This is a genomic window from Kosakonia sp., assembly GCF_032104925.1.
In the GTDB taxonomy this organism is placed as follows: domain Bacteria; phylum Pseudomonadota; class Gammaproteobacteria; order Enterobacterales; family Enterobacteriaceae; genus Kosakonia.
This window is the reverse complement of sequence record NZ_DAMCGF010000003.1, coordinates 499,262-556,677: the sequence shown is the minus strand read 5'-3', so window position 1 is coordinate 556,677 and position 57,416 is coordinate 499,262. Positions and strand designations below refer to the sequence as shown.

At 54.7% G+C, this 57,416-nt stretch carries 57 protein-coding genes (2 of these 57 running past the window's edge); 45 read left to right on the top strand and 12 right to left on the bottom strand.

The window, feature by feature from the left end; all coding sequences use genetic code 11:
* Positions 1-113, top strand: the final stretch of a protein-coding gene (gene sixA, locus RT644_RS08810) for a phosphohistidine phosphatase SixA (protein WP_020454575.1). The gene continues 373 nt to the left of window position 1, outside the view; only the last 113 of its 486 coding nucleotides appear in the window; the start codon falls outside the window, past its left edge; the stop codon is at positions 111-113.
* Positions 114-171: 58 nt separating this feature from the next.
* Here the strand turns inward: sixA and smrB are convergent, their stop codons facing one another.
* Positions 172-723, bottom strand: coding sequence for an endonuclease SmrB (gene smrB / locus RT644_RS08805; RefSeq protein ID WP_045513070.1), 552 nt, complete (start codon positions 721-723; stop codon positions 172-174).
* A gap of 166 nt (positions 724-889) precedes the next feature.
* On the opposite strand from smrB, the gene prmB reads away from it, so the two are divergent.
* From prmB to RT644_RS08775, 6 genes are read left to right on the top strand one after another with little or no spacing between them, the layout of a single operon-like run.
* The gene (prmB, locus tag RT644_RS08800; protein ID WP_044489696.1) at positions 890-1,822 is read left to right on the top strand and encodes a 50S ribosomal protein L3 N(5)-glutamine methyltransferase; all 933 of its coding nucleotides are present in this window, start codon (positions 890-892) and stop codon (positions 1,820-1,822) included.
* Positions 1,823-1,859: 37 nt separating this feature from the next.
* A complete protein-coding gene (gene aroC / locus RT644_RS08795) occupies positions 1,860-2,945 on the top strand; it encodes a chorismate synthase (RefSeq protein WP_160269323.1) in 1,086 nt (361 codons plus the stop codon).
* 2 nt (positions 2,946-2,947) lie between these two features.
* Positions 2,948-3,772: a penicillin-insensitive murein endopeptidase gene (gene mepA, locus RT644_RS08790; protein WP_313626386.1), complete on the top strand. Its 825-nt coding sequence runs from the start codon at positions 2,948-2,950 to the stop codon at positions 3,770-3,772.
* Positions 3,772-4,584 carry a sulfite exporter TauE/SafE family protein gene (locus tag RT644_RS08785; protein WP_020454570.1) on the top strand — a complete coding sequence of 271 codons (813 nt, stop codon included), beginning with the start codon at positions 3,772-3,774 and terminating at the stop codon, positions 4,582-4,584. The genes mepA and RT644_RS08785 overlap by 1 nt, the downstream gene beginning before the upstream one ends.
* Positions 4,581-5,120, top strand: coding sequence for an elongation factor P hydroxylase (locus RT644_RS08780; RefSeq protein ID WP_020454569.1), 540 nt, complete (start codon positions 4,581-4,583; stop codon positions 5,118-5,120). The genes RT644_RS08785 and RT644_RS08780 overlap by 4 nt, the downstream gene beginning before the upstream one ends.
* A gap of 27 nt (positions 5,121-5,147) precedes the next feature.
* Positions 5,148-5,426, top strand: coding sequence for a YfcL family protein (locus tag RT644_RS08775; RefSeq protein ID WP_020454568.1), 279 nt, complete (start codon positions 5,148-5,150; stop codon positions 5,424-5,426).
* Positions 5,427-5,469: 43 nt separating this feature from the next.
* Here RT644_RS08775 and mnmC read toward each other — a convergent pair whose 3' ends face one another.
* Positions 5,470-7,470, bottom strand: a complete 2,001-nt coding sequence (gene mnmC, locus RT644_RS08770) for a bifunctional tRNA (5-methylaminomethyl-2-thiouridine)(34)-methyltransferase MnmD/FAD-dependent 5-carboxymethylaminomethyl-2-thiouridine(34) oxidoreductase MnmC (RefSeq protein WP_313626385.1) — start codon at positions 7,468-7,470, stop codon at positions 5,470-5,472.
* Positions 7,471-7,626: 156 nt separating this feature from the next.
* On the opposite strand from mnmC, the gene fabB reads away from it, so the two are divergent.
* The 3 genes from fabB (at position 7,627) to RT644_RS08755 (ending at position 11,945) form a co-directional block, all read left to right on the top strand.
* Entirely contained in the window at positions 7,627-8,841 is a 1,215-nt protein-coding gene (fabB, locus tag RT644_RS08765; protein WP_020454566.1) for a beta-ketoacyl-ACP synthase I, read from the top strand.
* Between the two features lie 371 nt (positions 8,842-9,212).
* Positions 9,213-10,394 (top strand): MFS transporter, encoded by a 1,182-nt coding sequence (locus RT644_RS08760; RefSeq protein WP_313626384.1) that lies wholly within the window; start codon positions 9,213-9,215, stop codon positions 10,392-10,394.
* 120 nt (positions 10,395-10,514) lie between these two features.
* Positions 10,515-11,945 carry a 6-phospho-beta-glucosidase gene (locus RT644_RS08755; RefSeq protein WP_249881243.1) on the top strand — a complete coding sequence of 477 codons (1,431 nt, stop codon included), beginning with the start codon at positions 10,515-10,517 and terminating at the stop codon, positions 11,943-11,945.
* 31 nt (positions 11,946-11,976) lie between these two features.
* On the opposite strand, the gene flk is transcribed toward RT644_RS08755, so the two are convergent.
* Positions 11,977-12,984: a flagella biosynthesis regulator Flk gene (gene flk, locus RT644_RS08750; protein WP_072051661.1), complete on the bottom strand. Its 1,008-nt coding sequence runs from the start codon at positions 12,982-12,984 to the stop codon at positions 11,977-11,979.
* A gap of 111 nt (positions 12,985-13,095) precedes the next feature.
* On the opposite strand from flk, the gene pdxB reads away from it, so the two are divergent.
* The 15 genes from pdxB (at position 13,096) to hisP (ending at position 27,299) form a co-directional block, all read left to right on the top strand.
* Positions 13,096-14,232, top strand: a complete 1,137-nt coding sequence (gene pdxB, locus RT644_RS08745) for a 4-phosphoerythronate dehydrogenase PdxB (protein ID WP_313626383.1) — start codon at positions 13,096-13,098, stop codon at positions 14,230-14,232.
* A gap of 64 nt (positions 14,233-14,296) precedes the next feature.
* On the top strand, positions 14,297-15,310 hold the full coding sequence (locus tag RT644_RS08740; protein WP_020454561.1) for an aspartate-semialdehyde dehydrogenase: 1,014 nt from the start codon (positions 14,297-14,299) through the stop codon (positions 15,308-15,310).
* Positions 15,310-16,122: a tRNA pseudouridine(38-40) synthase TruA gene (truA, locus tag RT644_RS08735; protein ID WP_017458628.1), complete on the top strand. Its 813-nt coding sequence runs from the start codon at positions 15,310-15,312 to the stop codon at positions 16,120-16,122. Before RT644_RS08740 ends, truA begins: the two co-directional genes overlap by 1 nt.
* Before the next feature lie 27 nt (positions 16,123-16,149).
* The gene (locus RT644_RS08730) at positions 16,150-16,809 is read left to right on the top strand and encodes a DedA family protein (protein ID WP_020454559.1); all 660 of its coding nucleotides are present in this window, start codon (positions 16,150-16,152) and stop codon (positions 16,807-16,809) included.
* A 103-nt stretch (positions 16,810-16,912) separates the two neighbouring features.
* Complete coding sequence (accD, locus tag RT644_RS08725; RefSeq protein ID WP_020454558.1) at positions 16,913-17,827, top strand: acetyl-CoA carboxylase, carboxyltransferase subunit beta; 915 nt, start codon at positions 16,913-16,915, stop codon at positions 17,825-17,827.
* Between the two features lie 70 nt (positions 17,828-17,897).
* A complete protein-coding gene (folC, locus tag RT644_RS08720) occupies positions 17,898-19,169 on the top strand; it encodes a bifunctional tetrahydrofolate synthase/dihydrofolate synthase (protein WP_313626382.1) in 1,272 nt (423 codons plus the stop codon).
* On the top strand, positions 19,159-19,860 hold the full coding sequence (dedD, locus tag RT644_RS08715; protein ID WP_020454556.1) for a cell division protein DedD: 702 nt from the start codon (positions 19,159-19,161) through the stop codon (positions 19,858-19,860). Before folC ends, dedD begins: the two co-directional genes overlap by 11 nt.
* A 210-nt stretch (positions 19,861-20,070) precedes the next feature.
* On the top strand, positions 20,071-20,559 hold the full coding sequence (gene cvpA, locus RT644_RS08710) for a colicin V production protein (RefSeq protein WP_020454555.1): 489 nt from the start codon (positions 20,071-20,073) through the stop codon (positions 20,557-20,559).
* A 180-nt stretch (positions 20,560-20,739) separates the two neighbouring features.
* A complete protein-coding gene (gene purF / locus RT644_RS08705) occupies positions 20,740-22,257 on the top strand; it encodes an amidophosphoribosyltransferase (protein WP_017458622.1) in 1,518 nt (505 codons plus the stop codon).
* 92 nt (positions 22,258-22,349) lie between these two features.
* A complete protein-coding gene (locus tag RT644_RS08700) occupies positions 22,350-22,931 on the top strand; it encodes a UbiX family flavin prenyltransferase (protein ID WP_017458621.1) in 582 nt (193 codons plus the stop codon).
* A gap of 272 nt (positions 22,932-23,203) precedes the next feature.
* The gene (argT, locus tag RT644_RS08695) at positions 23,204-23,986 is read left to right on the top strand and encodes a lysine/arginine/ornithine ABC transporter substrate-binding protein ArgT (protein ID WP_017458620.1); all 783 of its coding nucleotides are present in this window, start codon (positions 23,204-23,206) and stop codon (positions 23,984-23,986) included.
* A 266-nt stretch (positions 23,987-24,252) separates the two neighbouring features.
* A complete protein-coding gene (hisJ, locus tag RT644_RS08690; protein WP_313626432.1) occupies positions 24,253-25,035 on the top strand; it encodes a histidine ABC transporter substrate-binding protein HisJ in 783 nt (260 codons plus the stop codon).
* 83 nt (positions 25,036-25,118) lie between these two features.
* Positions 25,119-25,805 carry a histidine ABC transporter permease HisQ gene (locus RT644_RS08685; RefSeq protein ID WP_097400372.1) on the top strand — a complete coding sequence of 229 codons (687 nt, stop codon included), beginning with the start codon at positions 25,119-25,121 and terminating at the stop codon, positions 25,803-25,805.
* Positions 25,802-26,518: an ABC transporter permease gene (locus RT644_RS08680; protein WP_020454550.1), complete on the top strand. Its 717-nt coding sequence runs from the start codon at positions 25,802-25,804 to the stop codon at positions 26,516-26,518. Before RT644_RS08685 ends, RT644_RS08680 begins: the two co-directional genes overlap by 4 nt.
* Positions 26,519-26,525: 7 nt before the next feature.
* The gene (gene hisP / locus RT644_RS08675; protein WP_017458616.1) at positions 26,526-27,299 is read left to right on the top strand and encodes a histidine ABC transporter ATP-binding protein HisP; all 774 of its coding nucleotides are present in this window, start codon (positions 26,526-26,528) and stop codon (positions 27,297-27,299) included.
* Between the two features lie 6 nt (positions 27,300-27,305).
* Here hisP and RT644_RS08670 read toward each other — a convergent pair whose 3' ends face one another.
* The 4 genes from RT644_RS08670 to yfcG form a co-directional block, all read right to left on the bottom strand.
* Positions 27,306-27,872, bottom strand: a complete 567-nt coding sequence (locus RT644_RS08670) for a hypothetical protein (RefSeq protein ID WP_020454549.1) — start codon at positions 27,870-27,872, stop codon at positions 27,306-27,308.
* A gap of 51 nt (positions 27,873-27,923) precedes the next feature.
* Positions 27,924-28,415, bottom strand: a complete 492-nt coding sequence (locus RT644_RS08665) for a GNAT family N-acetyltransferase (RefSeq protein WP_313626381.1) — start codon at positions 28,413-28,415, stop codon at positions 27,924-27,926.
* Positions 28,416-28,483: 68 nt separating this feature from the next.
* Positions 28,484-29,380, bottom strand: coding sequence for a TIGR01777 family oxidoreductase (locus RT644_RS08660; protein WP_313626380.1), 897 nt, complete (start codon positions 29,378-29,380; stop codon positions 28,484-28,486).
* 120 nt (positions 29,381-29,500) lie between these two features.
* Entirely contained in the window at positions 29,501-30,130 is a 630-nt protein-coding gene (gene yfcG / locus RT644_RS08655; protein ID WP_097407092.1) for a GSH-dependent disulfide bond oxidoreductase, read from the bottom strand.
* Positions 30,131-30,268: 138 nt separating this feature from the next.
* Here yfcG and yfcF point away from each other — a divergent pair, with 138 nt between their 5' ends.
* From yfcF to yfcD, 3 genes are read left to right on the top strand one after another with little or no spacing between them, the layout of a single operon-like run.
* Positions 30,269-30,913, top strand: a complete 645-nt coding sequence (gene yfcF / locus RT644_RS08650; protein ID WP_097407093.1) for a glutathione transferase — start codon at positions 30,269-30,271, stop codon at positions 30,911-30,913.
* Between the two features lie 55 nt (positions 30,914-30,968).
* Positions 30,969-31,520 (top strand): phosphodiesterase, encoded by a 552-nt coding sequence (gene yfcE, locus RT644_RS08645; RefSeq protein WP_045513021.1) that lies wholly within the window; start codon positions 30,969-30,971, stop codon positions 31,518-31,520.
* Positions 31,521-31,574: 54 nt separating this feature from the next.
* Positions 31,575-32,120 carry an NUDIX hydrolase YfcD gene (yfcD, locus tag RT644_RS08640; RefSeq protein ID WP_020454543.1) on the top strand — a complete coding sequence of 182 codons (546 nt, stop codon included), beginning with the start codon at positions 31,575-31,577 and terminating at the stop codon, positions 32,118-32,120.
* On the opposite strand, the gene RT644_RS08635 is transcribed toward yfcD, so the two are convergent.
* Positions 32,121-33,140, bottom strand: a complete 1,020-nt coding sequence (locus tag RT644_RS08635; protein ID WP_020454542.1) for a LacI family DNA-binding transcriptional regulator — start codon at positions 33,138-33,140, stop codon at positions 32,121-32,123.
* Between the two features lie 233 nt (positions 33,141-33,373).
* Here RT644_RS08635 and RT644_RS08630 point away from each other — a divergent pair, with 233 nt between their 5' ends.
* The 5 genes from RT644_RS08630 (at position 33,374) to RT644_RS08610 (ending at position 37,391) form a co-directional block, all read left to right on the top strand.
* Positions 33,374-33,817: a PTS sugar transporter subunit IIA gene (locus RT644_RS08630; protein ID WP_160269349.1), complete on the top strand. Its 444-nt coding sequence runs from the start codon at positions 33,374-33,376 to the stop codon at positions 33,815-33,817.
* A gap of 81 nt (positions 33,818-33,898) precedes the next feature.
* A complete protein-coding gene (locus tag RT644_RS08625; protein ID WP_020454540.1) occupies positions 33,899-34,171 on the top strand; it encodes a PTS sugar transporter subunit IIB in 273 nt (90 codons plus the stop codon).
* A 52-nt stretch (positions 34,172-34,223) separates the two neighbouring features.
* Positions 34,224-35,615 (top strand): PTS ascorbate transporter subunit IIC, encoded by a 1,392-nt coding sequence (locus RT644_RS08620; RefSeq protein WP_313626379.1) that lies wholly within the window; start codon positions 34,224-34,226, stop codon positions 35,613-35,615.
* Entirely contained in the window at positions 35,612-36,445 is an 834-nt protein-coding gene (locus tag RT644_RS08615; protein WP_313626378.1) for a transketolase, read from the top strand. Before RT644_RS08620 ends, RT644_RS08615 begins: the two co-directional genes overlap by 4 nt.
* Positions 36,438-37,391 (top strand): transketolase family protein, encoded by a 954-nt coding sequence (locus RT644_RS08610; protein ID WP_313626377.1) that lies wholly within the window; start codon positions 36,438-36,440, stop codon positions 37,389-37,391. Before RT644_RS08615 ends, RT644_RS08610 begins: the two co-directional genes overlap by 8 nt.
* Before the next feature lie 63 nt (positions 37,392-37,454).
* Here the strand turns inward: RT644_RS08610 and pta are convergent, their stop codons facing one another.
* On the bottom strand, positions 37,455-39,593 hold the full coding sequence (gene pta / locus RT644_RS08605; protein WP_017458608.1) for a phosphate acetyltransferase: 2,139 nt from the start codon (positions 39,591-39,593) through the stop codon (positions 37,455-37,457).
* 78 nt (positions 39,594-39,671) lie between these two features.
* Positions 39,672-40,874 (bottom strand): acetate kinase, encoded by a 1,203-nt coding sequence (gene ackA, locus RT644_RS08600; protein WP_020454536.1) that lies wholly within the window; start codon positions 40,872-40,874, stop codon positions 39,672-39,674.
* 336 nt (positions 40,875-41,210) lie between these two features.
* Between ackA and yfbV the strand changes: the two genes are divergently transcribed.
* The 4 genes from yfbV to RT644_RS08580 all read left to right on the top strand — a co-directional run bounded on the left by yfbV (position 41,211) and on the right by RT644_RS08580 (position 44,911).
* On the top strand, positions 41,211-41,666 hold the full coding sequence (gene yfbV, locus RT644_RS08595; protein WP_044489434.1) for a terminus macrodomain insulation protein YfbV: 456 nt from the start codon (positions 41,211-41,213) through the stop codon (positions 41,664-41,666).
* 172 nt (positions 41,667-41,838) lie between these two features.
* Positions 41,839-42,333 carry a YfbU family protein gene (locus RT644_RS08590; RefSeq protein WP_020454534.1) on the top strand — a complete coding sequence of 165 codons (495 nt, stop codon included), beginning with the start codon at positions 41,839-41,841 and terminating at the stop codon, positions 42,331-42,333.
* Between the two features lie 10 nt (positions 42,334-42,343).
* Complete coding sequence (locus tag RT644_RS08585; protein ID WP_313626376.1) at positions 42,344-43,003, top strand: sugar phosphatase; 660 nt, start codon at positions 42,344-42,346, stop codon at positions 43,001-43,003.
* A 75-nt stretch (positions 43,004-43,078) separates the two neighbouring features.
* The gene (locus tag RT644_RS08580; RefSeq protein WP_313626375.1) at positions 43,079-44,911 is read left to right on the top strand and encodes an SLC13 family permease; all 1,833 of its coding nucleotides are present in this window, start codon (positions 43,079-43,081) and stop codon (positions 44,909-44,911) included.
* A 31-nt stretch (positions 44,912-44,942) separates the two neighbouring features.
* Here the strand turns inward: RT644_RS08580 and yfbR are convergent, their stop codons facing one another.
* Positions 44,943-45,542: a 5'-deoxynucleotidase gene (yfbR, locus tag RT644_RS08575; RefSeq protein ID WP_020454531.1), complete on the bottom strand. Its 600-nt coding sequence runs from the start codon at positions 45,540-45,542 to the stop codon at positions 44,943-44,945.
* Positions 45,543-45,621: 79 nt separating this feature from the next.
* A complete protein-coding gene (locus tag RT644_RS08570; protein ID WP_020454530.1) occupies positions 45,622-46,836 on the bottom strand; it encodes a pyridoxal phosphate-dependent aminotransferase in 1,215 nt (404 codons plus the stop codon).
* A 947-nt stretch (positions 46,837-47,783) separates the two neighbouring features.
* Here RT644_RS08570 and lrhA point away from each other — a divergent pair.
* From lrhA to nuoH, 8 genes are all read left to right on the top strand, one after another.
* Positions 47,784-48,722 (top strand): transcriptional regulator LrhA, encoded by a 939-nt coding sequence (gene lrhA / locus RT644_RS08565; protein WP_045512998.1) that lies wholly within the window; start codon positions 47,784-47,786, stop codon positions 48,720-48,722.
* Positions 48,723-49,347: 625 nt separating this feature from the next.
* Positions 49,348-49,791 carry an NADH-quinone oxidoreductase subunit NuoA gene (gene nuoA / locus RT644_RS08560; RefSeq protein ID WP_017458599.1) on the top strand — a complete coding sequence of 148 codons (444 nt, stop codon included), beginning with the start codon at positions 49,348-49,350 and terminating at the stop codon, positions 49,789-49,791.
* Positions 49,792-49,806: 15 nt separating this feature from the next.
* The gene (gene nuoB, locus RT644_RS08555) at positions 49,807-50,481 is read left to right on the top strand and encodes an NADH-quinone oxidoreductase subunit NuoB (RefSeq protein WP_007371088.1); all 675 of its coding nucleotides are present in this window, start codon (positions 49,807-49,809) and stop codon (positions 50,479-50,481) included.
* 89 nt (positions 50,482-50,570) lie between these two features.
* A complete protein-coding gene (gene nuoC / locus RT644_RS08550; RefSeq protein WP_020454526.1) occupies positions 50,571-52,373 on the top strand; it encodes an NADH-quinone oxidoreductase subunit C/D in 1,803 nt (600 codons plus the stop codon).
* A gap of 2 nt (positions 52,374-52,375) precedes the next feature.
* A complete protein-coding gene (nuoE, locus tag RT644_RS08545; RefSeq protein ID WP_017458597.1) occupies positions 52,376-52,876 on the top strand; it encodes an NADH-quinone oxidoreductase subunit NuoE in 501 nt (166 codons plus the stop codon).
* Entirely contained in the window at positions 52,873-54,210 is a 1,338-nt protein-coding gene (nuoF, locus tag RT644_RS08540) for an NADH-quinone oxidoreductase subunit NuoF (RefSeq protein ID WP_020454525.1), read from the top strand. The genes nuoE and nuoF overlap by 4 nt, the downstream gene beginning before the upstream one ends.
* Before the next feature lie 90 nt (positions 54,211-54,300).
* A complete protein-coding gene (gene nuoG, locus RT644_RS08535) occupies positions 54,301-57,027 on the top strand; it encodes an NADH-quinone oxidoreductase subunit NuoG (RefSeq protein WP_020454524.1) in 2,727 nt (908 codons plus the stop codon).
* On the top strand, positions 57,024-57,416 hold the beginning of the coding sequence (nuoH, locus tag RT644_RS08530) for an NADH-quinone oxidoreductase subunit NuoH (protein WP_017458594.1). 585 nt of this gene lie beyond the right edge of the window; the window shows 393 of its 978 coding nt (coding positions 1-393); its start codon is at positions 57,024-57,026; the stop codon falls past the right edge of the window. Before nuoG ends, nuoH begins: the two co-directional genes overlap by 4 nt.

Genomic DNA, 57,416 nt, shown 5'->3' with positions numbered 1-57,416 from the left:
CGCCGATGTTTACCACCTCCGCCATCGCCAGCGTTACGCTGGATGAAGACGGTAAAGGTGTCTTTAACTGGCAAATGAGTCCCTGCAACCTGAAGATGCCAAAAGCTATCTGATTCGCCGGACCATGAAAGATAAAGAGCCGCATTGCGCGGCTCTTGTCGTTTCTGCACTTCAGGGCAACTCCGGCGGCTGCCACTCTTCCACTTCTATAAGCACCAGTATTGCCGCATCGCCGCCATACTCTTTCGGGGCCTGGTGAAACGCCATTACATGCGGGTGCTGCGCCAGCCACAGCGGTGTCTGCTGCTTGAGAATATGTTTGCCGTGGCCGTGCATCACGCAGGCGCAAAACACATGTTCGCGACGGCAGGCGGCAATCAACGCCCCCAGCTCCTGTTTCGCCTGAAGCTGGGTTAAACCGTGCAGATCAAGAAACAGCTCCGGGGCATAATCGCCACGGCGGATCTTTTTCAGCTCAAAATGGCTGACATCGTCGCGCACATATTTTACCGGGCCTTCGGTGTTTAACAGCGGCTGGAACTCATCAGAAAAATAGTGGCTGTTATCGGCCTGCTCCTGCAACAACCGTTTCTCCGGCACTTCAGTGATTTTTTTTCGTGCCGGGCGATGAACCACGGTGTCCTGCTTTATCTGGCGTGTACCGGTCATCAGTTGCCGGAACAGCGCCTGTTCCTCCTCGCTAAGCGATGGTTTCTTTTTCATCTGCGCATCTCATCTTTTCTTTTTTTCAGTGTACCCGACTCATTGCGCCAGCGGTGCAGCAAAATGCATTTTTACCCCGCGCAGGTGCGTGAGAATGCTGATTTATCGCCGTCTTCGTGGCAAACTAGCCGCCGAATTTAATGCGAGCATGCGCCTGGGGGATACCATGGATAAAATTTTCGTCGACGAAGCAGTGAACGAGCTGCACACCATTCAGGACATGTTGCGCTGGTCGGTAAGCCGATTTAGCGCCGCCAATATCTGGTACGGACACGGCACCGACAACCCGTGGGACGAAGCGGTGCAACTGGTGTTGCCAACACTCTACCTGCCGCTGGATATCCCGGAAGATATGCGCACCGCGCGCCTGACCTCCAGCGAACGTCACCGCATTGTTGAACGCGTGATCCGCCGTGTTAATGAGCGTATTCCGGTGGCTTATCTCACCAATAAAGCCTGGTTTTGCGGCCACGAATTTTATGTTGATGAGCGCGTACTGGTGCCGCGTTCGCCGATTGGCGAGCTGATTAACAACCATTTTGCGGGTCTTATCGATGAACCGCCGAAGCATATTCTTGATATGTGTACCGGTAGCGGCTGTATCGCGATTGCCTGTGCTTATGCCTTCCCGGAAGCGGAAGTGGACGCCGTCGATATCTCCACGGACGCGCTGGCGGTAACCGAACACAATATCGAAGAGCACGGGCTTATTCATCACGTGACGCCAATCCGCTCCGACGTTTTCCGCGACTTGCCGAAAGTGCAGTACGACCTGATTGTGACCAACCCGCCGTACGTTGACGAAGAAGATATGGCGGATCTGCCTTCCGAGTATCGCCACGAGCCAGAACTTGGCCTGGCCTCCGGCAGCGATGGCCTGAAACTGACGCGCCGCATCCTCGCCTGCGCGCCGGATTACCTCTCTGACAACGGCATCCTGATTTGTGAAGTGGGTAACAGCATGGTACATCTGATGGAACAATATCCGGACGTACCGTTTACCTGGCTGGAGTTTGATAACGGCGGGGACGGCGTCTTCATGCTGACCAAAGCGCAGCTTATCGCCGCTCGCGAACATTTCAGCATCTATAAAGATTAAAACGACGCTCAACACAGACAACGACAACGGAGCCGTGATGGCAGGAAACACAATTGGACAACTCTTTCGCGTAACCACCTTCGGCGAATCGCACGGCCTGGCGCTCGGCTGTATTGTCGACGGTGTGCCGCCGGGCATTCCGCTGACCGAGGCGGATCTGCAACACGATCTGGACAGACGCCGCCCGGGGACATCGCGCTACACCACTCAGCGCCGCGAGCCGGATCAGGTGAAAATCCTCTCCGGCGTGTTTGAAGGCGTGACCACTGGCACCAGCATTGGTCTGCTGATTGAAAATACCGATCAGCGTTCGCAGGATTACGGCGCGATTAAAGATCTGTTCCGTCCGGGACATGCGGATTACACCTACGAGCAAAAATATGGCGTGCGCGACTATCGCGGCGGTGGCCGTTCTTCCGCCCGTGAAACGGCGATGCGCGTGGCGGCTGGCGCTATTGCTAAAAAATACCTGGCGCAGAAATTTGGCATTGTTATTCGTGGTTGCCTGACGCAGATGGGCGACATCCCGCTGGCGATTAAAGCGTGGGAGCAGGTGGAGCAGAACCCATTTTTCTGCCCGGACCCCGATAAAATTGACGCACTGGATGAGCTGATGCGCGGCCTGAAAAAAGAGGGCGATTCCATTGGCGCGAAAGTGACCGTTGTCGCTGATGGCGTACCGGCAGGTCTTGGCGAGCCGGTGTTTGACCGCCTTGATGCGGATATTGCCCATGCGCTGATGAGCATTAACGCGGTGAAAGGCGTTGAAATTGGCGATGGCTTTGAGGTGGTAAAACTGCGCGGCAGCGAAAACCGCGACGAAATCACCAAACAGGGTTTTCAGAGCAACCACGCGGGCGGCATTTTGGGCGGTATCAGCAGCGGCCAGCAAATTGTCGCCACTATTGCGCTGAAACCCACCTCAAGCATTACCGTGCCCGGTAAGACGATCAACCGCTTTGGCGATGAGGTCGAAATGATCACCAAAGGTCGTCACGATCCGTGTGTTGGCATTCGCGCCGTACCGATCGCTGAAGCGATGCTGGCGATTGTCTTGATGGATCACTTCCTGCGTCAGCGCGCGCAAAACGCTGACGTGATAACCGATATTCCACGCTGGTAACCATGAAAAAAACGGCAATCGCCCTGTTTGCCCTGCTGGTGAGCGCAACTGCCATGGCGGCGACGCCATGGCAAAAACTGACCCATCCCATCGCCGGTAGCCCCCAATCTATCGGCGCGTTTACCAATGGTTGCATCGTTGGCGCACATGAGCTGCCGCTGCAATCGGATCACTATCAGGTGATGCGCACCGATCAACGGCGCTATTTCGGCCATCCGGATCTGGTGTTATTCATTCAGCGCTTCAGCACTCAGGTATACAACCTCGGGCTCGGTACGGTGCTGGTAGGCGATATGGGAATGCCAGCCGGTGGGCGCTTTAACGGCGGTCACGCCAGCCACCAGTCGGGGCTGGATGTTGATATCTTCCTGCAGCTTCCGAAAACGCGCTGGAGCGCGGCGCAATTGCTCAAACCGCAGGCGCTGGATCTGGTTTCCAGCGATGGTAAACAGGTGGTGCCCGCGCTGTGGAAGCCGGAAATCAGCAGCATGATCAAGCTGGCGGCAGAGGATAACGAGGTGACGCGTATCTTCGTTAACCCGGCAATCAAGCAGCAGCTTTGCCTGGATGCGGGTAGCGATCGTGACTGGCTGCGCAAAGTGCGCCCGTGGTTCCAGCATCGCGCGCATATGCATGTGCGCCTGCGCTGCCCGGCGGACAGCCTGGAGTGCCAGGATCAACCGCTGCCGCCGCCAGGCGATGGTTGCGGCGCGGAATTGCAAAGCTGGTTTGAACCGGCGAAGCCGGGTAGTTCAACGCCTGAGAAAAAGACGCCGCCGCCGTTGCCGCCGTCCTGTCAGGCTTTACTGGATGAACACGCACTCTGATGGAACTCTTTCAACAACTGTTTATGGTGTCACCGCTGCTGCTGGTGACGCTTTTTTTTGTCGCGCTGCTGGCCGGGTTTATTGACGCGCTGGCGGGCGGTGGTGGGCTGCTAACCGTTCCGGCGCTGATGGCGGCGGGCATGTCACCGGCGCAGGCGCTGGCGACCAACAAATTGCAGGCCTGCGGCGGTTCGCTTTCGGCATCGCTCTATTTTATTCGCCGCAAAGTGGTGAATCTCGCCGATCAGAAGCTCAATATTTTGATGACCTTTATCGGCTCCACCACCGGCGCGCTGCTGGTGCAACATGTGCAATCCGATGTGCTGCGCCAGATCCTGCCAATCTTAGTTATCTGTATTGGCCTCTATTTCCTGCTGATGCCAGGGCTGGGCGAAGAGGATCGTCAGCGCCGCTTGTACGGCCTGCCTTTCGCGCTGGTTTCCGGCGGCTGTGTTGGTTTCTATGACGGTTTCTTCGGCCCGGGCGCAGGCTCGTTTTACGCCCTGGCGTTTGTCACACTTGCGGGTTTTAACCTGGCAAAATCGACCGCTCATGCCAAAGTGCTGAATGCCACCTCCAACGTCGGCGGGCTGCTGCTATTTATTATTGGCGGCAAAGTGGTGTGGGGCACCGGTTTTGTTATGCTGGCCGGGCAATTTCTCGGCGCGCGCATGGGCTCGCGTCTGGTGCTCAGCAAAGGGCAAAAGCTCATTCGTCCGATGATTGTGATTGTCTCGGCGGTGATGAGCGCCAAACTTCTCTATGACAGTCACGGGCAGGAGATCCTCCAGTATCTGGGGGTGAATGTATGACGCATCACTATCAACAGTTAATTGATATTTTCGACGGCTGTTTTGCCGACGATTTTAATACCCGTCTGATTAAAGGCGACGACGAACCGATCTATCTTCCTGCTGATGCGGATGTTCCTTATAACCGCATTGTCTTTGCCCACGGCTTTTATGCCAGCGCGTTACATGAAATTTCGCACTGGTGCATTGCGGGAGCCGAGCGGCGCAAGCTGGTGGATTTTGGTTACTGGTACTGCCCGGACGGCCGCGATGCGGCGACGCAGGGGAAATTCGAAGATGTTGAAGTCAAACCGCAGGCGTTTGACTGGTTGTTCTGCGTGGCGGCAGGTTTCCCGTTTAACGTCAGTTGCGACAATCTGGAAGGCGATTTCGAACCCGATCGCATCGTGTTCCAGCGCCGTGTACATGCACAGGTGATGGCGTATCTGGAGCAGGGCATTCCTGCACGTCCGGCGCGTTTTATTAAAGCACTACAGGATTATTACCAGACGCCGCCCTTAGCGGCAGCACAGTTTCCGTGGCCGGAAGACCTGTAAGGCCATTTTTTAAAATGAGGAAGAGAGATGATCGCGGAGTTTGAATCACGCATTCTGGCGTTAATAGATAACATGGTGGACCACGCCAGTGATGATGAGCTGTTCGCGGGCGGTTATCTGCGCGGCCACCTGACATTGGCGGTGGCGGAGCTGGAGAGCGGCGATGACCATGCGCCCGAAACCCTGTACGGCAAAGTGACCACCAGTGTGCAAACCGCTATTCAGGCGGGGGAATTATCGCCGCGCGATCAGGCGCTGGTGCTCGGCATGTGGGAAAACCTGTATCAGCAGGCGAAAGCGCACTAAGCCGTTCTTTCCCTCTCCATTCAGGAGAGGGAAAACATCCACTTCATTTCACCGCTTTACCCTTCAATAACTTTCTGACCCATAAACGATTCGGGTTCATTGCCGCCAGCGTTTCACCGTCCAGCGGGATCGGTTCATTGCTCATTTGTGATGCCAGGATTTCTGCCGCCAGCGGCGCGCTGCAAAGACCTCGTGAACCGAGCGCTCCCAGCATAAACAGGCCGTCATAGGCGGGCGCGCTGACGGCTGTTTCGCTGTGTTCTGCGAGGGTCGCATAGGCGCTAAGCGTTGCGTCGTAATCCGCCACGTTGCCAACCATCGGCAGGTGATCGCGCGTGGCGCAGCGCACGCCGCAGCGCGCCTCGCCCGCGCTGACGTCCACCGTTTTGGCCCATGAAGCCTGCGGGAAGCAGTCGAGCAACCGCTGGCGGTTCTGCTGCTGATCGGCTTCGCTGTAGGCGGTTTCCTGCTGACCGCGATGATAACTGGCGCCAATGCAGTGCTGCTGATTGTGCGGGTTTTGCGGCGTCAGATAGCCGTCATAACACAGCACCTGGCGCAACGGGCTGAGCTGAGGCGTGGTGGGAATATGGCTGACCTGGCCTGCCACCGGATACACCGGCAGTTTTTCCGTTTGCGCAAAGTAGTGAATGCGGTGCCCGTTAGCCAGCACCACGGCGGCATGCTGGCGTAACTCGCCGCCTTTGATATGCAACTGCCAGTAATTATCGCCAGCCGTTAATTGCTCGACATCATACCCATAGTGCACCTGCAAACCCTGTTCACAAGCCAGCGCGATGGCGGCCGCCGTGAGCTGCGCCGGGCAAAGCCAGCCGCCTGCCGGGTAAGTGATGCCACCGCAGCCGGTTTCCACGCCGCAGAGCGCATCGACCTCATTAGCCTCAACGCGCCTGGCGAGTTCCGGGGGCAGATCCAGCGTCAGCATCTGTTCGATTTTATGCTGGCTTTTTTCATCCCAGCCGAGCTGTGTCACGCCGCACCACTGATGGTCGAATTCAACAGGAAGCGCGTCGTACACGCGGCGGGCAAAGGTAAAAGCCGCCGGGAAGAAACGCGCAAGCGCCGGATCGTGCGCGCTGAGCAAAGGATAGAGTGCGCCCTGACGGTTACCGGATGCGCCTTCGGCAGGGGCGTTATCGGCGCAATACAGCGTGACCTGCCAGCCGCGACGCAGCAACGCCAGCGACAATAGTGCGCTGGCTACCCCGCCGCCAATTAGCGCCACTTCGCGCTTCTCTGTGCCGCTGCGGGCAAACCACGGCGCACGAATCGCTGGCATTTGCGGGTTCTCCATCACCCCGGTGAGCATTTCGCGTTTGCGGCCAAAACCTTTGCTTTTGCGCATGGTAAAACCCGCCTCTTGCAGACCGCGCCGGACGAAACCCGCCGAGGTAAAAGTCGCCAGCGTACCGCCAGGCCTTGCAAGATGCGCCATCGCCTGAAACAGATTGGGTGTCCACATGTCCGGGTTTTTGGCGGGCGCAAACCCGTCAAGGAACCAGGCGTCGACGCTCTGGTTGAGCGAATCATCCAGCGTATCGGTCAGTTCGTTGATATCACCGAACCACAAATCGAGCGTCACACGACCGCCATCCAGCAACAGGCGGTGGCAACCGGCAAAGGGCAGCGGCCACTGTGCTTGTAGCTGTTCTGCCCAGTTCGCCAGTTCCGGCCAGTGGGCGTGCGCTTTGCGCAGATCGTCGCGGGTGAGCGGAAATTTTTCAAAACTGATGAAATGTAATCTTTCCAGGGTAGCGTCGGGGTTTACTGCGCGAAAGGCCGTAAACGCCTGCCAGAGGGTAAGGAAGTTCAGACCGGTGCCGAAACCGCTCTCCGCCACCACAAACAGCGGGCGCGGGTGGTCAGGAAAACGCTGTTCAAGACGGTTGCCGCCGAGAAAAACATAACGAGTCTCTTCCAGCCCGTTATCATTAGAGAAGTAGACATCGTCAAAATCTCGGGAAACAGGTGTACCCTCAGCGTTGAATTCCAGGTTGGCGGATTGTATAGCGGTTTGTTTCACGTAAGTTACTCGTCCATCAAGCAGTGTCACGATCTTAACGAGGGACAAAGAAAGGCGCAAATTTCCTCAGAAATTGTCTGATCGGACTTGTTCGGCGTACAAGTGTACGCTATCTTGCGACACGAAACTTAATTAGTGCGACTTTAGGGGTATTGAATGAAACGTGCAGTGATTACTGGCCTGGGCATCGTTTCCAGCATTGGTAACAACCAGCAGGAAGTCCTGGCATCCCTGCGTGAAGGACGCTCAGGGATCACATTCTCTCAGGAATTCAAAGATTCCGGCATGCGCAGCCACGTATGGGGTAACGTTAAACTGGACACCACTGGTTTGATTGACCGTAAAGTGGTTCGTTTCATGAACGATGCCTCTATCTATTCCTATCTCTCCATGCAGCAGGCGATTGAAGATGCCGGCCTGAAAGACGAGGTTTACCAGAACAACCCGCGCGTGGGCCTGATTGCAGGTTCTGGCGGTTCGTCTAAATCTCAGGTTTTCGGTGCTGATGCAATGCGCAGCCCGCGTGGTCTGAAAGCGGTTGGCCCGTATGTGGTCACCAAAGCGATGGCGTCTGCGGTTTCCGCGTGCCTCGCAACACCGTTTAAAATTCACGGCGTGAACTACTCCATCAGTTCCGCGTGTGCCACTTCCGCACACTGTATCGGTAACGCGGTAGAGCAGATCCAACTGGGCAAACAGGACATCGTTTTTGCCGGTGGCGGCGAAGAGCTGTGCTGGGAAATGGCCTGCGAGTTCGACGCAATGGGCGCGCTCTCTACCAAATACAATGAAACGCCGGAAAAAGCGTCCCGTACTTACGATAAAAACCGTGACGGTTTCGTTATCGCAGGCGGCGGCGGTATGGTGGTGGTTGAAGAACTGGAGCACGCGCTGGCGCGCGGCGCGCACATTTATGCGGAAATCGTTGGCTACGGCGCGACCTCCGATGGCGCAGACATGGTAGCGCCGTCAGGCGAAGGCGCAGTGCGCTGCATGAAGATGGCGATGCACGGTGTTGATACGCCGATCGATTATCTGAACTCCCACGGGACTTCCACGCCGGTTGGCGATGTGAAAGAACTGGGCGCTATCCGCGAAGTGTTCGGCAACAACAGCCCGGCGATTTCCGCGACTAAAGCGATGACCGGTCACTCTCTGGGTGCGGCTGGCGTTCAGGAAGCGATCTACTCCCTGCTGATGCTGGAGCACGGCTTTATCGCCCCGAGCATTAACGTGGAAGAGCTGGATGAGCAGGCTGAAGGCCTGAACATTGTCACTAAACCGATGGATGCGACGCTGACTACCGTGATGTCTAACAGCTTCGGTTTTGGCGGCACCAACGCCACTCTGGTGATGCGCAAACTGAAATAAGTTTGTCTTACCGCGAGAAGGGGAGCCTGAGGCTCCCTTTTTTATTGCCAGCGTTAAACCTTCTTCTGCGGGGCAGCAACGGGCTTTGGCTCTGTCTTGATTGTCGTTGAAGTGACATCTTAGCGAACTGGCAGAGGCTGTTTTTACGGTTTCTGTCACGCGCTCTGGCGACGAAAACAATTCCGCTTTTATTGCGGGGATTTTTATGCGTTGACAACCCGCTACGGTGACAGGCAAACTCCACCCGCAACATTATCCCCACGATAATGCGTAAGCGTTTAACGTTAACCAACGCGCCTTAATCCTGAAACTCAGGTAGAGGGGGCGTGGTACTTCCAAATCCCGCCTTACTCTGCGTTATGGAGTAATGCATGTCTGCAGAATCACAATCTGTTCGTTCTTCTTCAGCGAATGTCTCGCTGTTTCGCATCGCTTTCGCGGTGTTTCTCACCTATATGACCGTTGGGCTGCCGCTACCGGTGATCCCGCTGTTTGTTCACCAGCAACTCGACTACGGCAACACGATGGTCGGTATCGCGGTCGGAATTCAGTTTCTTGCTACCGTCTTAACGCGCGGCTACGCCGGGCGACTGGCGGATCAGTTCGGCGCTAAACGATCAGCGTTGCAGGGAATGTTTGCCTGCGCGCTGGCGGGTGTGGCGTGGCTTCTCGCGGCGTTATTGCCGGTTGAACCGCTGGCGAAATTCGCGTTGCTGGTGGTGGGGCGTCTAATTCTCGGCTTTGGCGAAAGCCAGTTACTGACCGGAACGCTGACCTGGGGTATGGGGCTGGTTGGCCCGGCGCGTTCCGGCAAAGTGATGTCGTGGAACGGGATGGCGATTTATGGCGCGCTGGCGGCAGGTGCGCCGCTGGGGTTATTGATCCACAGCCAGTTTGGTTTTGCGGCGCTTGCTGCGACCACTATCGCGTTACCGTTTGTTGCCTGGGCGTTTAACGGCAGCGTGCGCAAAGTCCCGGCACATGCGGGTGAGCGTCCCTCTTTGTGGAGTGTGGTTGGGCTTATCTGGCAGCCGGGCCTTGGTCTGGCATTGCAGGGCGTCGGCTTTGCGGTCATCGGTACCTTTGTTTCGCTCTATTTCGCCAGCAACGGCTGGGCAATGGCGGGCTTTACGTTGACCGCCTTTGGCGGTGCGTTTGTGCTGATGCGTATTCTGTTTGGCTGGATGCCGGACCGTTTTGGCGGCGTGCGGGTGGCGATAGCCTCGCTGATAGTTGAAACCGTAGGACTGTTGCTGCTGTGGCAGGCGCACGACGCGTGGACGGCGCTGCTTGGCGCGGCGCTAACCGGCTGCGGTTGTTCACTGATTTTCCCGGCGCTCGGTGTGGAAGTGGTGAAACGCGTGCCGCCGCAGGTACGCGGTACGGCGCTTGGCGGTTATGCCGCGTTTCAGGACATCTCGTATGCCGTCACCGGCCCGCTGACCGGCCTGCTGGCAACCTCGCTCGGCTATCCGTCGGTGTTCCTCGCCGGGGCTATCTCGGCAGTGACCGGCATTATCGTGACGTTAATCGCTTTCCGCTCCCGTAAATAGCGCAGAAAACCGCAGCAATAAAACTCTTTGCAACCGGTTTCACAAAACAAGCCCGCGATGATGTCATGTCATCGCGGGCTTGTTTATCCTTTGTTCACCATTGAGCGAAAGGAGAGAGATATGTCCGGGTTTAAAGCGGATTTTTTATGGGGTGGCGCTGTTGCCGCGCATCAGTTGGAAGGCGGCTGGCAGGAAGGCGGTAAAGGCGTGAGTGTTGCCGATGTAATGACCGCTGGCGCGCACGGCGTACCGCGTGAGATTACCGACGGCGTGCTGCCCGGTAAAAATTATCCCAACCATGATGCCATCGATTTTTATCATCGCTACAAAGACGACATTAAGCTGTTTGCCGAGCTGGGTTTTAAATGTTTTCGCACCTCCATTGCCTGGACGCGTATTTTCCCGAAAGGCGACGAGCTGGAGCCAAACGAAGCCGGGCTGCAATTCTATGACGATCTGTTCGACGAATGCCTGAAGTACAATATCGAGCCGGTGATTACCCTGTCTCATTTCGAAATGCCTTATCACCTCGTCACCGAATATGGCGGCTGGCGTAACCGTAAACTCATCGACTTCTTTGTCCGCTTCGCTAATGCCGTTTTCACCCGCTACCGCAGCAAGGTGAAATACTGGATGACATTTAACGAAATCAATAACCAGGCCAACTACCACGAAGATTTTGCGCCCTTTACTAACTCCGGCGTGAAGTACCAGCCTGGTGAAGATCGGGAAGTGATTATGTATCAGGCGGCGCACTATGAGCTGGTGGCGAGTGCGCTGGCGGTAGAGGCCGGACATAAAATCAACCCGGATTTTAAAATTGGCTGCATGATCGCCATGTGTCCGATCTACCCGTTAACCTGTGCGCCGGACGACATGATGATGTCGGTGGTGGCGATGCATCGCCGCTACTGGTTTACCGATGTGCATGTGCGCGGTTATTACCCGCAGCATCTGCTCAACTACTTCGCTCGCCGTGGTTTCAAACTCGATATTACCGACGAAGATTTACAGATCCTCACGCGTGGCCGCGTCGACTATATCGGCTTCAGTTACTACATGTCTTTCGTGACCAAAGCGAAAGAAGATAACCCGCAGCTGGATTACGACGAAACCAAGAGCCTTGTGCCGAACCCGTATGTCAAAGCGTCCGACTGGGGCTGGCAAATCGACCCGGTTGGCCTGCGTTACTCCCTGAACTACTTCTACGACATGTATCAGTTGCCGCTGTTTGTGGTGGAAAACGGCTTTGGCGCGATTGATAAGCCTGAAAGCGACGGCGTGGTCAATGATCAGTACCGCATTGATTATATGCGTAACCACATCAGTGAAATGAAAAAAGCGGTGGTGGAGGATGGCGTTGATTTAATGGGCTACACCCCGTGGGGCTGTATCGATCTGGTCTCGGCGGGCACCGGCGAAATGAAAAAACGTTACGGCTTAATCTACGTCGATAAAGACAACGACGGCAACGGTACGCTGGCGCGCAGTCGCAAGAAATCGTTCTGGTGGTATCAGGACGTGATCAAACATAACGGTGACAATCTGTAAAAGCGAATCCCCTCCAGCGGAGGGGATTTTTTTAACTGAGCAGCCAGAAAAGAAACGCCACGATCAGCAGGGCGATAAAGAAGAAACCCGGACGGGTGGAGATCGCTTTTACCGTCTCTACAATCGGTGCCACGAAGGGACTGTAAATCGGCTGAATATCACGCACCTCAATCATCCCCGACGCCCGTTCCGTGCGGCGCAAGAACACATGGTTCAGAATATCCTGTACCTGCGCGGTGGTTAACACCGTCTGCGGCGTCGCTTGCCATGTCTGCTGCGCGTACTCGGTAATGCTGCGCATCTCGTTATTATCCAGCGGCTGCTTCAGTACCGTCTGGATAACATGCAGTGTTGGCGCGGGATGCGTGCTCAATGTCTGACGCGCCTGTAGCCAGGTCATCAGCGGCGTAAAATGTTTTGCCGGGATCAGTTCGCCGCTTTTCACGCCGGACAGCTCCAGCATCGATTGCCAGATAAGTTTGCCCGATTCACCGGTAGCTGCGGTCAGTTTGATAACCGCCTGGTTGAGCGAGTTATGCTCCGCGGGCAGCAGCGGGCGCTCGGTGGAAGGGCGCTGTTGCGGCTGTGGAATCGTGATCTGGTTGTTTTGCAGCATCGTCAGCACCGTTTTCAACTGCTGCGGTGTCAGCTGGCTTAGCGCCGTCTGCCCGAACTGCTGGCGAATAAAATCACTCACCGCCTGGCGATTATTCCCCTGGCTTAACAGCTCCGTCAGCTGTGAAACCATCTGGCGAGTTGTGTGGTTCTGCGTTGCCGTCTCTACGCGCTGGTTGAGGTTCTGTTCCGCCGCCGGAAAATGGCGGGAAAGCAGCGGCGTGTCGTTCTTCAGCCCTAAATCATGCTTAACGCCCGCCCAGACTTCCGCGCTCTGCTGTTGGGTCAGCGCAATCAGGCGAATAACCAGACGCTCAAGCACAGTGCGCTGCATCGTGGATAACGGTTGCTCGCCGATATTATTGGCGGCTGGAGCTGGCTCTTGCCCGGGAGGGCGCGCGGGGGCACCCTGAATGGGTTGAATCATGGTTTCCTCTTACTCTCGCGTGGCGGTGGCGGCATTGCGGGTATGCCCGGCCGCGAGATTATGGCACACTTGCGCGCTCAACTCCCGTTCTCAAACAGGTACTGAAGCGTGAAAATCCTTGTTGATGAAAATATGCCTTACGCCCGCGATCTTTTTAGTCGCCTTGGCGAGGTAAAAGCGGTTCCCGGTCGCCCGATTCCCGTGGCGGAACTGGCTGATGCGGACGCTTTAATGGTGCGCTCTGTCACGAAGGTGAATGACGGTTTATTACAGGGCACGGGGATCAAATTTGTCGGCACGGCGACGGCAGGCACCGACCATGTTGATGAGGCGTTTTTGCAACAGGCGGGCATTGCCTTTTCCGCCGCGCCAGGCTGCAACGCGATTGCGGTCGTCGAATATGTTTTCTCCTCGTTGTTGATGCTGGCGGAGCGCGACGGCTTTGCGTTACAGGATCGCACCGTTGGTATCGTGGGTGTCGGCAATGTGGGCGGTCGCCTGCAGGCGCGACTGGAAGCGTTCGGTGTTCGTACATTGCTATGCGATCCGCCGCGCGCCGATCGTGGCGACGACGGGGATTTCCGCACCCTGGACGAGCTGGTGCGCGAAGCCGATGTGCTGACATTCCATACGCCGCTGTTTAAAGACGGGCCGTATAAAACGCTGCACCTGGCGGATGATGCGCTGCTTTCGCGCCTGCGGCCTGGCACTATTCTGATAAATGCCTGCCGCGGGCCGGTAGTGGATAACGCCGCGCTGTTACAACGTTTGCAGGCCGGGCAGGCGCTGAGCGTGGTGCTGGACGTGTGGGAGCCGGAGCCGGATCTGAATGTCGATTTGCTTAACCTTGTCGATATCGGGACGGCGCATATCGCCGGTTACACCCTTGAAGGCAAAGCGCGCGGCACCACGCAGGTGTTTGAAGCCTTTAGCGATTTTCTCGGCAAGCGCCAGCAAGTGGCGCTCGACACGCTGCTGCCCGCACCGGAATTTGGCCGAATTACGCTGCATGGCCCGCTTGATCAGTCAACGCTAAAAAGGCTGGTGCATTTGGTGTATGATGTGCGCCGCGACGATGCGCTGCTGCGAAAAGTAGCGGGCACGCCGGGTGAGTTTGACAAGCTGCGCAAAAATTACCTTGAGCGCCGTGAATGGTCATCGCTGTACGTGCAGTGCGATGACGCCAGCGCCGCCGCGCTGCTGCAACAGCTTGGTTTCAACGCCACGCATAACCCGGCACGTTAATGTCATCTTAATGCTCCCTGCCGAATAGTGCGGCGGGGACGCTTTTTTCCTGGAGTAAATCACCATGTCTGAAGGCTGGAATATTGCCGTTCTCGGCGCCACAGGCGCTGTCGGAGAAGCCTTGCTCGAAACGTTAGCGGAGCGCCAGTTCCCGGTTGGCGAAGTGTATGCGCTGGCCAGAAGCGAAAGCGCGGGTGAAAACCTGCGTTTTGCCGGTAAAACCGTGCGTGTGGAAGATGCCGCCGGGTTTGACTGGACGCAGGCGCAACTGGCCTTTTTCGTCGCGGGAGCACAGGCTTCTGCCACCTATATTGAAGAGGCGACCAACGCGGGTTGTCTGGTGATCGACACCAGCGGTCTGTTTGCTCTGGAACCGGATGTGCCGCTGGTGATGCCGGATGTTAACCCGTTCGTACTGGCGGATTACCGTAATCGCAACATTATTGCCGTGCCGGATAGCCTCACCAGCCAGTTGCTGGCGGCGCTGAAACCGCTGATTGATGAAGGTGGTTTATCACGCGTGAGCGTAACGTGCTTGCTGTCCGTTTCCCGTAACGGCAAGCAGGCGGTGGACGCGCTGGCCGGGCAGAGCGCCAAGCTGCTGAACGGTATCCCGATTGATGAAGACGACTATTTTGGCCGCCAGTTAGCGTTCAACATGCTGCCGCTGCTGTCAGACAGCGAAGGTAGCGTGCGTGAAGAGCGGGTTATCATCGATCAGATGCGCAAAATTTTGCAGGACGAAGGTCTGATGATCTCCGCGAATTGCGTACAGTCGCCGGTCTTTTACGGCCATGCACAGATGGTGAGTTTTGAAGCGATTCGTCCGCTGGCGGCGGAAGAGGCGCGCGACGCATTCAGCCGCTTTGAAGATATCGCGCTCTCTGATGCGGGAGATTTCCCGACCCAGGTCGGCGATGCCTCGGGCCAGGCGCACCTTTCTGTCGGTTGCGTGCGTAACGATTACGGTATGCCGGAGCAGGTGCAGTTCTGGTCGGTTGCCGATAACGTACGTTTTGGCGGTGCGCTGATGGCGGTGAAAATCGCGGAAAAATTGGTTCAGGAGTATCTGTACTGATGCAGGACGAGCTGAAAGCGCCGGTCTACAAAATTGCGCTTGGCATTGAGTATGACGGCAGCAAGTATTACGGCTGGCAGCGTCAGCAGGAAGTACGCAGCGTGCAGGAGAAGCTGGAGAAAGCGCTCTCGCAGGTGGCTAACGAGCCCATTAACGTGTTCTGCGCCGGGCGTACCGACGCAGGCGTACATGCGACCGGCCAGGTGGTGCATTTTGAAACCACGGCGCTGCGCAAAGACGCGGCCTGGACGCTGGGTGTAAATGCGAATTTGCCTGGTGACATCGCGGTACGTTGGGTCAAAGATGTGCCGGATGATTTTCATGCGCGTTTTAGCGCCACGGCTCGCCGTTACCGCTACGTCATCTACAATCATCGTTTGCGCCCGGCGGTGCTCGGTCACGGTGTGACGCACTATCACCAGCCGCTGGACGCGGAGCGCATGCACCGTGCGGCGCAGTGTCTGCTCGGTGAAAACGACTTTACCTCGTTTCGCGCGGTGCAGTGTCAGTCGCGCACGCCGTGGCGCAACCTGATGCATATCAACGTCAGTCGTTACGGTGCTTATATTGTGGTCGATATCAAAGCCAATGCCTTTGTACATCATATGGTCAGGAATATTGTCGGCAGCCTGATGGAAGTAGGCGCCCACAACCAGCCGGAGAGCTGGATAGCAGAGTTGCTGGCGGTAAAGGACAGAACGCTGGCGGCAGCAACGGCGAAAGCGGAAGGGCTCTATCTGGTGTCGGTGGATTATCCCGCGCGCTTTGAGCTTCCCGCTGCGCCAATGGGCCCGCTGTTCCTGGCGGACTAGTCGCAATTTAAAAAGGCATAACCAGACATGGACTTAATACACTTCCTTATTGATTTCATCCTGCATATTGATGTGCATCTGGCGGAGCTGGTAGCGCAATACGGCGTCTGGGTTTACGCCATCCTGTTCCTGATCCTGTTTTGCGAAACCGGCCTGGTGGTGACCCCGTTTTTGCCGGGCGATTCGCTGCTGTTTGTCGCCGGTGCGCTGGCATCGCTTGGCACCAACGATCTGAATGTCCATATGATGGTAGTGCTGATGTTGGTCGCCGCGATTGCGGGCGATGCGGTGAACTACACCATTGGGCGTCTGTTCGGCGAGCGTTTATTCAGTAATCCGGATTCAAAGATTTTCCGTCGCAGCTATCTCGATAAAACGCATCAGTTTTATGAGAAGCACGGGGGTAAAACGATTATTCTGGCACGTTTTGTACCGATCGTGCGCACTTTTGCGCCTTTTGTTGCGGGCATGGGGCATATGTCCTATCGCCACTTCGCGCTGTTCAACGTGGCCGGCGCGCTGCTGTGGGTGTTACTGTTCACCTACGCAGGCTATTTCTTTGGCACCATTCCGGCGATTCAGGAGAATCTTAAGCTGCTGATTGTGGGAATTATCGTGGTGTCTATACTTCCCGGAGTGTTTGAAGTTATTCGTCACCGTCGCGCCGCGTCGCGACAGGCAAAATAAGAAGTCAGTGGCGGTTCGACCACTTTTTTATCCCAAGTTGCGAACCGTTATGTTTTAATGTGCACCATTTATGGGCTACCAGGTTCATGTATAAAGGTTATCAATGAGCTGGATTGAAAGAATTAAGAGCAACATTACCCCCACCCGTAAGGCGAGCATTCCTGAAGGCGTGTGGACAAAATGCGACAGCTGCGGCCAGGTGCTGTATCGCGCCGAGCTGGAGCGTAACCTTGAGGTCTGCCCGAAATGTGACCACCACATGCGGATGTCAGCGCGTAATCGCCTGCATAGCCTGCTGGATGAAGGTTCACTGGTAGAACTGGGTAGCGAACTTGAGCCGAAAGATGTGCTGAAGTTCCGCGACTCCAAAAAATACAAAGACCGTCTGGCGACAGCGCAGAAGGAAACCGGCGAGAAAGACGCGCTGGTGGTGATGAAAGGCACGCTGCACGGCATGCCGGTTGTGGCCGCGGCGTTCGAGTTCGCCTTTATGGGCGGCTCCATGGGTTCGGTTGTCGGCGCGCGTTTTGTGCGTGCGGTCGAGCAGGCGCTGGAAGACAACTGCCCGCTTATCTGCTTCTCCGCTTCCGGCGGTGCGCGTATGCAGGAAGCGCTGATGTCACTGATGCAGATGGCGAAAACCTCTGCCGCGCTGGCGAAAATGCAGGAGCGCGGTCTGCCGTATATTTCCGTGCTGACCGACCCGACCATGGGTGGCGTTTCTGCAAGCTTCGCGATGCTGGGCGATCTGAACATCGCTGAACCGAAGGCGCTGATTGGTTTTGCCGGTCCGCGTGTTATCGAGCAGACCGTGCGTGAAAAACTGCCGCCGGGCTTCCAGCGCAGCGAGTTCCTGATCGAAAAAGGCGCGATCGATATGATTATCCGCCGTCCGGAACTGCGCCTGAAGCTGGCGCGTATTCTGGCGAAACTGATGAATCTGCCGTCGCCGGAACCGGAAGATACGCTGACGGGCACGGTAATGCCGTCACCGACCGATCAGGAAGGCGAAGCCTGATAATACCGAAGGGCAGAGCCAACAGGCTCTGCCCTTTTGCTTTTCAAACCGTACATTATTAACGGGCATCATGGACACAAAACGCATTCCGCAAGCCACGTCGCCCCTGGCCGCGTGGCTTTCTTATCTGGAAAACCTGCACAGTAAAACCATCGATTTGGGCCTTGAGCGCGTAAGCCAGGTGGCGGCGCGTCTTGATGTGCTCCGTCCCGCGCCGTTTGTCTTTACCGTTGCCGGAACCAATGGCAAAGGCACGACCTGCCGCACCCTGGAATCTATCCTGCTGGCTGCGGGTTATCGCGTCGGCGTTTACAGTTCGCCACATCTGGTGCGTTACACCGAACGCGTGCGCGTACAGGGCGATGAGCTGCCCGAGAGCGCACATACTCATTCGTTTGCCGAAATTGAAGCGGTGCGTGGCGATATTTCGCTGAGTTACTTTGAATACGGCACCCTGTCGGCGCTGTGGCTGTTTAAACAGGCGCAGCTCGATGTGGTGATCCTCGAAGTCGGCCTTGGTGGTCGCCTGGATGCGACCAATCTGGTCGATGCCGATGTCGCCGTGGTCACCAGCATTGCGCTTGACCATACCGACTGGCTGGGGCCGGATCGTGAAAGTATTGGCCGCGAAAAAGCGGGGATCTTCCGCGCCGGGAAACCGGCGGTGGTGGGCGAACCGGACATGCCGTACACCATTGCCGGGGTGGCGCAGGAAAAAGGCGCGCACCTGCTGCGTCGCGGCGTGGACTGGCAGTATGAGGTGGACGCTGATAGCTGGTGTTTTCGCGATGCGCAGGGCGAGCTGAACGGATTGCCGCTACCGCAGGTGCCTCAGCCGAATGCCGCAACGGCTGTAGCCGCGCTGCGTGCCAGCAAGCTGGCGGTGAACGAGCAGGCTATCTGCGACGGTATCGCCGGGGCGATTTTACCCGGACGCTTCCAGATTGTGAGCGAGTCGCCGCGTCTCATCCTCGATGTCGCGCATAATCCTCACGCGGCAGGCTATCTTGCCGGGCGTCTTTCCGCACTACCGAAAACCGGGCGCGTGCTGGCGGTGATTGGCATGCTGCATGATAAAGACATCGCCGGAACGCTTGCCTGTCTGGAGCCGGTGGTCGATAGCTGGTATTGTGCCCCTCTGGAAGGGCCGCGCGGTGCGACAGCGGAACAACTGCTGGAACATCTGCAAACCGGTCGTGCATGGCCGGATGTCGCGCAGGCCTGGCAGGCGGCAATGGCGGACGCCGACGCCTGCGATACGGTGCTGGTGTGTGGCTCGTTCCACACGGTGGCGCATGTCATGGAAGCGATGGAAAAAGCGGGGAGAACCGGTGGCAAGTAAGTTTCAGAACCGTTTGATGGGTACCATTGTGCTGGTCGCGCTCGGGGTTATTATTCTCCCCGGGCTGCTCGACGGGCAGAAAAAGCATTACCAGGATGAGTTCGCGGCAATTCCGCTGGTGCCGAAACCCGGCGATCGCGATGAGCCCGATATGATGCCTGCGGCAACGCAAGCGTTACCGGCGCAGCCGCCGGAAGGGGCTGCGGAGGAGGTGCGCGCCGGGAACGCGGCAGCGCCATCGCTGGATCCGTCGCGCCTGGCGGTGAACGGCAGCCCGGACCCGGAAGTGAGCAGTACGCCGGCAGAACAGCCAAAGCCAAAACCGGTCGAGAAGCCGCAGCCAAAACCGCAACCGCAGCAGCAGGCGCAACCGCCAGCCGCGCGTGAGCAGCAGACGGCGGCCAGCGACGCGCCGGTGAAAGCGCAGGAAGATAAATCCGCGCCGACCGGTAAAGCGTATGTGGTGCAGCTGGGCGCGCTGAAAAACGCCGATAAAGTGAATGAAGTGGTGGGCAAATTACGTGGCGCGGGGTATCGCGTTTACACGTCGCCGACAACGCCGGTTCAGGGTAAAATCACCCGCATTCTGGTGGGACCGGATGCATCACGGGACAAGCTAAAAGATTCGCTTGGCGAGCTTAAACAGATCTCGGGTTTAAGCGGCGTCGTTATGAACTATAGCGCGAATTAATGACCCAACCTTGCCTCACTTGTTGAGGTAAGCGGGCGAGGGAAGCCAGTAATTACCACGCCCGAAGAGGCCAAAGTTCCGATGGCGTTGAATATTTTTTCAGCGCCATTTTTATTTCCGCGCGGGAAGGAAATCCCTACGCAAACGTTTTCTTTTTCTGTTAGAATGCGCCCCGAACTGGACGACAGGGCGTAAAATCGTGGGACACATATGGTCTGGATTGATTACGCCATCATTGCGGTGATTGGTTTTTCTTGTCTGGTAAGCCTGATCCGCGGCTTTGTTCGTGAAGCGTTATCGCTGGTGACATGGGGCTGTGCTTTCTTTGTCGCCAGTCATTACTACACTTACCTGTCTGTCTGGTTCACGGGCTTTGAAGACGAACTGGTGCGCAATGGCATCGCCATCGCGGTCCTGTTTATCGCGACGCTGATTGTTGGCGCTATCGTTAACTATGTGATCGGTGCGCTGGTGGAGAAAACCGGCCTGTCGGGTACTGACAGGGTGTTGGGGATCTGTTTTGGCGCGCTACGCGGCGTGCTGATCGTCGCCGCCATTCTGTTCTTTCTGGATACCTTTACAGGCCTGTCGAAAAGTGACGACTGGCAGAAGTCGCAGCTTATCCCACAATTCAGCTTCATCATCAGATGGTTCTTTGACTATCTGCAAAGCTCGTCGAGTTTCTTGCCCAGGGCATAAGCCCTGAGATGTGGCTTAGAGTTTGGTGTATTAGGCTATTTTACTCGCCATTTTGAACCTGGGCAGTGCTCACAATCCTCGCGTACTACGTGTACGCTCCGGTTGTTGCGCGCTGTCCGTGTTCAAACTGTTTTCGACAATTACGCCTACTAAACCAAACTCTTAACGAGGAAAAGACGTATGTGCGGTATTGTCGGTATCGCCGGTTTTATGCCGGTAAACCAGTCGATTTATGACGCGTTGACGGTGCTTCAGCACCGTGGGCAGGATGCTGCGGGCATCATCACAATTGATGCCAATAACTGTTTCCGTCTGCGTAAAGCGAACGGCATGGTGAGTGATGTATTTGAAGCCCGCCATATGCAGCGTATGCAGGGCAATATGGGTATTGGTCACGTACGTTATCCCACGGCGGGCAGCTCCAGCGCTTCAGAAGCGCAGCCTTTTTACGTTAACTCCCCGTACGGCATTACGCTTGCGCACAACGGCAATCTGACCAACGCGCATGAGCTGCGTAAAAAGCTGTTCGAAGAGAAGCGTCGCCACATTAACACCACCTCTGATTCTGAAATCCTGCTCAATATCTTTGCCAGCGAGCTGGATAACTTCCGCCACTATCCGCTGGAAGCAGACAACATTTTTGCCGCCATTGCCGCTACTAACCGCCAGATCCGCGGTGCGTACGCTTGTGTGGCAATGATCATCGGCCACGGCATGGTTGCGTTTCGCGACCCGAATGGCATCCGTCCGCTGGTGCTGGGCAAACGCGAGATCGGCGATGGTCGCACCGAGTATATGGTCGCCTCGGAAAGCGTGGCGCTGGATACGCTGGGCTTCGAATTCCTGCGTGATATCGCGCCGGGCGAAGCGGTATATATCACTGAAAAAGGCCAGCTGTTCAGCCGTCAGTGCGCGGACAACCCGGTCAGCAACCCGTGCCTGTTCGAATACGTTTACTTTGCACGCCCGGACTCCTTCATCGACAAAATTTCCGTCTACAGCGCGCGTGTCAACATGGGCACCAAGCTTGGCGAAAAAATTGCCCGCGAGTGGGAAGATCTGGACATCGACGTGGTGATTCCGATTCCGGAAACCTCCTGCGATATCGCACTGGAAATCGCCCGTATTCTCGGCAAACCGTACCGCCAGGGGTTTGTGAAAAACCGCTATGTTGGCCGCACCTTTATCATGCCGGGCCAACAGTTGCGCCGTAAGTCTGTGCGCCGCAAACTGAACGCCAACCGTGCCGAGTTCCGCGATAAAAACGTGCTGCTGGTGGATGACTCCATCGTACGCGGCACCACTTCTGAGCAGATTATCGAGATGGCGCGTGAAGCGGGTGCGAAGAAGGTTTATCTCGCTTCTGCCGCCCCGGAAATCCGTTTCCCGAACGTCTACGGTATCGATATGCCAACGGCAAATGAGCTGATTGCCCACGGTCGTGAAGTGGACGAAATTCGCCAGATTATCGGCGCTGACGGGCTGATTTTCCAGGATCTTAACGATTTGATTGACGCGGTGCGTGCCGAAAACCCGGATATTCAGCAATTTGAATGCTCGGTATTTAACGGCGTCTACGTCACTAAAGATGTCGATCAGCAATACCTCGATTATCTCGACTCCCTGCGTAATGACGATGCCAAAGCAGTACAGCTTCAGAACGAAGTTGAAAGTTTAGAGATGCATAACGAAGGTTGATCCTTCCGCGCCCCTCGCTCTGAGGGGCGCAATCTGTTGCAACGCCCTCTATAATCAGGCAAAGTTCGTGCGTGCAAAAAAGGGCAACAATCATGAAACGACTCATTGTGGGGATCTCTGGCGCCAGCGGTGCCATCTACGGCGTGCGCTTGCTGCAGGTGCTGCGTGACGTGGCGGAAGTGGAAACCCATCTGGTTATGAGTCAGGCCGCCCGACAGACCCTCTCTCTGGAAACCGACTACTCGCTGCGCGATGTGCAGTCGCTGGCGAACGTGGTGCATGACGCGCGCGATATTGCAGCCAGTATCTCTTCCGGCTCGTTTAAAACCGCAGGCATGGTGATTTTGCCGTGCTCGATCAAAACCCTTTCCGGCATTGTGCACAGTTATACCGACAGCCTGCTGACGCGTGCGGCGGATGTGGTGCTCAAAGAGCGCAGACCCCTGGTGCTGTGCGTGCGTGAAACACCGTTGCACCTTGGGCACCTGCGTTTGATGACGCAAGCGGCGGAACTGGGAGCGGTAATTATGCCGCCGGTTCCGGCGTTTTATCATCGCCCGCAAAGTTTGCAGGAGGTGGTTGATCAGACGGTTAACCGCGTGCTGGATCAGTTCGATATTGAATTACCCCACGACCTTTTTACCCGCTGGCAAGGGAGCGATGTCGCAAAATAGTGCGTCGCTTACCGGCATGCGCTTTTTTGGGGCAATTCTGCAAGCGCGATCATATCCTCAACATTTAATCCTCTTTTCGCTGTGTTAGCACTGCGGTTCGTTCAGCAGAGCTGCTATCTTTCATCATTAAGTAAGTTTGCAACGTTTTATTAACATATTTAACGCGGTGTTTTTTAGCGCCCGGGAAAGTGGCATAAGACGTGCAAGGTAACTGTCAGCAACACACAACACAACGTAATACAAAATAAAAACAGAACACTTGAGGGTAATGTATGAAGAAGACGGTTCTCGCTCTGTCTTTACTGCTGGGCCTGTCGGCGACGGCCAGCGTTTATGCAGCGCTTCCCCAGACGGTACGCATCGGTACGGATGCGACCTACGCGCCGTTCTCATCGAAAGATGCGAAAGGGAACTTCGTGGGTTTTGATATCGATCTCGGCAATGAAATGTGCAAACGCATTCATGTGAAATGCACCTGGGTGGGCAGTGATTTCGACGCGCTGATCCCGTCGCTGAAAGCGAAGAAAATCGATGCCATTATCTCTTCTCTGTCGATTACCGAAAAACGTCAGCAGGAGATCGCCTTCTCTGACAAGCTCTACGCCGCAGATTCCCGCCTGATCGCCGCTAAAGGCTCGCCGATTCAACCGACGCTGGAGTCGCTGAAAGGCAAGCATGTTGGTGTCCTGCAAGGTTCAACGCAGGAAGGTTACGCCAATGACAACTGGCGCAGCAAAGGCATTGATGTGGTGGCTTATCAGAACCAGGATCTGATTTATTCTGACCTCGCCGCAGGTCGTCTGGACGCTGCGTTCCAGGATGAAGTCGCCGCCAGCGAAGGCTTCCTGAAACAGCCCGCCGGGAAAGATTTTGCTTTTGCTGGCCCGTCAGTAAAAGACAAAAAATACTTTGGTGACGGCACCGGTATCGGCTTGCGTAAAGATGATACCGAGCTGAAAGCCGCTTTCGACAAAGCGTTTGCCGAACTGCGCAAAGACGGCACCTACGACAAACTCGCCAAGAAATACTTCGACTTTAACGTCTACGGCGATTAAGACTGGCCGACCCGTTATGCCGGGTCAAAAGGGAAAACTGTGCCATGCCGGAAAATCGGCATGGTGCAGAGATACGGTGAATGCTCCAGAACAGTGCGTCGAATGCTTCGTAATGGTGCGTGAGTGCATAGTTAAGCATTCAGAATGCAAATAAAAGCCATTGGACAGCCATAATTTTTTGCCTTAACGGGGCATAAAGTGGCACGATAGCGGCACCGTATTGTGATGAGAATTCCCTTAGGGAAGACAGTCTGTTGAGGATAATGATGAAAAAACTGGTGTTATCTCTTTCTCTGGTGCTCGCTTTCTCCAGCGTTTCCAACGTGTTCGCCGCCATTCCGCAAAAATTACGTATCGGTACCGATCCGACCTATGCACCATTCGAATCGAAGAATGCGCAGGGGGAATTAGTGGGTTTTGATATCGATCTGGCAAAAGAGCTCTGTAAACGCATTAATACGCAATGTGTGTTTATCGAAAACCCACTCGACGCGCTGATCCCGTCTCTGAAAGCGAAAAAAATCGATGCCATTATGTCGTCGCTCTCCATTACGGAAAAACGCCAGCAGGAAATTGATTTTACCGACAAGCTCTACGCGGCAGATTCCCGCCTGGTGGTAGCGAAAGATTCTGATGTTCAGCCGGAGCTGGACAAACTGAAAGGCAAACGCATTGGCGTACTGCAAGGCACCACGCAGGAAACCTACGGCAACGTACATTGGGCGCCGAAAGGTGTAGAAATTGTCTCCTATCAGGGGCAGGACAATATTTACTCCGACCTGACCGCAGGCCGTATCGACGCCGCGTTTCAGGATGAAGTGGCCGCCAGCGAAGGTTTCCTGAAAACCCCGCAGGGCAAAGCCTATAAGTTTGGTGGTCCTTCCATTAAAGACGAAAAACTGTTTGGCGTCGGTACCGGTATGGGCGTGCGTAAAAGCGACACCGAATTGCGCGACGCGCTGAATAAAGCCTTTGCAGAGATGCGCGCTGACGGGACTTACGAAAAGCTGGCGAAGAAATACTTTGATTTTGATGTTTACGGTGGTTAACACCACGCGTGATTAACGTGCGGCCCCTCCCGCTGCGGGAGGGGAAGAGACACGGCAACACCACACACGACAGGACTGGCTGCATGCTGTACGGGTTTTCTCAAGTTATTTTACAAGGCGCGCTGGTCACGCTGGAGCTGGCTCTCAGTTCCGTGGTGCTGGCGGTGCTGATTGGCCTTGCGGGCGCGGGCGCGAAGCTCTCGAAAAACCGGCTTCTCGCGCTGATCTTTGAAGGCTACACCACGCTTATTCGCGGTGTACCGGATCTGGTGCTAATGCTGCTTATTTTTTACGGCCTGCAAATTGCGCTCAATGGCATTACTGATGCGCTGGGTATGGAACAGCTGGATATTGATCCGATGGTGGCGGGTATCATCACGCTCGGCTTTATCTACGGCGCCTATTTCACTGAAACCTTCCGCGGTGCTTATATGGCGGTGCCGAAGGGGCACATTGAAGCCGCAACCGCCTTCGGTTTTACCGGGCGCCAGACTTTCCGCCGCATCCTGTTTCCGGCGATGATGCGTTACGCGCTGCCGGGCATTGGCAATAACTGGCAGGTGATCCTCAAAGCCACTGCGCTGGTCTCGTTGCTGGGGCTGGAAGATGTGGTTAAAGCTACTCAGCTCGCCGGGAAAAGCACCTGGGAGCCTTTCTATTTCGCCATTGTCTGCGGCGTCATTTATCTCATTTTTACAACGGCTTCCAATGGCGTACTGCTTCTGCTCGAACGTCGCTACTCGGTGGGTGTGAAGAGGGCTGACCTGTGATCGAGATTATTCAGGAGTACTGGAAATCCCTGCTGTGGAGCGATGGCTATCGCCTGACCGGCGTGGCTATCACGCTGTGGTTGCTGATCTCCTCGGTGGTGATGGGCGGCGTGATGGCGGTATTTCTGGCTATCGGGCGCGTTTCCAGCAACAAATTTATCTGTTTCCCGATTTGGTTATTCACCTATGTGTTTCGCGGTACGCCGCTGTATGTGCAGTTGCTGGTGTTCTACTCCGGCATGTACACGCTGGAAGTGGTGAAGGGTACCGAACTGCTGAACGCCTTTTTCCGCAGTGGCCTTAACTGTACGGTGCTGGCGCTCACGCTCAACACCTGCGCCTATACAACCGAGATTTTCGCCGGGGCGATCCGCTCTGTGCCGCACGGTGAAATTGAAGCGGCGCGCGCCTACGGTTTCTCCTCGTTCAAAATGTATCGCAGCATTATCCTGCCCTCGGCGTTGCGCATCGCGCTGCCCGCTTACAGCAACGAGGTGATTTTGATGCTGCACTCCACCGCACTGGCATTTACTGCCACCGTGCCGGATCTGTTGAAAATTGCTCGCGATATTAACTCTGCGACCTACCAGCCGTTTACCGCGTTTGGTCTTGCCGCAGTGCTGTATCTGATTATCTCTTATGTGCTGATAAGCCTCTTTCGCAAAGCGGAAAAGCGCTGGCTTCAGCATATGAAACCTTCTTCGACGCACTGAGAACACGATGTCTGAGAATAAATTAAACGTTATCGATCTACACAAGCGCTACGGCGAGCATGAAGTGCTGAAAGGGGTGTCGTTGCAGGCGAACGCTGGTGATGTGATTAGCATCATTGGCTCCTCCGGCTCCGGTAAAAGTACGTTTCTGCGCTGCATTAACTTTCTCGAAAAACCGAGCGAAGGCTCGATTGTGGTTAACGGACAGAATATCAATCTGGTGCGCGACAAAGACGGCCAGTTAAAAGTCGCCGACAAAAACCAGTTGCGTCTGCTGCGTACCCGTCTGACGATGGTGTTCCAGCACTTCAATTTGTGGAGCCATATGACGGTATTAGAAAACGTCATGGAAGCGCCCATTCAGGTGCTCGGTCTGAGCAAGCAGGAAGCGCGCGAACGTGCGGTGAAATACCTGGCGAAGGTCGGCATTGATACGATGCAGCAGCAAAAATACCCGGTGCATTTATCCGGTGGTCAGCAGCAGCGCGTCTCCATTGCCCGTGCGCTGGCGATGGAGCCGGAAGTGTTGCTGTTTGATGAGCCCACTTCGGCGCTGGATCCGGAACTGGTGGGCGAAGTGCTGCGCATCATGCAACAGCTGGCGGAAGAGGGGAAAACAATGGTGGTGGTGACCCATGAAATGGGGTTTGCCCGCCATGTTTCCACGCACGTTATCTTCCTGCATCAGGGCAAGATTGAAGAGGAAGGCACACCGGATGAATTATTCGGCAATCCGAAAAGCCCGCGTTTGCAGCAGTTCCTCAAAGGTTCGCTGAAATAAAGTGCCTTAACGGGAAGGTGGCGAGACAGGCCACCATCCCTGCGGGATGCCGTTCGCTGAGATAAAACGATAGTGGGTAAACACGGCGCCCCTGGCGCTGACGCGTTTTTCCAGCTGCACTTTCTGTGCGCCGGGCACAACGATGGCATCGCGCGTGCACAGCTCAATCGGACGCTGAAGCCACTCGTCATAGAAACGTAACCCGGCTTCGCAGTGCTTACTCTTACTTACCGGTGGACCAGGGTGACCAATCGAGAAAGCCACTTCACTGTGCACCATCTCGTTTGCGCTATAGCGCACCCACGCTTCCGGCACATTCCACAACGTCATCTCTGCGAACAAAACAAGGCCCAAAAACGTCAGTAGCCGGGTTTTATTGTGGGTGACTTTTTTCCTGCTACACCATGTCGCTAATAATGCCACCAGCACGGCAATTGCCAGCATCACCCACGTGTCGGGCGCGCCCGCTTGCAGGTAGACTTTATGGCTAAGCCTGCTGGCAAACAGTATCCAGATAATCCATATCGTGAACAGTACCAGATAAAGCCAAAACCGCGTTTTGCCGGATTTCATCCCGTCCGTATCCCTCTTTTTTAACGTGCCTGTCAGCGCCGCGTGTAAGCCTTATCTTTCACGCCGGTAAACCCAGTCGTCATAATACTCGCCATGGAGCAGATACACTTTTTCCAGCACTTGTACGCGGGTAAAACCGCTCTTTTCCAGCACCCGCACGGAACCCTGATTATCCGCCAGTACCCACGCATTCAGCGCATTCACTTTACCCTGTGAAAAGACGTAATCGCAGAGCGCTTGCAGGGCTTCGGAGGCGATGCCGCGCCCCTGGGCTGCTGGCGCAACCGAATAACCAACATCGGCTTCGTGTGGGTTATGCTGGCTGATACGCAGGCCGATATCGCCAACCGCGCTGTGTTGGTCACGAATGATAAAGGCGTTGCTGTCCCGCAGGCGATCGTCAAACAGGGTGCGGATTTGTGCCCTTGAGGCGATTTCGGCCATATAGCGCATCACGCTGTCGTTTGAACGCAGCTGCAGAAAAAACGGCCAGTCGGATTCCTGAAATGAAGAGAGCGTAAAGCGGGGCGTGTGCAACGTCATGAAATCGCCTTTGCGGTGGTAAGGCGCTTTAGCTTACCACCGCCAGCGACGTACGGATGCCACGAAAATTAGGAGGGAACCACATCCCCCAGCGCCTCTTCCAGATCGTACCAGCGGAAGGCAAAACCGGCGGCTTCGAGGCGTTTTGGCAACGCGCGTTGACCGCCAAGCACCAGCACCGCAGATTCACCCATCATCAGGCGCACGGCAAACGCCGGGGCGCGCATGATAGTTGGGCGGTGCAACACATGACCGAGCGTATGCGAGAACTGCTCATTACGAACCGGATAGGGTGAAACCATATTGAACGGCCCGCGCAGATCGTTATCCAGCAGCCAGAGTATGCCATTAACCATGTCGTCTATATGGATCCACGCCAGATACTGGCGACCATCACCAATCGGGCCGCCAAGGCCAAGACGAAACAGCGGCAGCAGCTTAGCGAGAATGCCGCCTTTCGGTGCGAGCACCACGCCTGTGCGCAGCAGGCAAACCCGGGTGCGATCGCTTTGCGCTTCACAGGCGATTTGCTCCCAGCGGGCGCACAGCTTATGAGTAAATTCGTTGTGGGGCGGCTCTTCCTCTGTGACCACCACTTCACCGAGATCGCCGTAGTAACCGGAAGCTGAACCGGAAATCAGCACCTGCGGCGGTGTGTCACTGGCGTTGATCAGATCGGCTATCCGCTGGGTTATCTGCCAGCGGCTGTTGCACAGACGCTGTTTTTGCTCCTCGCTCCAGCGCTTATCGGCAATGGGTTCACCGGCCAGATTGATCACCGCATCGATATCATTCAGATTGCTCAGCTCGTTCAGCCCTTTTAACAGGCTGACGCGCGCATCAAGCAACTGTTGTGCTTTGGCGGGGTTGCGCGTTACCACCGTCACACTGTGTTTTAGCTCCAGCAGGCGGGGGATCAGATGACGACCAATCAGGCCAGTTCCGCCGGTAATCAGTATCTTCATGCTTCCCTCCAGGATGTGTGTGCTTTTCCTCAGCATATGTGACTCAGCAAAACCCGCATGCGATGGCGGGCACATTTTGCATCAAATTTTTCAGCAATGTGAAGAGGTTACCCGCAATGCTTATACTTGTTGCGCCTTCTGAAGCGCCCGCTCAGTCGCCGGGCGAGTGCGAATGCGCTCAAACCAGTTAAATACCGCCGGATAATCCTCCAGATCGACGCGCTGGCGCGCGTGGGCATTGATCCACGGCCAGGCGGCAATATCGGCAATGCTGTAATGCTCGCCTGCCAGCCACGGTACGCGCTCAAGACGCTTATTCAGCACCTGATATAAACGCTGGGTTTCTACCTGGTAGCGCTCAATAGCGTAGGGCACCGGCTGCGGCGCAAAGTGGTTAAAGTGGTGGTTCTGTCCGAGCATTGGCCCCAGCCCGCCAACCTGCCAGAACAGCCATTGCAGCGTAAGATGGCGCTCGCGGAGTTCACCGCTAAGTAATTTTCCCGTTTTTTCCGCCAGATAAAGCAGGATCGCCCCGGATTCGAATATGCTAAGCGGCGCACCGCCGTCGGCGGGCAGATGGTCGACAATGGCGGGAATTTTGTTGTTAGGTGAGATGGTCAGAAAATCGGGGCGAAACTGATCGCCTTTGCTGATATCCACACGGATCAGGCGATATTCCAGCTCCGCCTCTTCCAGAAAAAGCGTTATTTTATGACCGTTTGGTGTGGGCGCAAAATAGAGGTCTATCATCAAAGCTCCCGTTAGCGGAAAAGAAACGTCTGAGTTTGAGTATAGGTGTTACCTCTGATGCGTGAACTTTCATCAAGTGACAGTGCGCACAGGACGTTATATTTTGAAGAAAAATCCCAACTACTGAACGAGGATGTTATGAGCGAACCGGCTATTACTTTATGGTCTGACGCAGAGTATTTTTCCCCGTATGTGCTGTCGGCCTATGTCGCACTACATGAAAAAGGACTGCCCTTTACCCTGAAAACCGTTGATCTCGATAGTGGTGCGCAACGTGCGCCGGACTGGCCGGGTTTCAGCCTGACGCAACGTGTGCCGGTGCTGGAGATTGAAGGGTTTGAGCTCAGTGAATCCACGGCGATTGATGAATATCTGGAGGAGCGTTTCGCTCCGCCGGAGTGGGAACGTATTTATCCGCTTGATCTGCAAAAACGTGCGCGCGCCCGGCAAATTCAGGCCTGGCTGCGCAGCGATTTGATGCCTATCCGCGAAGAGCGTTCGACAACGGTGGTGTTTGCCGGCGCCAAAAAAGCGCCGCTCAGTGCTGCCGGGCAGGCGAGCGCCGCCAAGCTGTTCGCGATTGCCGGTGAGCTGCTGGCGCACGATAAACCGAATCTGTTTGGCGAATGGTGTATCGCTGATGTTGACCTGGCGTTGATGCTGAACCGGCTCGTGTTGAACGGCGACAACGTCCCGGAGCGGCTGGCGGATTACGCTACCTTCCAGTGGCAACGCTCGTCGGTCCAGCGCTTTGTTGCACTTTCCGCTAAGCGCGCGGGCTGATAAGCCCGACAACTTCCGTTATTATGGGGCGTTTTCTTCCACATGAGGTGCAGTGATGAAACTGATGTTTGCATCGGATATTCATGGGTCGTTGCCCGCGACGGAACGCGTACTGGAACTGTTCGCGCAAAGTGATGCCCGCTGGCTGGTGATCCTTGGCGATGTGCTGAATCACGGCCCGCGTAATGCCTTACCAGAAGGCTATGCGCCAGCGCAGGTGGCGGAACGTTTGAACGAACAGGCCAGCCGGATTGTTGCCGTGCGCGGCAACTGCGACAGTGAAGTGGATCAGATGCTACTGACGTTCCCGATTACGGCGCCCTGGCAGCAGGTTTTACTGCCTGAACGCCGCCTGTTTTTGACGCACGGTCATCTCTTTGGCCCGGATGACGAGCCGCCGCTGGCGGCGGGCGATGTGCTGGTCTATGGTCATACGCATATTCCGGTTGCTGAGAAGCGAGGTGATATTTTCCACTTCAACCCCGGTTCGGTCAGTATCCCAAAAGGCGGGTTCGCGGCCAGCTACGGCATGCTGGAAGAGGACGTATTGCGCGTTATCACACTTAATGATCAGCGGGTTATTGCGCAGATCACGATTAATCCGTAAGTTACCTTTCAACCGAAACGCGCCAACAGAGCGCCCTAAAGAGAAGATTTCCCGATGGTGGAACAGAGTCATTTTGCAGGCATGGAGTGGGTGGATATTGTCAATGAAGACAATGAGGTGATAGCGCAGGCCAGCCGGCAGCAAATGCGGGCGCAATGTCTGCGTCACCGCGCAACCTACATTGTGGTGCATGATGGGATGGGCAAAGTGCTGGTACAGCGTCGCACAGAGATCAAAGATTTTATGCCCGGTATGCTGGATGCCACCGCCGGTGGTGTGGTGCAGGCAGGTGAAAACCTGCTGGATTCCGCGCGCCGCGAAGCGGAAGAGGAGTTAGGTATTGCGGGTGTGCCGTTTGCCGAGCATGGTCAGTTTTACTTTGAAGATGAACACTGTCGGGTCTGGGGCGGGCTGTTCAGTTGCGTTTCCCACGGTCCATTCGCGTTACAGGAAGAAGAGGTCAGCGAAGTATGCTGGATGACGCCGGAAGAGATCACCGCCCGCTGTGACGAGTTCACCCCTGATTCACTGAAAGCGCTGGCGCTGTGGATGACGCGCAATGCCAGCAATGATGTGGAAATAGCGCAGGAAACGGAATAACTAGCAGCTATCTCGCAAGCAAAACGTCGGTGCAATCGGCGTTTTGTTTTCCCAGGTTTCATCATTCAGTCGCGCCAGCAGCGCGCGTCCTGCTTCAATACCAATCTTGCGATGCGGCACGGAAATTGTCGTTAACGGTGGCACACATACCCGGCTGACATCGCTGTCGCCGAAGCCGACAATCGCTAAATCGTCCGGAACCTTAATTCTGCGCCGCTGGCACTCGTAAAGCGCGCCGCAGGCCAGCTCATCCGAGACACACACCAATGCGTCCAGTTCCGGCCACGCCAGCAGAAATTCAGGCAATTGTGCCGCTCCTGTAGAAAAGATGGGCGGTGCGGCGGCATTGATCACCCTGTTTGGTGAAAGGTGGTGACGTAGCATCGCTTTATACCAACCCTGCAAATGTTGCTGAAAAATCCACTGCTCCTGGTTGGCACACAATAAGCCGATATTCTGATAACCGCGCTGCACCAGCATTTGCGTCAGTTCGAACATTGCCGCAACGTTATCAATACCGATATTCATATCAATGGGATCGGCGCGCACCGCACCGATTTCGATTACCGGAATAGAGGCGTTTTTCAGCCAGTGGCGTACGGTATCGCTATGTTCGACGCTAAGTAAAATGGCCGCGGCCAGATTGGAGGCGAGCAGCGTTTCCAGCAGCTTCTCCTCCTGCTCCAGTCGGTGCTGTGATTCGGCGAGCATGATTTGATAGCCCGCAGGTTGTAACACCTGCTGCAAACCGGCGAACATTTCCGAGCAGCCGGATTCGGCAAGGCTCGGCACCACCATGGCAATCGTCCACGATGAGGCGGAAGCCAGCGCGCTGGCCGCGAGGTTAGGCATGTACCCCAGTTCCTGCACGGCAGCTTCAATTTTCTCGCGCAATTTATCTGAAACCTGCTCCGGGGTACGTAATGCCCTGGAGACGGTCATGGTGCCGACGCCCGCCAGTTGCGCCACATCGGCAAGGGTGACTTTTCCTGTGCTCCGACGTTTTCGGGTAATTGTCATTCCGTTTCCTGAAAGCCCTGATAGCTCAGGCGCTGAGTTATGAGTCATCTCAGGGGAGTATACGCCGGAAATGCCTGCTTTTTCTGCGAATTCCCCTGCGTTTTCATATCTGATAGCGCTATCACACTTTTCGATCATTCCTGTTGGTAGCGCTATCTTTGCGACTATCATCACGGATAAGCGCTGCAGAGTTGCATAAAGTTTGCCCATCTCATCCCGATAAGGAGTGCGAAGTGTTAAACCAATGGCTTAACGACAAAACTATTCAGGTGTTAGAAAGCGTGGAAAACTGGCCGCAAGCGCTGGAGATTTGCGCCAGACCGCTGCTCGCGTCCGGCACCATTACGCCGGAGTATGTGACGGCCATTGTCGCGCAACATCACAAACTGGGACCGTATTATGTGCTGGCACCAGGGCTGGCCATGCCGCATGCCAGGCCAGAGGAAGGGGCAAAAGGCTTAGGCCTGTCATTATTAAAATTGTCTCAAGGGGTGAATTTTGGATCTGAAGAATCCGATCCGGTTGACACCATTATTATGTTGGCCGCACCGGATAAACACAGCCATATTGAAATGATCGCCGCGCTGGCAGAGTTATTTTCCAGCGATGAAGATATGGCACAATTACATCGTGCAAACACTCTGGAGGAAATTAAAAACATTATTCATCGTTTCTGATTTTTATTTTATTTCACCAGTGATGAAACATTGCCTGCTATGGGCGATGCGGTTGTACTCTACTCAAAAAAGGTAAACACAATGAAAATAATGGCAATTTGCGGATCCGGCCTGGGCAGTAGTTTTATGGTCGAAATGAATATTAAAAAAGTGCTTAAAAAATTAAATATTGAAGCGGAAGTCGAACATTCCGACCTCTCTTCTGCCACACCAGGTGCCGCCGATGTGTTTGTAATGGCAAAAGATATTGCAGCCAGCGCCAGCGTGCCGGAAAACCAGTTGGTTGTGCTTAATAACATTATTGATATCAATGAACTGGAAGCGAAAATCAGCGCTTTCTTCGCGAGCCGTTAACATCAACCGGATGCAGCGCACCACGGTGCGACATGCATAAAGCGAGGTGGATATGTTTATCCTTGAAACGCTAAACTTTGTTGTTGATATTTTGAAAGTCCCGTCAGTATTGGTGGGGTTAATTGCGCTGATTGGCCTGGTTGCGCAGAAAAAATCTTTTTCGGATGTCGTCAAAGGCACAGTGAAAACCATTCTTGGTTTTATCGTGCTCGGCGGCGGTGCAACGGTATTAGTTGGGTCGTTAAATCCGTTAGGCGGTATGTTTGAGCACGCTTTTAATATTCAGGGGATTATTCCGAATAACGAAGCGATTGTTTCAATTGCGCTTGAAAAATATGGCGCGTCTACAGCGCTGATCATGGCGTTCGGTATGGTGGCGAATATTATTGTCGCGCGCTTTACGCGGCTGAAATACATTTTCCTTACCGGACATCACACCTTTTATATGGCCTGCATGATTGGGGTGATCCTCACCGTTGCCGGATTTGAAGGTATCGGTTTGGTGTTTACCGGTTCGCTGATTCTCGGTCTGGTGATGGCGTTTTTCCCGGCGATTGCACAGCGTTATATGAAGCGGATCACCGGCAACGACGATATCGCTTTTGGTCATTTTGGTACGCTGGGCTACGTGTTATCCGGCTGGATCGGCAGTAAATGCGGTAAAGGGTCACGTTCAACCGAAGAGATGAACCTGCCGAAAAACCTGAGCTTCCTGCGAGACAGTTCCATCTCTATCTCGCTGACAATGATCATTATTTATATGATCCTCGCCGTATGTGCCGGGCGTGAGTATGTTGAGGGACAACTGAGCGCCGGGCAGAACTTCCTCGTCTACGCGATTATTCAGGCTATTACCTTTGCCGCAGGTGTGTTCATTATCCTGCAAGGCGTTCGCTTGATCCTGGCGGAAATCGTGCCGGCCTTTACCGGTTTTTCTGAAAAACTGGTTCCCAATGCCCGTCCGGCGCTGGATTGCCCGGTGGTTTATCCCTATGCGCCAAACGCAGTGTTGGTTGGCTTCCTGTTCAGTTTTCTCGGCGGGCTGGTGGGGCTGTTCCTGCTCGGTCAGATGAAGCTGGTGCTGATTCTGCCTGGCGTGGTACCGCATTTCTTCACCGGTGCAACGGCGGGCGTGTTTGGTAACGCTACCGGCGGGCGACGGGGCGCGATGATCGGTGCCTTCGCCAACGGTTTGCTGATCACCTTCCTGCCGGTGTTGCTGCTGCCTGTACTGGGCGCGCTCGGCTTTGCCAATACCACTTTCTCCGATGCCGACTTTGGCTTTATTGGCATTGTGCTGGGCAACCTCGCGCGTTATCTGTCACCGATGGCCATTACCGGTCTGGTGGTGGCGTTGTTCATTGCCTTAGTGATCTGGAATGTGATGTCAAAAGGCAAGTCGGCTGCCAGCAATGCAGATGAAAAGAACGGAGCGAAGTCATGAGCACAATTGCAGAAGTAACACAATTTGCGCGGGACATTCGTATCGCCACTCTCAAGGCCTTAACGCATCTTGGTTTTGGGCACTATGGCGGCAGCATGTCGGTGGTAGAAACCCTCGCGGTGTTGTATGGCGAGGTCATGCGGATTGACCCGGCCGACCCGGACTGGCCGGAACGCGACTACTTTGTGCTCTCGAAAGGTCACGCCGGCCCGGCGCTGTATAGCACGTTGGCATTGAAAGGCTATTTTCCTCAGGAAGCGCTGATGACGCTCAACGAAAATGGAACCCGTTTGCCAAGCCATCCGGATCGCTTAAAAACGAGGGGCGTAGATGCCACAACCGGATCGCTGGGGCAGGGAATTTCTATCGCGGGGGGAATAGCGCTAGGCCATAAGCTGGCGGGCAGGCCTAATCGCGTGTTTTGCATCGTTGGCGATGGTGAGTTAAATGAAGGGCAGTGCTGGGAAGCATTCCAGTTTATTGCCCATCATCGGCTCAACAATCTGACGGTGTTTGTTGACTGGAACAAGCAACAACTGGATGGCGAGCTGGATGAAATTATCTGCGCCTTCGATCTGCAAGGGAAATTCCGCGCCTTCGGTTTTGATGTCTGTACGGTGAAGGGGGACGACATTGCTGCCCTTCTGGAGGTGGTGAAGCCTGTTCCGCCAGCCGATGCACGGCCGCGGTTGGTGATCCTCGATAGCATTAAAGGGCAGGGGGTGCCGTACCTCGAAAGTCTTAGTAATTCTCACCACTTACGCCTGACAGATGAGATGAAGCAGGCGCTAAACGACACCATTAAACAACTGGAGGCGGCGCATGATTAAGGTGGCTGAACCCGGCGGCAAAGACAGTATCGAGATGCGCAAAGTCTATGCCGGTTTTATCAGCGAGCAGATCGAGGCAGGCAGCGATATTATCGCCCTGGAAGCCGACTTGATGAGTTCGATGGCGATGGATGGCGTCCATAAAAAGTATCCGCAGCAGGTGATCAATTGCGGCATCATGGAAGCTAACGTGATCGGCACGGCGGCAGGGCTTTCACTGACTGGACGTAAACCGTTTGTGCACACGTTCACCGCTTTTGCCAGCCGACGCTGTTTCGACCAGTTGTTTATGGCGCTCGATTACCAGCGCAACAATGTCAAGGTTATCGCCTCCGATGCGGGTGTCACCGCGTGCCACAACGGCGGGACGCACATGTCATTTGAGGATATGGGGATTGTGCGCGGGCTGGCGCATTCGGTCGTGCTGGAAGTGACAGATGCGGTAATGTTCTCCGATATTTTGCATCAACTGGTGGAGCTGGAAGGTTTTTACTGGGTGCGCACCATTCGCAAACAGGCGCCGACCATCTACCAGCCGGGCTCACGCTTCACCATCGGTAAAGGTAATGTGCTGCGCGAGGGAACAGACATTACGTTAATTGCCAATGGCATTATGGTTGCCGAAGCTCTGACCGCCGCGCAGCAACTGGCACAAGAAGGTGTCAGCGTGGCGGTGATCGATATGTTTACTTTAAAACCTATCGACCGTGAGCTGGTGAAGAACTACGCAGAGAAGACCAGGCGGATTGTTACCTGTGAGAACCACAGCATTCATAACGGGCTGGGCTCAGCCGTGGCGGAAGTGTTAGTGGAAACCTGCCCGGTGCCGATGCGCCGTGTTGGCGTGAAGGAGCGTTATGGCCAGGTAGGGACACAGGATTTTCTGCAACAAGAGTATGGACTCACAGCGAATGACATCGTGGCGGCGGCACGCGAGCTGTTGTAAATAAGCAGGTGTAAATAAAAAAGGCGACCATCAGGTCGCCTTTTTGTTGCCGGTTACAGCAGATTACTGCTGTGAAGCCTGGATCGCGGTCAGTGCGATGGTGTAGACGATATCGTCAACCAGCGCGCCACGGGACAGGTCGTTAACCGGTTTGCGCATACCCTGCAGCATCGGCCCGATGGAGATCAGGTCGGCAGAACGCTGTACCGCTTTGTAGGTGGTGTTACCGGTGTTCAGATCCGGGAAGATGAACACGGTAGCGCGACCTGCAACCGGAGAGTTCGGCGCTTTGGATTTCGCAACGTCAGCCATAACGGCAGCGTCGTACTGCAACGGACCGTCGATCACCAGGTCAGGACGTTTTTCCTGTGCCAGACGCGTTGCTTCGCGCACTTTCTCTACATCGCTACCCGCGCCGGAGTTACCGGTGGAGTAGGAGAGCATTGCCACACGCGGTTCGATACCGAACGCGATAGCGGAATCCGCAGACTGAATCGCGATTTCTGCCAGCTGTTCAGCGGTCGGATCCGGGTTGATGGCGCAGTCACCGTACACATAAACCTGTTCCGGCAGCAGCATAAAGAACACGGAAGAAACCAGTGAGCTGCCCGGTGCGGTTTTGATCAACTGCAGCGGCGGACGGATGGTGTTCGCGGTGGTGTGCACAGCACCGGAAACCAGACCGTCAACTTCGTCCTGTTCCAGCATCAGCGTGCCGAGAACCACGTTGTCTTCCAGCTGTTCGCGGGCGACGGCTTCGGTCATGCCCTTGCTCTTACGCAGCTCAACCAGGCGAGCAACGTAGCTTTCACGTACCACGTCCGGATCGACGATTTCAATCCCGGTGCCCAGCTCAACGCCTTGCGCAGCGGCAACGCGATTGATCTCGTCCGGGTTACCCAGCAGGATACAGGTCGCGATACCACGTTCAGCACAGATAGCGGCAGCTTTCACGGTACGCGGTTCGTCGCCTTCCGGCAGAACAACGCGTTTGCCCGCTTTGCGCGCCAGCTCAGTCAACTGGTAACGGAATGCCGGCGGAGAGAGACGACGGCTGCGTTCGGAAGTTGCGGTCAGAGAATCGATCCACTGGGCATTGATGTAGCCAGCTACGTATTCCTGAACGTTTTCGATACGCTCGTTATCATCAACCGGAACTTCCAGGTTGAAGCTCTGCAGGCTCAGGGAGGTCTGCCAGGTGTTGGTATTCACCATAAATACCGGCAGGCCGGTGGCGAATGCACGTTCACACAGTTTGCGCACGCTGGCGTCCATTTCGTAACCGCCAGTCAGCAGCAGCGCCCCGATTTCCACGCCGTTCATCGCGGCAAGGCAAGCAGCAACCAGCACGTCCGGACGATCTGCGGAGGTCACCAGCAGTGAACCAGGGCGGAAGTGTTCCAGCATGTGCGGAATGCTGCGCGCACAGAAGGTCACGGATTTCACACGGCGGGTTTTGATATCGCCTTCGTTAACAATGGTCGCATTCAGGTGGCGGGCCATGTCGATTGCGCGGGTAGCAATCAGATCGAAGCTCCACGGCACAGCGCCCAGCACCGGCAGCGGGCTGGCTTCTTGCAGTTTCGCCGGATCGATATGAATAACTTTTGCTTTGGACGAGTCATCAAAAATTTCAGACAGGTCAGGGCGGGTACGGCCTTGTTCATCAACCGGTGCGTTCAGTTTGTTAACGATAACGCCAGTGATGTTGGTGTTTTTCGTGCCGCCGAAGCTGTTGCGGGTCAGTTCGATACGCTCTTTCAACTGCTCTGGCGTGTCGGTGCCCTGAGACATGACAAACACGATTTCTGCGTTCAGCGTTTTCGCGATTTCAAAGTTCAGCGATTGCGCGAACTGATGTTTACGCGTCGGAACCAGACCTTCAACCAGCACCACTTCAGCGTCTTTGCTGCTTTCGTGATAGCGGGCGATGATCTCTTCCATCAGCACGTCTTTCTGGTTGCTGGAGAGCAGCGACTCAACGTGGCTCATTTTCAGCGGTTCTGCTGCAGTCAGGCCAGAGTTGGCACGCACGATTGTGGTGGTCTGGTCTGGCGCATCGCCACCGGCGCGCGGCTGAGCGATCGGTTTAAAGACGCTCAGACGAACGCCTTTGCGTTCCATAGCACGGATAACGCCAAGGCTGACGCTGGTCAGGCCGACGCTGGTTCCGGTAGGGATCAGCATAATAATACGGGACACGGTTAATCCTCTTTCGTTACCGTCTTGCGAGACGGGTTACAAAACAGCACCGCCAGCGTGGGCTGGCGGTGTGTGGAATCAGGCAGTCAGGCGGCTCGCGTCTTGCGCGATGACCAGCTCTTCGTTTGTCGGGATAACGACAGCCGGGCGGGTGCCTTCTTTGTTGATAAAGCCAGACTTACCAAAACGGGCAGCCAGGTTACGTTCGTGATCAACTTCAAAGCCGAGAACGCCCAGTTTGCCCAGAGACAGCTCACGTACCATGGCGGCGTTTTCACCGATACCGCCGGTGAAGACAACCGCGTCCAGACGACCGTCCATCAGCGCAGTGTAAGAGCCGATGTACTTCGCCAGACGGTGGCAGTAAACGTCCATTGCGCGTTTCGCGTCTTCTTTATCTTTGTAATTGTCTTCTACATAACGGCAGTCGCTGGTGACTTCGGTCAGACCCAGCAGACCGGACTCTTTGGTCAGCATTTTGTTGATAGCTTCAACGCTCATACCCAGAGTGTCATGCAGATGGAAAATGATAGCCGGATCGATATCACCAGAACGGGTACCCATTACCAGGCCTTCCAGCGGGGTCAGACCCATGGACGTATCAACGCATTTGCCGTTACGGATAGCGGAAACAGAACCACCGTTGCCCAGGTGGCAGGTGATGATGTTCAGTTCTTCAACCGGTTTGTTCAGGACTTTGGCTGCTTCCTGAGTCACATAGAAGTGGCTGGTGCCGTGTGCGCCGTAGCGACGAACGCCATGCTCTTTGTACAGTTTGTACGGCAGCGCATACAGGTAGGATTCTTCCGGCATGGTGGTATGGAACGCCGTGTCGAAGACAGCCACGTTTTTGTCTTTCAGGTTCGGGAAGGATTTCAGCGCTTCGGCGATACCGATCAGATGAGCCGGGTTGTGCAGCGGTGCGAAAGAGGCTGCATCTTTGATACCCTGAATAACGGATTCGTCGATAACCACAGAGCTGGTGTATTTTTCGCCACCGTGCACGATGCGGTGACCGATTGCGGTCAGCTGTGCAGACAGTTCTGGTTTTTGTGCCAGAATAGTGTTAACGATAAAGTTCAGCGCTTCGCTGTGAGCGGCACCTGCACCTAAAGCCGCTTCTTGTTTACCGCCATCAATTTTCCACTTGATGCGCGCTTCAGGAAGATGGAAACATTCGGCTAAACCAGAAAGGTACTCGTCACCATTAACTGCATCGATGATTGCGAATTTCAGTGAGGAGCTACCGCAGTTCAGAACCAGTACTAACTTACTCGACATGGAAGTACCTATTTATGATACGTGGCTAAAAAAGGTCAGTGAGTCGCACAGCGTAGCGCAGGTGGACACTGACAATTATGATTAACATCATGCCGGGTTTACTTTCTGGCATGATGAGAAGAATACATAAAATTTTAAGCTATTTTGCGCAAATTTCAGGCAGTGGCATAATGAGCTTAAATTTGACGACTTAAAGATATTCGTCTAATGAACCGGTCAAGGCCGCCACAGGATACCTGATACCAGGTGGGATTGACAAAAAATTTTAACGATGTCATTCACAGTTGTTGTTTTGCACAATTTTTTTAATTTTTATATGTGAAGTTGAGGTAAACCATGTCCACTTCAGAGAATCGACCCGTCACTTTTTTTAGTTTGTTTCGTCGGGGTCAGCACTATGCGAAGACCTGGCCTATGGAAAAACGCCTCGCTCCGATGTTCGTTGAAAACCGCGTGATCCGCGCAATGCGCTATGCCACGCGCTTTATGCCGCCAGTGGCAGTGTTCACTCTCTGCTGGCAAATTGCGCTCGGTGGCCAGCTTGGCCCGGCGGTGGCTACCGCGTTGTTTGCGCTGAGCCTGCCAATGCAAGGGCTTTGGTGGCTGGGTAAGCGTTCCGTGACGCCGCTACCGCCGTCGATTCTGCACTGGTTTTATGAAGTGCGCGGCAAGCTGCAAGAGGCGGGTCAGGCGCTGGCACCTGTAGAGGGTAAGCCTGATTACCAGGCGCTGGCCGACACGCTTAAACGTGCTTTTAAGCAGCTCGATAAAACATTTCTTGATGATTTGTGAGTTTGAGCAAATTTCGTAATCTCTATAAAAGAAGGCATTTTTGCGATGTCTTCTTTTTTATTTTTCATCGTGTTCTACCCAAAACCCCCGGCAAATCAAAAAAGCCGTCTTTTTCAGCAGGTAAACTCAAGACATCTTTTTTAATGCGCCGATGTGCCACAGGAGTCGAAAGATGGAAATGACTAATGCCCAACGTCTGATCTTATCCAACCAGTACAAAATGATGACCATGATGGACCCGGCAAATGCGGAGCGCTATCGCCGTTTGCAAACCATTATTGAGCGTGGATATGGCCTGCAAATGCGTGAGTTGGATCGTGAATTCGGCGAGTTGAAAGAAGAGACCTGTCGCACGGTTATCGACATCATGGAGATGTACCACGCACTGCATGTCTCCTGGACCAACCTGAAAGACACCAGCGCCATTGATGAGCGCCGCGTGACTTTCCTTGGCTTTGACGCCGCAACGGAAGCGCGTTATCTCGGCTATGTGCGTTTTATGGTCAACATCGAAGGCCGTTATACCCATTTCGACGCGGGAACCCATGGCTTTAACGCGCAAACCCCAATGTGGGAAAAATATCAGCGCATGCTGAGCGTGTGGCACTCCTGCCCGCGTCAGTACCACCTGAGCAGTAACGAAATTAATCAGATTATTAACGCCTGAGGAGGTGAGTGTGCAGTGTAAAGGATTTCTGTTTGACCTGGATGGCACCCTGGTGAATTCGCTGCCTGCCGTGGAGCGGGCATGGTGTAACTGGGCTGATCGATTTGGTATCGCGCATGATGAAGTACTGAATTTTATCCATGGCAAACAGGCGATTACCTCGCTGCGGCATTTCTTACCGGGCAAGTCTGAAGCAGAGATTGCGGCTGAGTTTACCTGGCTTGAACAAATTGAAGCGGCAGATACCGATGGCATTACCGCTCTGCCTGGCGCGATTGCGCTGCTTCAGCACTTAGATGAGTCAGCGATTCCGTGGGCCATTGTCACTTCCGGGTCGGTGCCTGTCGCGCACGCGCGACATCGTGCGACCGGGTTGCCGACGCCGAAAGTGTTCGTCACCGCCGAGCAGGTCACACGCGGCAAACCTGAGCCTGATGCTTATCTCCTCGGCGCTCAGCTGCTGGGGTTGGCACCGCAAGAGTGCGTGGTGGTGGAAGATGCGCCGGCGGGCGTCCTTTCCGGCCTTGCAGCAGGTTGCCATGTGATTGCGGTAAATGTTCCTGCAGATGCGCCCCGGCTTGATGAAGTAGATTTCCGGCTCACCACACTCGACGCGCTCGATGTCGCAAAACGGCCGGACGGCCTGGTGAATGTCACGCTAAAGGCCTGATTCCATGATTTAACCCCACTTTTGTGGGGTTTTTTATGGCACTATTTCTCCACTCTCAACTGACAAGGATTCGTTGTGAACGGTGAACTTATCTGGGTACTGTGTCTGCTGGGCATCGCGGTGGTGCTTTTTGCGACGGGCAAAGTGCGTATGGATGCTGTTGCGCTGTTTGTTATTGTTGCCTTCGTTCTCAGTGGAACGCTGACGCTTTCCGAAGCGTTTTCCGGTTTTAGCGACCCGAACGTCGTATTAATTGCCGCTCTGTTTATCATCGGCGATGGCCTGGTGCGCACCGGTGTGGCGACGAATATGGGGACGTGGCTGGTCAACATGGCGGGCAGCAGCGAAATCAAAATGCTGGTGCTGTTGATGGTTACCGTTGCCGGGCTTGGCGCGTTTATGAGTTCGACCGGGGTGGTGGCGATCTTCATCCCGGTAGTGCTCAGTGTGTCAATGCGCATGCAGATTTCGCCGTCACGGCTGATGATGCCGCTCAGCTTCGCCAGTCTTATTAGCGGCATGATGACGCTGGTAGCGACGCCGCCAAATCTTGTCGTTAACAGCGAATTGCTACGCGAAGGCTTTAGCGGGTTCAGCTTTTTTAGCGTGACGCCTTTAGGGCTGGTGATCTTGCTGCTTGGCATTATTTATATGCTGTTGATGCGTTTCACGTTGAAAGGGGAGAGTGACGATACCGCGCGTGAAAGCTGGAAACGCCGTAGTTTTCGCGATCTTATTAAGGAGTATCGTCTTGCCGGACGGGCGCGCCGCCTGGCGATTCGCCCCGGTTCGCCAATGATTGGGCAGCGCCTGGATGATTTACAACTGCGTGAACGCTATGGTGCCAACATTATCGGTGTTGAGCGCTGGCGACATTTCCGGCGTGTCATTGTTAACGTTAATGGGGTGTCCGAATTTCGTGCCCGCGATGTGCTGCTGATTGATATGTCTGCCGCCGAAGTCGATTTGCGCCAGTTTTGCGCTCAACAATTGCTTGAGCCGATGATCCTGCGCGGTGAGTATTTTTCCGACCAGGCGCTGGATGTTGGAATGGCGGAGGTGTCGTTGATCCCCGATTCGGAACTGATTGGTAAAACCGTGCGCGAAATCGGTTTTCGCACCCGCTACGGTCTTAATGTTGTTGGTCTGAAACGCAACGGCGAGGCGCTGGAAGGCGCAGTGACGGATGAAACGTTGCAACTGGGCGATGTTTTTCTGGTGGTCGGCAACTGGAAACTTATCAGCCAGCTTGGTTCGCACGGGCGCGACTTTGTGGTGCTCAACTTACCAGTGGAAGAGAGCGCCGCTTCCCCGGCGCACAGCCAGGCGGCACACGCTATTTTTTGTCTGGTATTGATGATTGCATTGATGCTGACTGATGAAATTCCCAATCCGGTGGCCGCGATCATAGCTTGTATGCTGATGGGCAAATTTCGCTGTATTGATGCGGAAAGTGCGTATAAAGCGATCCACTGGCCGAGCATTATTTTGATTGTCGGCATGATGCCGTTCGCGCTGGCGCTGCAAAAAACCGGCGGTGTGGATTTGGTGGTGAAAGGGTTGATGGATTTGGGCGGCGGCTACGGCCCACATCTGATGCTGATATGTCTGTTCGTGATGTGCGCCACGATTGGGTTATTTATCTCTAACACCGCCACTGCGGTATTGATGGCGCCGATTGCGCTGGCGGCGGCGAAATCGATGGGCGTGTCACCTTATCCGTTTGCCATGGTCGTGGCGATGGCGGCCTCGGCGGCGTTTATGACGCCTGTTTCCTCACCGGTGAATACGCTGGTTTTAGGGCCGGGTAACTATCAGTTCAGTGATTTCGTAAAAATTGGCGTGCCGTTCACGTTACTGGTGATGGTGGTCTGCGCATTATTAATCCCGGTGCTGTTTCCGTTCTGACCTGGCCGGGCTGTTAGCCCGGCATGTTCAGTTACAGCGGCGAATCCTGGCTGATCTCATCCAGCGACAGATGGAAGCTCGGTACAAACACCTGCATAAAGTAATCCATTTCCGGGCTGCGGCGCGCATCGAGCGTTTTTTCCAGCCGTGATTTGGCCAGCAGGAATTCGTTGTTGCCAGCGGAGAGCTCTTCCAGACATTTCAGATAAGCGCACAGGGCATCTGCCTGTTTCACGATCGATTTTTCTTCTGCGGTGTAGTGATGCTCATCGATCAGCGGGGCAAAAATATCACGCAGTTCTTCCGGCACCATCTCGACCAGCTTCTGCTGGGCGATCTTCTCAATGGCTTTATATTCCTGGGCGATTTGCGAGTTGAAATATTTTACTGGCGTTGGCAAATCGCCGGTCAGTACTTCCGATGCATCGTGGTACATCGCCAGCAGTGCGATGCGCTCGGCATTGAGCTGGCCTGCGAATTTACGGTTTTTAATGGCCGCCAGCGCGTGGGCGACCATCGCGACTTGCAGGCTATGTTCGGAGACATTCTCTGTGCGCACATTGCGCATCAGTGGCCAGCGATTGATAAGTTTAAGGCGGGAAAGGTGGGCGAAAAAGTGGCTCTGACTCATGGTTTACCTTGTCTGTGACTGCGACCTGAGCCATTGTGCGCAGAGAGTGGGGGAAGATGCAAATCCTCCCCCGGTATCCTTACTGGTGGTAACCCGAGAGGAAACGACCAAAACGGGTAATCGCCATTTCCAGATCGTCTTCACGCGGTAACGTCACAATTCGCACGTGATCCGGCCATGGCCAGTTAAACGCAGAGCCTTGTACCAGAAGCACTTTTTCCTGCAACAGGAAGTCGAGAACCATTTTCTGGTCGTCGTGAATATTGAAGCGTTTGGCGTCGATTTTCGGAAACATATACAACGCGCCGCTTGGTTTCACGCAGGAAACGCCCGGAATCTCGTTGATCAGCTCCCACGCGCGGTTACGCTGTTCATACAGGCGACCGCCGGGCACAATAAATTCACTAATGCTCTGGTAGCCGCCGAGCGCGGTCTGAATCGCATGTTGAGCCGGAACGTTGGCGCACAGGCGCATCGATGCCAGCATCTCCAGTCCTTCAATGTAGCCTTTCGCGTGCTTTTTCGGCCCGCTCAACACCATCCAGCCCTGGCGAAATCCCGCGACGCGATAGGTTTTCGACAGCCCGTTAAAGGTGATGGTGAACAGATCCGGCGCGAGTGCGGCAATGGAGTGATGCTGCGCTTCGTCGTAAAGAATTTTGTCGTAGATTTCATCTGCAAAGATGATGAGGTTGTGCTGACGCGCAATCTCAACGATTTCCAGCAGCAGCTCTTTTGAGTAGACCGCGCCGGTTGGGTTGTTCGGGTTGATAATGACAATCCCGCGCGTACGCGGCGTAATTTTGGCGCGGATATCGTCGAGATCGGGGAACCAGCCTGCCGATTCATCGCATAAATAGTGCACCGCTTTGCCGCCAGAGAGTGAGACGGCAGCGGTCCACAGCGGGTAATCCGGTGCGGGCACCAGCATTTCGTCACCGCTGTTCAGCAACGCCTGCATCGACTGCACAATCAACTCGGAAACACCGTTGCCAATATAGATGTCTTCTACAGTGATTTCGCGCATGCCGCGCGCCTGGTAGTGCTGCATGATGGCTTTGCGCGCGGAATAGAGCCCTTTTGAATCGCAGTAACCTTGCGCGCTGGGCAGGTTGCGGATCACATCAACCAGAATTTCATCCGGTGCCTCGAAGCCGAAAGGGGCTGGGTTGCCGATGTTGAGTTTGAGGACCTTGTTGCCTTCTTCTTCAAGACGTTTTGCTTCTTTCAGAACCGGGCCACGGATGTCGTAACAGACGTTATCTAATTTGCTGGATTTTTCGATGGAGGACATGAACCTTTGACCTTTTAGCTGGAATAGCCACTGCCTGCCGTGGAAGTGAGCACGGAACAATGTACTCCCCCCTCGGTCCGTTTTGAAGGGTTAGCAGGAGAAGATTTTGTCTTAATGTCTCTGATGGTTAACGATTTTTTAACTATTTATTGGGCTTTATGTTTTTTATTTTTTCTGTGTTTGTTTTATGTTTTGGTTTTTAATGCTGATTTTGTGTTTTTAGGTGAGATTTTTTACCGCCTAAAAGCGTTCGTTTAGTCTCGGTTTGAGGCCGTTGTGCTACGGTAGAATTCGCTTTCTGCTTAAAACCAGCGCGATAGATTTCCTCCTCATTCGGCCTGGCGAAGAGGTGAGTTGGCTGTGAACGCAATGTTAAGCATTATTAATAGTTAGTTCTTCACTTAATTAATAGCTATTTAATATTGAGAATGGGAACGATGACTATCACTAATATTAATAAGTAGATGGTGTGGTGGAAGCCATTTGTTTGCTTAAGATAATTCGTAATAATGCTTATAAATATAAAGGTTTTAGGTTAAACTCGTGGGGCAAGAAATGGAACTGATACCAAAGGCCTTGCTTTAGTTAAGGTTTATTTCTTAATTGTAGTTGATTGTTATTACTCGCTTTTAATTCTGACCAGTTATATAGGCTGGTTCTATATGGCGCAGTGCTATGTATAGCCTATGAACGTTGCACAAACATGTTTTTCTTAAAAGGAATAACGCGCTTTGGCATCTTTTATATATCTAAAAGGAATGGCAGAAGGCGAAATAAAGCCATCGAGTTCAGCTTGCGTTAGACAGCGAACTATAAACACCTGAACGACTGCCAGCTTTACCTGGTTATAAACCTGCTGGATGCACTTTTTAAATGGAATTACTTAATCTTACGAGCACAGCATAAACCCGGGTCACTCCGCGCGAACGACCCGTAAGTGAAAAATTATGATAAATGCAAATCGTCCGATATTGAATCTCGACCTCGATCTGCTGAGAACTTTCGTTGCGGTCGCCGATCTAAACACTTTTGCTGCGGCCGCTGCTGCAGTTTGTCGCACACAATCCGCCGTAAGTCAGCAAATGCAGCGGCTTGAACAATTAGTGGGAAAAGAATTATTTGCCCGTCATGGCCGCAATAAACTGTTAACTGAACATGGTATTCAGTTACTGGGATATGCGCGAAAGATCTTACGTTTCAATGACGAAGCATGCACGTCGTTAATGTTTAGCAACCTTCAGGGCGTCTTAACTATTGGTGCTTCTGATGAGTCTGCGGACACCATTTTACCGTTTTTGCTTAATCGTATTAGCTCGGTATACCCGAAGTTGGCTCTTGATGTGCGCGTGAAACGCAACCCCTTTTCTGACGAACGCGAACAAGAGCATGATGTTGATCTCGTGGTGACGACTCACCGTTCCGCGCAATTCGATTGCCTGACGTTACGCACATCGCCCACGCACTGGTACTGCTCGGCTGAGTACGTGTTACAGAAAAGTGAGGCGATACCACTGGTTCTGTTGGATGAGCCCAGCCCATTTCGCGATATGGTCATCAATTCGCTGAATGATGCGGATATTCCCTGGCGTATGGCTTATGTTGCTTCGTCGCTGTCGGCGGTCAAAGCTGCTGTAAAAGCCGGATTAGGTGTAACCGCGCGGCCGGTGGAAATGATGAGCCCTGATTTGCGCGTGCTGGGCAGAGCCGAAGGGCTGCCGCTGTTGCCGGATACGGAATATTTGCTCTGTTATAACCCGCAAAGCCGCAATGAGCTGGCACAGGTAATTTTCCAGGCCATGGAACATTATCAAAACCCCTGGCATTACAGCGGCGGTACTCCTGAAGGAGGAGGCGATCCGCTGGTTATCGAAGGGGATTTTAGCTAACATCCCCTGCCAAATCTGGTAACAAAATGTAAGTGCAAAAATGAACCGCTGGCGGCAAAAAAGCGGTTATCGGTTCATTTTGCGCACAGATGATGAATCACAGAAACCCCATTCCTGAAAATTATTCTTTCTTTCAATAATTTAATATCACTCACAGCAAGATCTCCTTTTTTCAACTATAGTCTTTCATGCCTGCTGGTCATGTTAAAAATCAAGGCGGATTGTTGCTGTTTCACTGAATGAATTAACAAAAGCGTGTCTCAGATCAAGAAAATACTCCCGTTGAGGGGGAGGAATCCGGACAAAATCCTGTCAAAATAAGCGGGTAATTAGTGTAAAACCTCGCTACGGACACGATTCAACACCTGGATATTTCTTGTGAATGTTTGAAGCCGTTCAAGAAAACGGCACTAAATGTTAATGAATTGCTGCCGATGTAAACTAATGTGAGGAAACCTTTGTTAAAGTTGACAAAAGGTTATAGAAAGGAGTAAAAACCCACATCGTTTAGCTGTTTTCGCCTTTTACACAGTTAATGTGTGGTTTTTTATTCCTCCCCGTGAATCGATGTGGCGTCATCTGCCAGCAAGAGCAGAGGTAATAACGCTACCTTTTGAGTTAAGCAATGCGTATGTCAACATCCACTGAAATCATCGCTCATCACTGGGCATTCGCTATCTTTCTTATTGTCGCCATTGGCCTGTGTTGCCTGATGCTGATCGGCGGTCGGTTTTTGGGCGGTCGCGCACGCGCGAGGCACAAAAACGTTCCTTTCGAATCGGGTATCGACTCCGTCGGTTCCGCTCGCTTACGTCTATCCGCCAAGTTCTACCTGGTGGCCATGTTCTTCGTCATCTTCGATGTGGAAGCGCTCTATTTATACGCATGGTCAACCTCCATTCGCGAGAGTGGTTGGGTCGGGTTTGTCGAAGCCGCAATTTTTATATTAGTGCTGCTGGCTGGTCTGGTTTATCTGGTGCGTATTGGCGCGCTGGATTGGACGCCCGTGCGTTCGCGCCGTGAGCAAATCAACCCAGAGACTAACAGCTACACTGACAGTCAACGCTAACCGCGAGGCAATAAGATGGATTATACGCTCACCCGCATAGATCCTAACGGTGAGAACGACCGTTACCCCCTGCAGAAACAGGAGATCGTAACCGACCCCCTGGAACAAGAAATTAACCGTAGCGTTTACATGGGCAAACTCGAGAATGCCCTGCACGATATGGTGAACTGGGGACGTAAAAACTCAATTTGGCCATATAACTTTGGCCTGTCGTGCTGTTACGTAGAGATGGTGACATCCTTTACGGCGGTGCACGACGTTGCGCGTTTTGGTGCGGAAGTGCTGCGTGCATCTCCTCGTCAGGCAGACCTGATGGTGGTAGCGGGCACATGCTTTACCAAAATGGCGCCGGTCATTCAGCGCCTTTACGACCAGATGCTGGAACCTAAATGGGTTATCTCCATGGGCGCCTGTGCCAACTCTGGCGGTATGTACGACATCTACTCAGTCGTACAAGGCGTCGACAAATTTATCCCGGTGGATGTTTACATCCCAGGCTGCCCGCCGCGTCCTGAAGCCTATATGCAGGCGCTGATGCTGCTGCAGGAGTCGATTGGCAAGGAGCGTCGTCCGCTCTCATGGGTGGTTGGCGATCAGGGCGTTTATCGCGCCAATATGCAGTCGGAACGCGACCGTAAGCGTGGCGAGCGTATCGCCGTGACCAATCTGCGTACGCCGGACGAGATTTAATTTGCGCCTGTGGGTAATGGAAGAAACTTCGCATTTCAATAATCCAATAACGCGAAGCCATACCCAACAGTCACCACGGACCCTTTGCAATGGTGAACAATATGACCGATTTAACTGCGCAAGAAGCCGCATGGCAGACCCGGGATCATCTGGATGATCCGGTCATTGGCGAATTGCGCAACCGTTTTGGGCCGGATGCCTTTACCGTTCAGGCGACCCGCACCGGGGTACCCGTTGTTTGGGTTAAGCGTGAGCAGTTGCTGGAAGTGGTCGATTTCTTAAAGAAATTACCGAAACCGTACGTCATGCTGTTCGATTTGCACGGCATGGATGAACGTCTACGCACACACCGCGCCGGTTTGCCCGCCGCGGATTTTTCCGTTTTCTACCACTTCATTTCCATCGATCGCAACCGCGACATCATGCTGAAAGTGGCGCTGGCCGAAAACGATCTGAATGTGCCGACGATGACCAAACTTTTCCCGAACGCCAACTGGTATGAGCGTGAAACCTGGGAGATGTTTGGCGTTACCTTTAATGGTCACCCGCACCTGACGCGCATCATGATGCCGCAAACCTGGACGGGTCACCCGCTGCGTAAAGATTACCCGGCGCGCGCAACCGAATTCGATCCGTTTGAGCTGACCAAAGCCAAACAGGATCTGGAAATGGAAGCGTTGACCTTCAAGCCGGAAGACTGGGGCATGAAACGCGGCACCGAAAACGAGGACTTTATGTTCCTCAACCTCGGTCCGAACCACCCCTCTGCGCACGGTGCGTTCCGTATCATCCTGCAACTGGACGGCGAAGAGATCGTCGACTGCGTGCCGGATATCGGTTACCACCATCGTGGCGCGGAGAAAATGGGTGAGCGCCAGTCCTGGCACAGCTACATTCCTTACACCGACCGTATCGAATATCTCGGCGGTTGCGTAAACGAAATGCCTTACGTGCTGGCGGTAGAAAAACTGGCCGGTATCACCGTGCCGGATCGCGTCAACGTGATCCGCGTGATGCTGTCTGAACTGTTCCGCATCAATAGCCACCTGCTTTATATCTCAACCTTCATCCAGGACGTAGGCGCAATGACGCCGGTGTTCTTCGCCTTTACCGATCGTCAGAAAATCTACGATCTGGTGGAAGCGATCACCGGTTTCCGTATGCACCCGGCCTGGTTCCGCATTGGCGGCGTGGCGCACGATCTGCCGCGTGGCTGGGATCGTCTGCTGCGCGAATTCCTCGACTGGATGCCAAAACGTCTGGCCTCTTACGAGAAAGCGGCACTGCGTAACACCATTCTGAAAGGCCGCTCACAGGGCGTTGCCGCTTACAACGCAAAAGAAGCGCTGGAGTGGGGCACGACCGGTGCTGGCCTGCGTGCGACCGGCATCAATTTTGACGTGCGTAAAGCGCGCCCGTACTCCGGTTACGAAAATTTCGACTTTGAAATCCCGGTTGGCGGTGGCGTGAGCGATTGTTACACCCGCGTGATGCTGAAAGTTGAAGAGTTGCGCCAGAGCCTGCGCATTCTTGAGCAGTGCCTCAACAACATGCCGGAAGGCCCGTTCAAAGCGGATCACCCGCTGACTACGCCGCCGCCGAAAGAGCGCACGCTGCAACATATCGAAACCCTGATTACTCACTTCCTGCAAGTGTCGTGGGGCCCGGTAATGCCGGCCAACGAATCCTTCCAGATGATTGAAGCAACCAAGGGTATTAACAGTTACTACCTGACCAGCGACGGCAGCACCATGAGCTACCGCACCCGCGTTCGTACCCCGAGTTTTGCGCACCTGCAGCAAATCCCGTCGGCCATCCGCGGCAGCCTGGTATCAGACTTGATTGTCTATCTGGGTAGTATCGATTTTGTTATGTCAGATGTGGATCGCTAATTATGCACGAGAATCAACAACCACAAACCGAGGCTTTTGAGCTGAGTGCGGCAGAGCGTGAGGCAATTGAGCACGAGAAGCACCACTACGAAGACCCGCGTGCGGCGTCCATTGAAGCGCTGAAGATTGTTCAGAAACAGCGTGGTTGGGTGCCGGACGGCGCAATTTACGCCATCGCTGATGTGCTGGGTATTCCGGCGAGCGATGTCGAAGGCGTGGCAACCTTCTACAGCCAGATCTTCCGCCAGCCGGTTGGCCGCCATGTTATTCGCTATTGCGACAGCGTGGTTTGCCACATCACCGGCTATCAGGGCATTCAATCAGCGATTGAAAGCCACCTGAAGATCAAACCGGGCCAGACAACGTTCGATGGTCGCTTTACGCTGCTGCCGACCTGCTGTCTGGGTAACTGCGATAAAGGCCCGAACATGATGATTGATGAGGATACTCACAGCCATCTGACGCCGGACGCGATCCCTGACTTGCTGGAGCGGTATAAATGAAAACAGTTATCCGTACTCCTGAAACGCATCCGCTGACCTGGCGTCTGCGCGATGACAAACAGCCGGTCTGGCTCGAAGAGTACCAGAGCAAAAACGGTTACGCCGGTGCGCGCAAAGCGCTGACCGGCATGGCGCCGGATGAGATTGTCAACGCGGTTAAAGATTCTGGTCTGAAAGGTCGCGGTGGCGCGGGCTTCTCCACGGGCCTGAAGTGGAGCCTGATGCCGAAAGACGAATCCATGAACATCCGTTACCTGCTGTGTAACGCCGATGAAATGGAGCCGGGCACCTATAAAGACCGCCTGCTGATGGAGCAACTGCCGCACCTGCTGGTGGAAGGGATGCTGATTTCGGCATTCGCGCTGAAAGCCTACCGTGGCTACATCTTCCTGCGCGGTGAATATATTGAAGCGGCGGTGCATCTGCGCCGCGCGATTGCGGAAGCAACCGAAGCCGGTTTGCTCGGCAAGAACATTCTTGGCAGCGGTTTCGACTTCGAACTGTTCGTGCATACCGGTGCGGGACGTTATATCTGCGGCGAAGAAACGGCGCTGATTAACTCGCTGGAAGGCCGCCGCGCTAACCCACGCTCCAAACCACCGTTCCCGGCCAGTTCCGGCGTGTGGGGTAAACCGACATGTGTTAACAACGTCGAAACCCTGTGCAACGTCCCGGCGATTCTGGCGAACGGCGTTGAGTGGTATCAGAACATTTCGACCAGCAAAGATGCGGGCACTAAGCTGATGGGCTTCTCTGGCCGCGTGAAAAATCCGGGTCTGTGGGAGCTGCCGTTTGGCACCACCGCGCGTGAAATCCTTGAAGATTACGCAGGCGGTATGCGCGATGGCCTGAAATTTAAAGCCTGGCAGCCGGGCGGGGCAGGTACTGACTTCCTGACCGAAGCGCACCTCGACTTGCCGATGGAGTTTGAAAGCATCGGTAAAGCGGGCAGCCGTCTCGGTACGGCGCTGGCGATGGCCGTTGACCATGAAATTGGCATGGTGTCGCTGGTACGCAACCTGGAAGAGTTCTTCGCTCGTGAGTCCTGCGGCTGGTGTACGCCGTGCCGCGATGGTCTGCCGTGGAGCGTGAAAATCCTGCGTGCGCTGGAGCGCGGCGAAGGCCAGCCTGGAGATATCGAGACACTTGAGCAACTGTGTCGTCAACTCGGGCCGGGTAAAACCTTCTGCGCGCATGCGCCAGGTGCGGTTGAACCGTTACAGAGCGCGATTAAATATTTCCGCGAAGAGTTCGAAGCGGGCATTAAACAGCAATTCAGCAATACCCATGCAATTGGCGGTATCCAGCCAAACTTGCTGAAAGCGCGCTGGTAATGGTTCTCCCCTCATCAGACAGATGAGGGGAACGCGAACAGAATTTTGATTAACTCTTAGTCGCTGACTGAGACAACTGGAAGCATGCTAATGGCTACTATTCATGTAGACGGCAAAGAATACGAGGTAAACGGAGCAGACAACCTTCTTGAGGCGTGTCTCTCTTTAGGCCTTGATATTCCTTATTTTTGCTGGCATCCGGCGCTGGGGAGCGTGGGTGCGTGCCGCCAGTGTGCGGTGAAGCAATATCAAAACGCGGAAGACACGCGTGGCCGCCTGGTAATGTCCTGTATGACACCGGCATCCGACGGTACTTTTATCTCTATTGATGACGACGAAGCGAAGCAGTTCCGTGAAAGCGTGGTCGAGTGGCTGATGACCAACCACCCGCACGACTGCCCGGTCTGCGAAGAAGGGGGCAACTGCCACCTGCAGGATATGACCGTAATGACCGGTCACAGCTTCCGTCGCTATCGTTTCACCAAACGTACGCACCGTAATCAGGATCTCGGCCCGTTCATCTCTCACGAAATGAACCGCTGTATCGCCTGTTACCGCTGCGTGCGTTACTACAAAGACTATGCGGACGGCACGGATCTTGGCGTGTATGGCGCCCATGACAACGTCTACTTCGGTCGCCCGGAAGACGGCGTGCTTGAGAGCGAATTCTCCGGCAACCTGGTGGAAATCTGCCCGACCGGCGTATTCACCGATAAAACCCACTCCGAGCGTTATAACCGTAAGTGGGATATGCAGTTCGCGCCGAGCATCTGCCAACAGTGTTCACTGGGTTGTAACACCAGCCCTGGCGAACGTTATGGCGAACTGCGCCGCATCGAAAACCGTTACAACGGTACTGTTAACCACTACTTCCTTTGTGACCGTGGTCGTTTTGGCTATGGCTACGTCAACCTGAAAGACAGACCGCGCCAGCCGGTTCAGCGCCGTGGCGACGATCTGATTACCCTCAACGCCGAACAGGCGATGCAGGGTGCGGCGGATATTCTGCGTCAGTCGAAGAAAGTGATCGGTATCGGTTCTCCGCGCGCAAGCGTAGAGAGTAACTTCGCGCTGCGTGAACTGGTTGGTGCAGAAAACTTCTACACCGGTATTGCCAAAGGTGAGCAGGAACGTCTTGAGCTGGCGCTGAAAGTGCTGCGCGAAGGCGGCATCCGTACCCCGGCGCTGCGTGAAATTGAATCCTATGATGCGGTTCTGGTTCTTGGGGAAGATATCACCCAGACCGGCGCGCGCGTCGCGCTGGCGGTTCGTCAGGCGGTGAAAGGCAAAGCACGCGAAATGGCGGCGGCGCAAAAAGTGGCCGACTGGCAGATCGCGGCGATTATGAACATTGGTCAGCGTGCTAAACATCCGCTGTTTGTTACCAACGTCGACAGTACCCGTCTGGACGATATCGCAGCGTGGACCTACTGCGCACCGGTAGAAGATCAGGCTCGCTTAGGTTTCGCCATCGCGCATGCGCTGGACGACGCGTCTCCTGCGGTTGACGGTCTGAGCAATGACCTGAAAAGCAAAGTGGATGTGATTGTTCAGGCATTAGCCGGGGCGAAAAAGCCACTGATTATCTCCGGAACTAACGCCGGTAGCACGGCGGTGATTCAGGCGGCGGCAAACGTAGCTAAAGCGCTGAAAGGCCGTGGTTCTGATGTCGGCATCACCATGATTGCCCGTTCGGTAAACAGCATGGGGCTGGGGCTTATCGGTGGCGGTAGCCTCGATGACGCGCTGGCTGAGCTGGAAAGCGGCAGTGCTGACGCCGTTGTCGTGCTGGAAAACGATCTGCACCGTCACGCTTCTGCTGCCCGCGTTGACGCGGCGCTGGCGAAAGCGCCGCTGGTGCTGGTGGTTGATCATCAGCGCACCGCCATTATGGACAGCGCTCATCTGGTGCTCTCCGCAGCCAGCTTCGCTGAAAGCGACGGTACGGTCATCAACAACGAAGGCCGCGCGCAGCGCTTCTTCCAGGTGTATGACCCGACCTATTACGACAGCAAAACGCTGATGCTGGAAAGCTGGCGCTGGCTGCACTCGCTGCACAGCACCGTGCAAAACCGCGAAGTGGACTGGACGCAGCTTGATCATGTGATCGACGCGGCTATTGAAGCGCTGCCGCAGCTGGCCGGTATTAAAGACGCCGCGCCGGATGCCAGCTTCCGCATTCGTGGTCAGAAACTGGCGCGTGAACCGCACCGCTACAGTGGACGCACCGCGATGCGCGCCAATATCAGCGTGCACGAACCGCGTCAGCCGCAGGACAAAGACACCATGTTCGCTTTCTCAATGGAAGGGAACAACCAGCCGTCCGCGCCGCGTTCGCAAATTCCGTTTGCATGGGCGCCGGGCTGGAACTCCCCGCAGGCCTGGAACAAATTCCAGGACGAAGTGGGTGGTCACCTGCGTCACGGCGATCCGGGCGTACGCCTGATCGAAGCGTCTGAAAGCGGTCTTGATTATTTCACTACCGTACCAGGCGCGTTCGAAGCGCAGGATGGCAAGTGGCGTATCGCGCCTTACTATCACCTGTTTGGCAGTGATGAATTGTCGCAGCGCTCTCCGGTGTTCCAGAGCCGCATGCCGCAGCCGTACATCAAGCTGAACCCGGCAGACGCCGCGAAGCTTGGCGTGAACGCGGGCGCGCATATCTCCTTCACTTACGAAGGGCAGACGATCAGCCTGCCGTTGCAGGTTTCGGAAGGTCTGGTGGCAGGGCAGGTTGGTCTGCCAATGGGGATGCCGGGTATCGCGCCGGTACTGGCCGGAGCACGTCTTGAAAATCTGCAGGAGGCGCAAGCATGAGCTGGTTAACACCGGATGTTATCGACATTCTGTTAAGCATTCTGAAAGCGGTCGTCATTCTGCTGGTGGTGGTCACCTGCGGTGCGTTCATGAGCTTTGGTGAACGTCGTCTGCTCGGTCTGTTCCAGAACCGTTACGGGCCGAACCGCGTAGGCTGGGGTGGTTCACTCCAGCTGGTGGCGGACATGATCAAGATGTTCTTTAAAGAGGACTGGATCCCGCGCTTTTCGGACCGCGTGATTTTTACTCTTGCGCCAATGATTGCCTTTACCTCGTTGCTGTTAGCGTTCGCCATTGTGCCGGTCAGCCCCACCTGGGTGGTGGCCGACCTCAATATCGGGATCCTGTTCTTCCTGATGATGGCGGGTCTGGCAGTTTACGCGGTGCTG

Bases quoted from the DNA above. Each gene is read 5' to 3' on its own strand.
- RT644_RS08590 (WP_020454534.1), top strand. From the start codon at position 41,839: ATGGAAATGACTAATGCCCAACGTCTGATCTTATCCAACCAGTACAAA.
- accD (WP_020454558.1), top strand. From the start codon at position 16,913: ATGAGCTGGATTGAAAGAATTAAGAGCAACATTACCCCCACCCGTAAG.
- yfbR (WP_020454531.1), bottom strand. From the start codon at position 45,542: ATGAGTCAGAGCCACTTTTTCGCCCACCTTTCCCGCCTTAAACTTATC.
- RT644_RS08775 (WP_020454568.1), top strand. From the start codon at position 5,148: ATGATCGCGGAGTTTGAATCACGCATTCTGGCGTTAATAGATAACATG.
- nuoG (WP_020454524.1), top strand. From the start codon at position 54,301: ATGGCTACTATTCATGTAGACGGCAAAGAATACGAGGTAAACGGAGCA.
- nuoC (WP_020454526.1), top strand. From the start codon at position 50,571: ATGGTGAACAATATGACCGATTTAACTGCGCAAGAAGCCGCATGGCAG.
- folC (WP_313626382.1), top strand. From the start codon at position 17,898: ATGGACACAAAACGCATTCCGCAAGCCACGTCGCCCCTGGCCGCGTGG.
- mepA (WP_313626386.1), top strand. From the start codon at position 2,948: ATGAAAAAAACGGCAATCGCCCTGTTTGCCCTGCTGGTGAGCGCAACT.
- nuoF (WP_020454525.1), top strand. From the start codon at position 52,873: ATGAAAACAGTTATCCGTACTCCTGAAACGCATCCGCTGACCTGGCGT.
- RT644_RS08760 (WP_313626384.1), top strand. From the start codon at position 9,213: ATGTCTGCAGAATCACAATCTGTTCGTTCTTCTTCAGCGAATGTCTCG.
- fabB (WP_020454566.1), top strand. From the start codon at position 7,627: ATGAAACGTGCAGTGATTACTGGCCTGGGCATCGTTTCCAGCATTGGT.
- nuoB (WP_007371088.1), top strand. From the start codon at position 49,807: ATGGATTATACGCTCACCCGCATAGATCCTAACGGTGAGAACGACCGT.
- RT644_RS08625 (WP_020454540.1), top strand. From the start codon at position 33,899: ATGAAAATAATGGCAATTTGCGGATCCGGCCTGGGCAGTAGTTTTATG.
- lrhA (WP_045512998.1), top strand. From the start codon at position 47,784: ATGATAAATGCAAATCGTCCGATATTGAATCTCGACCTCGATCTGCTG.
- RT644_RS08700 (WP_017458621.1), top strand. From the start codon at position 22,350: ATGAAACGACTCATTGTGGGGATCTCTGGCGCCAGCGGTGCCATCTAC.
- purF (WP_017458622.1), top strand. From the start codon at position 20,740: ATGTGCGGTATTGTCGGTATCGCCGGTTTTATGCCGGTAAACCAGTCG.
- hisP (WP_017458616.1), top strand. From the start codon at position 26,526: ATGTCTGAGAATAAATTAAACGTTATCGATCTACACAAGCGCTACGGC.
- smrB (WP_045513070.1), bottom strand. From the start codon at position 723: ATGAAAAAGAAACCATCGCTTAGCGAGGAGGAACAGGCGCTGTTCCGG.
- RT644_RS08670 (WP_020454549.1), bottom strand. From the start codon at position 27,872: ATGAAATCCGGCAAAACGCGGTTTTGGCTTTATCTGGTACTGTTCACG.
- yfcG (WP_097407092.1), bottom strand. From the start codon at position 30,130: ATGATAGACCTCTATTTTGCGCCCACACCAAACGGTCATAAAATAACG.
- nuoA (WP_017458599.1), top strand. From the start codon at position 49,348: ATGCGTATGTCAACATCCACTGAAATCATCGCTCATCACTGGGCATTC.
- yfcF (WP_097407093.1), top strand. From the start codon at position 30,269: ATGAGCGAACCGGCTATTACTTTATGGTCTGACGCAGAGTATTTTTCC.
- aroC (WP_160269323.1), top strand. From the start codon at position 1,860: ATGGCAGGAAACACAATTGGACAACTCTTTCGCGTAACCACCTTCGGC.
- yfcE (WP_045513021.1), top strand. From the start codon at position 30,969: ATGAAACTGATGTTTGCATCGGATATTCATGGGTCGTTGCCCGCGACG.
- hisJ (WP_313626432.1), top strand. From the start codon at position 24,253: ATGAAAAAACTGGTGTTATCTCTTTCTCTGGTGCTCGCTTTCTCCAGC.
- RT644_RS08785 (WP_020454570.1), top strand. From the start codon at position 3,772: ATGGAACTCTTTCAACAACTGTTTATGGTGTCACCGCTGCTGCTGGTG.
- RT644_RS08615 (WP_313626378.1), top strand. From the start codon at position 35,612: ATGAGCACAATTGCAGAAGTAACACAATTTGCGCGGGACATTCGTATC.
- argT (WP_017458620.1), top strand. From the start codon at position 23,204: ATGAAGAAGACGGTTCTCGCTCTGTCTTTACTGCTGGGCCTGTCGGCG.
- RT644_RS08730 (WP_020454559.1), top strand. From the start codon at position 16,150: ATGGACTTAATACACTTCCTTATTGATTTCATCCTGCATATTGATGTG.
- RT644_RS08665 (WP_313626381.1), bottom strand. From the start codon at position 28,415: ATGACGTTGCACACGCCCCGCTTTACGCTCTCTTCATTTCAGGAATCC.
- ackA (WP_020454536.1), bottom strand. From the start codon at position 40,874: ATGTCGAGTAAGTTAGTACTGGTTCTGAACTGCGGTAGCTCCTCACTG.
- yfcD (WP_020454543.1), top strand. From the start codon at position 31,575: ATGGTGGAACAGAGTCATTTTGCAGGCATGGAGTGGGTGGATATTGTC.
- RT644_RS08685 (WP_097400372.1), top strand. From the start codon at position 25,119: ATGCTGTACGGGTTTTCTCAAGTTATTTTACAAGGCGCGCTGGTCACG.
- RT644_RS08780 (WP_020454569.1), top strand. From the start codon at position 4,581: ATGACGCATCACTATCAACAGTTAATTGATATTTTCGACGGCTGTTTT.
- RT644_RS08740 (WP_020454561.1), top strand. From the start codon at position 14,297: ATGTCTGAAGGCTGGAATATTGCCGTTCTCGGCGCCACAGGCGCTGTC.
- truA (WP_017458628.1), top strand. From the start codon at position 15,310: ATGCAGGACGAGCTGAAAGCGCCGGTCTACAAAATTGCGCTTGGCATT.
- RT644_RS08610 (WP_313626377.1), top strand. From the start codon at position 36,438: ATGATTAAGGTGGCTGAACCCGGCGGCAAAGACAGTATCGAGATGCGC.
- RT644_RS08620 (WP_313626379.1), top strand. From the start codon at position 34,224: ATGTTTATCCTTGAAACGCTAAACTTTGTTGTTGATATTTTGAAAGTC.
- yfbV (WP_044489434.1), top strand. From the start codon at position 41,211: ATGTCCACTTCAGAGAATCGACCCGTCACTTTTTTTAGTTTGTTTCGT.
- RT644_RS08570 (WP_020454530.1), bottom strand. From the start codon at position 46,836: ATGTCCTCCATCGAAAAATCCAGCAAATTAGATAACGTCTGTTACGAC.
- RT644_RS08755 (WP_249881243.1), top strand. From the start codon at position 10,515: ATGTCCGGGTTTAAAGCGGATTTTTTATGGGGTGGCGCTGTTGCCGCG.
- prmB (WP_044489696.1), top strand. From the start codon at position 890: ATGGATAAAATTTTCGTCGACGAAGCAGTGAACGAGCTGCACACCATT.
- RT644_RS08660 (WP_313626380.1), bottom strand. From the start codon at position 29,380: ATGAAGATACTGATTACCGGCGGAACTGGCCTGATTGGTCGTCATCTG.
- cvpA (WP_020454555.1), top strand. From the start codon at position 20,071: ATGGTCTGGATTGATTACGCCATCATTGCGGTGATTGGTTTTTCTTGT.
- RT644_RS08635 (WP_020454542.1), bottom strand. From the start codon at position 33,140: ATGACAATTACCCGAAAACGTCGGAGCACAGGAAAAGTCACCCTTGCC.
- nuoE (WP_017458597.1), top strand. From the start codon at position 52,376: ATGCACGAGAATCAACAACCACAAACCGAGGCTTTTGAGCTGAGTGCG.